At 38.8% G+C, this 57,671-nt stretch carries 60 protein-coding genes, 1 pseudogene and 2 other annotated features (2 of these 63 running past the window's edge); of the genes and pseudogenes, 7 read left to right on the top strand and 54 right to left on the bottom strand.

Annotated features, from left to right (window positions below):
- The 18 genes from rplE to ADM90_RS23290 all read right to left on the bottom strand — a co-directional run.
- On the bottom strand, positions 1-269 hold the 5' end (the start) of the coding sequence (gene rplE, locus ADM90_RS23375; RefSeq protein WP_053997238.1) for a 50S ribosomal protein L5. It extends 271 nt beyond the left edge of the window; the window shows 269 of its 540 coding nt (coding positions 1-269); its start codon is at positions 267-269; its stop codon lies off the left edge, out of view.
- Positions 270-296: 27 nt separating this feature from the next.
- On the bottom strand, positions 297-605 hold the full coding sequence (gene rplX / locus ADM90_RS23370; RefSeq protein ID WP_053482809.1) for a 50S ribosomal protein L24: 309 nt from the start codon (positions 603-605) through the stop codon (positions 297-299).
- Positions 606-640: 35 nt separating this feature from the next.
- Positions 641-1,009, bottom strand: coding sequence for a 50S ribosomal protein L14 (gene rplN / locus ADM90_RS23365; protein ID WP_004233650.1), 369 nt, complete (start codon positions 1,007-1,009; stop codon positions 641-643).
- Between the two features lie 43 nt (positions 1,010-1,052).
- A complete protein-coding gene (gene rpsQ, locus ADM90_RS23360) occupies positions 1,053-1,316 on the bottom strand; it encodes a 30S ribosomal protein S17 (protein WP_004233648.1) in 264 nt (87 codons plus the stop codon).
- 18 nt (positions 1,317-1,334) lie between these two features.
- Positions 1,335-1,535: a 50S ribosomal protein L29 gene (gene rpmC, locus ADM90_RS23355; RefSeq protein WP_004233646.1), complete on the bottom strand. Its 201-nt coding sequence runs from the start codon at positions 1,533-1,535 to the stop codon at positions 1,335-1,337.
- Complete coding sequence (rplP, locus tag ADM90_RS23350; RefSeq protein ID WP_053997237.1) at positions 1,525-1,959, bottom strand: 50S ribosomal protein L16; 435 nt, start codon at positions 1,957-1,959, stop codon at positions 1,525-1,527. The genes rpmC and rplP overlap by 11 nt, the downstream gene beginning before the upstream one ends.
- A gap of 1 nt (position 1,960) precedes the next feature.
- The gene (rpsC, locus tag ADM90_RS23345; protein ID WP_004233642.1) at positions 1,961-2,614 is read right to left on the bottom strand and encodes a 30S ribosomal protein S3; all 654 of its coding nucleotides are present in this window, start codon (positions 2,612-2,614) and stop codon (positions 1,961-1,963) included.
- A gap of 3 nt (positions 2,615-2,617) precedes the next feature.
- Positions 2,618-2,962, bottom strand: a complete 345-nt coding sequence (gene rplV, locus ADM90_RS23340) for a 50S ribosomal protein L22 (RefSeq protein ID WP_004233639.1) — start codon at positions 2,960-2,962, stop codon at positions 2,618-2,620.
- A gap of 22 nt (positions 2,963-2,984) precedes the next feature.
- Positions 2,985-3,263, bottom strand: coding sequence for a 30S ribosomal protein S19 (gene rpsS, locus ADM90_RS23335; protein WP_004233637.1), 279 nt, complete (start codon positions 3,261-3,263; stop codon positions 2,985-2,987).
- 60 nt (positions 3,264-3,323) lie between these two features.
- Positions 3,324-4,154 carry a 50S ribosomal protein L2 gene (rplB, locus tag ADM90_RS23330; RefSeq protein WP_053997236.1) on the bottom strand — a complete coding sequence of 277 codons (831 nt, stop codon included), beginning with the start codon at positions 4,152-4,154 and terminating at the stop codon, positions 3,324-3,326.
- Positions 4,155-4,202: 48 nt separating this feature from the next.
- A complete protein-coding gene (gene rplW / locus ADM90_RS23325; protein ID WP_004233628.1) occupies positions 4,203-4,487 on the bottom strand; it encodes a 50S ribosomal protein L23 in 285 nt (94 codons plus the stop codon).
- Positions 4,487-5,110, bottom strand: coding sequence for a 50S ribosomal protein L4 (gene rplD / locus ADM90_RS23320; RefSeq protein WP_053997235.1), 624 nt, complete (start codon positions 5,108-5,110; stop codon positions 4,487-4,489). The genes rplW and rplD overlap by 1 nt, the downstream gene beginning before the upstream one ends.
- Before the next feature lie 26 nt (positions 5,111-5,136).
- Positions 5,137-5,766, bottom strand: coding sequence for a 50S ribosomal protein L3 (gene rplC, locus ADM90_RS23315; RefSeq protein WP_053997234.1), 630 nt, complete (start codon positions 5,764-5,766; stop codon positions 5,137-5,139).
- Between the two features lie 46 nt (positions 5,767-5,812).
- Positions 5,813-6,121, bottom strand: coding sequence for a 30S ribosomal protein S10 (gene rpsJ / locus ADM90_RS23310; protein ID WP_004233624.1), 309 nt, complete (start codon positions 6,119-6,121; stop codon positions 5,813-5,815).
- Between the two features lie 389 nt (positions 6,122-6,510).
- Positions 6,511-8,490, bottom strand: a complete 1,980-nt coding sequence (locus ADM90_RS23305) for an FtsX-like permease family protein (RefSeq protein WP_053997233.1) — start codon at positions 8,488-8,490, stop codon at positions 6,511-6,513.
- Positions 8,480-9,241, bottom strand: coding sequence for an ABC transporter ATP-binding protein (locus ADM90_RS23300; RefSeq protein WP_053997232.1), 762 nt, complete (start codon positions 9,239-9,241; stop codon positions 8,480-8,482). The genes ADM90_RS23305 and ADM90_RS23300 overlap by 11 nt, the downstream gene beginning before the upstream one ends.
- 97 nt (positions 9,242-9,338) lie before the next feature.
- Entirely contained in the window at positions 9,339-10,355 is a 1,017-nt protein-coding gene (locus ADM90_RS23295) for a sensor histidine kinase (protein ID WP_053997231.1), read from the bottom strand.
- A 6-nt stretch (positions 10,356-10,361) separates the two neighbouring features.
- A complete protein-coding gene (locus ADM90_RS23290; RefSeq protein ID WP_083448665.1) occupies positions 10,362-11,051 on the bottom strand; it encodes a response regulator transcription factor in 690 nt (229 codons plus the stop codon).
- Positions 11,052-11,223: 172 nt separating this feature from the next.
- Between ADM90_RS23290 and ADM90_RS23285 the strand changes: the two genes are divergently transcribed.
- Positions 11,224-12,111 (top strand): LysR family transcriptional regulator, encoded by an 888-nt coding sequence (locus ADM90_RS23285; protein ID WP_053997230.1) that lies wholly within the window; start codon positions 11,224-11,226, stop codon positions 12,109-12,111.
- Positions 12,112-12,275: 164 nt separating this feature from the next.
- Here ADM90_RS23285 and ADM90_RS23280 read toward each other — a convergent pair whose 3' ends face one another.
- The 23 genes from ADM90_RS23280 to ispF form a co-directional block, all read right to left on the bottom strand.
- On the bottom strand, positions 12,276-14,453 hold the full coding sequence (locus ADM90_RS23280; RefSeq protein WP_053997229.1) for a malate synthase G: 2,178 nt from the start codon (positions 14,451-14,453) through the stop codon (positions 12,276-12,278).
- A 231-nt stretch (positions 14,454-14,684) separates the two neighbouring features.
- The gene (gene tuf / locus ADM90_RS23275; RefSeq protein WP_053997228.1) at positions 14,685-15,872 is read right to left on the bottom strand and encodes an elongation factor Tu; all 1,188 of its coding nucleotides are present in this window, start codon (positions 15,870-15,872) and stop codon (positions 14,685-14,687) included.
- Between the two features lie 134 nt (positions 15,873-16,006).
- Complete coding sequence (gene fusA, locus ADM90_RS23270) at positions 16,007-18,088, bottom strand: elongation factor G (protein WP_053997227.1); 2,082 nt, start codon at positions 18,086-18,088, stop codon at positions 16,007-16,009.
- A 42-nt stretch (positions 18,089-18,130) separates the two neighbouring features.
- The gene (gene rpsG / locus ADM90_RS23265) at positions 18,131-18,601 is read right to left on the bottom strand and encodes a 30S ribosomal protein S7 (RefSeq protein ID WP_053997226.1); all 471 of its coding nucleotides are present in this window, start codon (positions 18,599-18,601) and stop codon (positions 18,131-18,133) included.
- 41 nt (positions 18,602-18,642) lie between these two features.
- A complete protein-coding gene (gene rpsL, locus ADM90_RS23260; protein WP_004233609.1) occupies positions 18,643-19,062 on the bottom strand; it encodes a 30S ribosomal protein S12 in 420 nt (139 codons plus the stop codon).
- A gap of 98 nt (positions 19,063-19,160) precedes the next feature.
- Positions 19,161-19,409: a ribosomal L7Ae/L30e/S12e/Gadd45 family protein gene (locus tag ADM90_RS23255; protein ID WP_053997225.1), complete on the bottom strand. Its 249-nt coding sequence runs from the start codon at positions 19,407-19,409 to the stop codon at positions 19,161-19,163.
- A 137-nt stretch (positions 19,410-19,546) separates the two neighbouring features.
- The gene (rpoC, locus tag ADM90_RS23250) at positions 19,547-23,230 is read right to left on the bottom strand and encodes a DNA-directed RNA polymerase subunit beta' (RefSeq protein ID WP_053997224.1); all 3,684 of its coding nucleotides are present in this window, start codon (positions 23,228-23,230) and stop codon (positions 19,547-19,549) included.
- A gap of 205 nt (positions 23,231-23,435) precedes the next feature.
- The gene (gene rpoB, locus ADM90_RS23245; RefSeq protein WP_200908588.1) at positions 23,436-27,011 is read right to left on the bottom strand and encodes a DNA-directed RNA polymerase subunit beta; all 3,576 of its coding nucleotides are present in this window, start codon (positions 27,009-27,011) and stop codon (positions 23,436-23,438) included.
- Between the two features lie 241 nt (positions 27,012-27,252).
- The gene (locus ADM90_RS23240; protein ID WP_053997222.1) at positions 27,253-27,855 is read right to left on the bottom strand and encodes a class I SAM-dependent methyltransferase; all 603 of its coding nucleotides are present in this window, start codon (positions 27,853-27,855) and stop codon (positions 27,253-27,255) included.
- A 78-nt stretch (positions 27,856-27,933) separates the two neighbouring features.
- Positions 27,934-28,293 (bottom strand): 50S ribosomal protein L7/L12, encoded by a 360-nt coding sequence (gene rplL, locus ADM90_RS23235; RefSeq protein ID WP_053997221.1) that lies wholly within the window; start codon positions 28,291-28,293, stop codon positions 27,934-27,936.
- Positions 28,294-28,366: 73 nt separating this feature from the next.
- Positions 28,367-28,867, bottom strand: a complete 501-nt coding sequence (gene rplJ, locus ADM90_RS23230) for a 50S ribosomal protein L10 (protein ID WP_053997220.1) — start codon at positions 28,865-28,867, stop codon at positions 28,367-28,369.
- A gap of 32 nt (positions 28,868-28,899) precedes the next feature.
- Positions 28,900-29,046: a sequence feature (ribosomal protein L10 leader region), on the bottom strand.
- A 53-nt stretch (positions 29,047-29,099) separates the two neighbouring features.
- On the bottom strand, positions 29,100-29,798 hold the full coding sequence (rplA, locus tag ADM90_RS23225; protein WP_053997219.1) for a 50S ribosomal protein L1: 699 nt from the start codon (positions 29,796-29,798) through the stop codon (positions 29,100-29,102).
- A 116-nt stretch (positions 29,799-29,914) separates the two neighbouring features.
- Entirely contained in the window at positions 29,915-30,340 is a 426-nt protein-coding gene (gene rplK, locus ADM90_RS23220) for a 50S ribosomal protein L11 (protein ID WP_004233593.1), read from the bottom strand.
- Between the two features lie 229 nt (positions 30,341-30,569).
- Complete coding sequence (gene nusG, locus ADM90_RS23215; RefSeq protein ID WP_053997218.1) at positions 30,570-31,103, bottom strand: transcription termination/antitermination protein NusG; 534 nt, start codon at positions 31,101-31,103, stop codon at positions 30,570-30,572.
- 340 nt (positions 31,104-31,443) lie between these two features.
- Positions 31,444-31,629 (bottom strand): preprotein translocase subunit SecE, encoded by a 186-nt coding sequence (secE, locus tag ADM90_RS23210; protein WP_053997217.1) that lies wholly within the window; start codon positions 31,627-31,629, stop codon positions 31,444-31,446.
- Between the two features lie 47 nt (positions 31,630-31,676).
- Complete coding sequence (gene rpmG / locus ADM90_RS24125) at positions 31,677-31,823, bottom strand: 50S ribosomal protein L33 (protein ID WP_083448664.1); 147 nt, start codon at positions 31,821-31,823, stop codon at positions 31,677-31,679.
- Between the two features lie 78 nt (positions 31,824-31,901).
- Entirely contained in the window at positions 31,902-32,549 is a 648-nt protein-coding gene (gene sigH / locus ADM90_RS23205) for an RNA polymerase sporulation sigma factor SigH (protein WP_053997216.1), read from the bottom strand.
- 68 nt (positions 32,550-32,617) lie between these two features.
- The gene (locus ADM90_RS23200; protein WP_053997215.1) at positions 32,618-33,130 is read right to left on the bottom strand and encodes an NYN domain-containing protein; all 513 of its coding nucleotides are present in this window, start codon (positions 33,128-33,130) and stop codon (positions 32,618-32,620) included.
- 2 nt (positions 33,131-33,132) lie between these two features.
- Positions 33,133-33,885, bottom strand: coding sequence for a 23S rRNA (guanosine(2251)-2'-O)-methyltransferase RlmB (rlmB, locus tag ADM90_RS23195; RefSeq protein ID WP_053997214.1), 753 nt, complete (start codon positions 33,883-33,885; stop codon positions 33,133-33,135).
- Positions 33,885-34,304, bottom strand: a complete 420-nt coding sequence (locus tag ADM90_RS23190; protein WP_053997213.1) for a Mini-ribonuclease 3 — start codon at positions 34,302-34,304, stop codon at positions 33,885-33,887. Before ADM90_RS23190 ends, rlmB begins: the two co-directional genes overlap by 1 nt.
- A 5-nt stretch (positions 34,305-34,309) precedes the next feature.
- Positions 34,310-35,710, bottom strand: coding sequence for a cysteine--tRNA ligase (gene cysS / locus ADM90_RS23185; RefSeq protein WP_053997212.1), 1,401 nt, complete (start codon positions 35,708-35,710; stop codon positions 34,310-34,312).
- Positions 35,711-35,963: 253 nt separating this feature from the next.
- Positions 35,964-36,183, bottom strand: a binding site (T-box leader).
- Positions 36,184-36,233: 50 nt separating this feature from the next.
- Entirely contained in the window at positions 36,234-37,694 is a 1,461-nt protein-coding gene (gltX, locus tag ADM90_RS23180; protein WP_053997211.1) for a glutamate--tRNA ligase, read from the bottom strand.
- A gap of 91 nt (positions 37,695-37,785) precedes the next feature.
- The gene (gene ispF, locus ADM90_RS23175; protein WP_053997210.1) at positions 37,786-38,262 is read right to left on the bottom strand and encodes a 2-C-methyl-D-erythritol 2,4-cyclodiphosphate synthase; all 477 of its coding nucleotides are present in this window, start codon (positions 38,260-38,262) and stop codon (positions 37,786-37,788) included.
- 179 nt (positions 38,263-38,441) lie between these two features.
- Here ispF and ADM90_RS23170 point away from each other — a divergent pair, with 179 nt between their 5' ends.
- Positions 38,442-40,079: an SWIM zinc finger family protein gene (locus ADM90_RS23170; protein WP_053997209.1), complete on the top strand. Its 1,638-nt coding sequence runs from the start codon at positions 38,442-38,444 to the stop codon at positions 40,077-40,079.
- A 56-nt stretch (positions 40,080-40,135) separates the two neighbouring features.
- Here ADM90_RS23170 and ispD read toward each other — a convergent pair whose 3' ends face one another.
- The 8 genes from ispD to ADM90_RS23130 all read right to left on the bottom strand — a co-directional run bounded on the left by ispD (position 40,136) and on the right by ADM90_RS23130 (position 48,818).
- Positions 40,136-40,828 (bottom strand): 2-C-methyl-D-erythritol 4-phosphate cytidylyltransferase, encoded by a 693-nt coding sequence (gene ispD / locus ADM90_RS23165; RefSeq protein WP_053997208.1) that lies wholly within the window; start codon positions 40,826-40,828, stop codon positions 40,136-40,138.
- Positions 40,829-40,839: 11 nt separating this feature from the next.
- A complete protein-coding gene (locus ADM90_RS23160; RefSeq protein ID WP_053997207.1) occupies positions 40,840-41,925 on the bottom strand; it encodes a PIN/TRAM domain-containing protein in 1,086 nt (361 codons plus the stop codon).
- A 283-nt stretch (positions 41,926-42,208) separates the two neighbouring features.
- Complete coding sequence (radA, locus tag ADM90_RS23155; protein ID WP_053997206.1) at positions 42,209-43,585, bottom strand: DNA repair protein RadA; 1,377 nt, start codon at positions 43,583-43,585, stop codon at positions 42,209-42,211.
- Between the two features lie 89 nt (positions 43,586-43,674).
- Positions 43,675-46,119, bottom strand: coding sequence for an ATP-dependent Clp protease ATP-binding subunit (locus tag ADM90_RS23150; RefSeq protein ID WP_053997205.1), 2,445 nt, complete (start codon positions 46,117-46,119; stop codon positions 43,675-43,677).
- Positions 46,109-47,221, bottom strand: coding sequence for a protein arginine kinase (locus ADM90_RS23145; protein ID WP_053997204.1), 1,113 nt, complete (start codon positions 47,219-47,221; stop codon positions 46,109-46,111). Before ADM90_RS23145 ends, ADM90_RS23150 begins: the two co-directional genes overlap by 11 nt.
- Positions 47,218-47,760 carry a UvrB/UvrC motif-containing protein gene (locus ADM90_RS23140; RefSeq protein WP_053997203.1) on the bottom strand — a complete coding sequence of 181 codons (543 nt, stop codon included), beginning with the start codon at positions 47,758-47,760 and terminating at the stop codon, positions 47,218-47,220. Before ADM90_RS23140 ends, ADM90_RS23145 begins: the two co-directional genes overlap by 4 nt.
- 13 nt (positions 47,761-47,773) lie before the next feature.
- Complete coding sequence (locus ADM90_RS23135; protein ID WP_053997202.1) at positions 47,774-48,244, bottom strand: CtsR family transcriptional regulator; 471 nt, start codon at positions 48,242-48,244, stop codon at positions 47,774-47,776.
- Positions 48,245-48,512: 268 nt separating this feature from the next.
- A complete protein-coding gene (locus ADM90_RS23130) occupies positions 48,513-48,818 on the bottom strand; it encodes a DUF4870 domain-containing protein (RefSeq protein ID WP_053997201.1) in 306 nt (101 codons plus the stop codon).
- Between the two features lie 126 nt (positions 48,819-48,944).
- On the opposite strand from ADM90_RS23130, the gene ADM90_RS23125 reads away from it, so the two are divergent.
- Positions 48,945-49,628 carry a class I SAM-dependent methyltransferase gene (locus tag ADM90_RS23125; RefSeq protein ID WP_053997200.1) on the top strand — a complete coding sequence of 228 codons (684 nt, stop codon included), beginning with the start codon at positions 48,945-48,947 and terminating at the stop codon, positions 49,626-49,628.
- A 121-nt stretch (positions 49,629-49,749) separates the two neighbouring features.
- Positions 49,750-50,712: a magnesium/cobalt transporter CorA gene (gene corA / locus ADM90_RS23120; RefSeq protein ID WP_053997199.1), complete on the top strand. Its 963-nt coding sequence runs from the start codon at positions 49,750-49,752 to the stop codon at positions 50,710-50,712.
- Between the two features lie 45 nt (positions 50,713-50,757).
- Here corA and ADM90_RS23115 read toward each other — a convergent pair whose 3' ends face one another.
- On the bottom strand, positions 50,758-50,967 hold the full coding sequence (locus ADM90_RS23115; RefSeq protein ID WP_053997198.1) for a hypothetical protein: 210 nt from the start codon (positions 50,965-50,967) through the stop codon (positions 50,758-50,760).
- Between the two features lie 276 nt (positions 50,968-51,243).
- On the opposite strand from ADM90_RS23115, the gene ADM90_RS23110 reads away from it, so the two are divergent.
- The 3 genes and pseudogenes from ADM90_RS23110 to ADM90_RS25660 all read left to right on the top strand — a co-directional run bounded on the left by ADM90_RS23110 (position 51,244) and on the right by ADM90_RS25660 (position 54,000).
- Entirely contained in the window at positions 51,244-52,440 is a 1,197-nt protein-coding gene (locus ADM90_RS23110) for an IS256 family transposase (protein WP_053993757.1), read from the top strand.
- A gap of 249 nt (positions 52,441-52,689) precedes the next feature.
- Positions 52,690-53,235: pseudogene (locus ADM90_RS25665) on the top strand (protoglobin family protein); the annotation flags it as partial.
- A gap of 120 nt (positions 53,236-53,355) precedes the next feature.
- Positions 53,356-54,000 (top strand): methyl-accepting chemotaxis protein, encoded by a 645-nt coding sequence (locus tag ADM90_RS25660; protein WP_235473825.1) that lies wholly within the window; start codon positions 53,356-53,358, stop codon positions 53,998-54,000.
- A 45-nt stretch (positions 54,001-54,045) separates the two neighbouring features.
- Here the strand turns inward: ADM90_RS25660 and ADM90_RS23100 are convergent, their stop codons facing one another.
- From ADM90_RS23100 to ADM90_RS23085, 4 genes are all read right to left on the bottom strand, one after another.
- The gene (locus tag ADM90_RS23100; protein WP_053997196.1) at positions 54,046-54,525 is read right to left on the bottom strand and encodes an acyl-CoA thioesterase; all 480 of its coding nucleotides are present in this window, start codon (positions 54,523-54,525) and stop codon (positions 54,046-54,048) included.
- 68 nt (positions 54,526-54,593) lie between these two features.
- Positions 54,594-56,021, bottom strand: coding sequence for an aldehyde dehydrogenase family protein (locus tag ADM90_RS23095; RefSeq protein WP_053997195.1), 1,428 nt, complete (start codon positions 56,019-56,021; stop codon positions 54,594-54,596).
- A 43-nt stretch (positions 56,022-56,064) separates the two neighbouring features.
- Entirely contained in the window at positions 56,065-57,036 is a 972-nt protein-coding gene (locus tag ADM90_RS23090) for a DUF4003 family protein (RefSeq protein ID WP_235473806.1), read from the bottom strand.
- 337 nt (positions 57,037-57,373) lie between these two features.
- Positions 57,374-57,671, bottom strand: the 3' portion of a protein-coding gene (locus tag ADM90_RS23085) for a DUF779 domain-containing protein (protein WP_053997193.1). Its footprint extends 62 nt past the window's final position; only the last 298 of its 360 coding nucleotides appear in the window; the start codon falls outside the window, past its right edge; its stop codon occupies positions 57,374-57,376.

Here is a 57,671-nt window from a genome sequence, read left to right as displayed (position 1 = left end):
GTAACTTTAGCACCGATAGGCATACCTTCACGAAGGCGGAAACCTGCGATCGATTTTTTTGCTTTAGTTACAACTGGTTTTTGACCAGTAATAGTTGTTAATTCTTCAACAGCTGCATCTAACGCTTTAGAGTTTTGAACTGCATCACCAACACCCATGTTGATAACGATTTTCTCAACTTTTGGTAGTTGCATAACTGATTTATATCCAAATTTGCTCATAAGAGCAGGTGAAACTTCACTTAAATATTTTTCTTTTAGGCGGCTCATGTTTGTACCTCCCTTCTTTTATACTAATTAGTCGATTACTGCACCTGATTTTTTTGCTACACGAACTTTTTTACCGTTTTCGATTTTGTAACCTACACGAGTCGGCTCGCCAGATTTAGGATCGATTAGCATTACGTTCGAAACGTGAATTGCAGCCTCTTGGCTTACAATACCACCTTGTGGATTCAATTGGTTAGGTTTTACGTGTTTTTTCACGATGTTCACACCTTCAACAAGAACGCGATCTTGTTTTGGGTAAGCAGCAAGAATAACGCCCTCTTTGCCTTTATCCTTACCAGTAATTACCTTAACCTTGTCACCTTTTTTTACATGCATGCTGTCGCACCTCCTTGATTGGCACTATCATGAAATTAAAGAACTTCTGGAGCTAGAGAAACGATTTTCATGAAGTTGCTGTCACGTAATTCACGTGCAACAGGTCCGAAAATACGAGTTCCGCGTGGTGATTTATCATCACGAATAATTACACAAGCATTTTCATCAAATTTAATGTACGTACCATCTTTGCGACGAACGCCTGATTTAGTACGAACGATAACAGCCTTAACAACGTCACCCTTCTTGACAACGCCACCTGGTGTTGCTTTCTTAACTGTACAAACAACGATATCACCGATGTTAGCAGTTTTACGACCAGAACCACCAAGTACTTTAATTGTAAGAACTTCACGTGCACCTGAGTTGTCAGCAACTTTCATACGACTTTCTTGTTGGATCACTTAGGTTACCTCCCTTCGGAAATTGGTTGTTCCGAAATAGTTATTAAATAATAACCGCTTTTTCTACAACTTCTACTAGACGGAAACGTTTTGTAGCTGATAGCGGGCGAGTTTCCATGATACGTACGATATCACCGATTTTCGCTGTGTTTAACTCATCATGAGCTTTAAACTTTTTAGAATATTTTACACGCTTGCCATAAAGTTTGTGCTTTTTGTATGTTTCCACTAAAACAGTAACAGTTTTGTCCATTTTATCTGAAACAACGCGGCCTGTGTAAACTTTACGTTGATTGCGCTCAGTCATACTTGAAAACCTCCTTTATCAGTTATTTGCACTGATTTCTCTTTCACGAATAACAGTTTTCATACGCGCGATTGCTTTACGCACTTCACGAATACGAGCTGTGTTTTCTAATTGACCAGTCGCCAATTGGAAGCGAAGGTTGAAAAGCTCTTCTTTCAGTGATTTCACTTTTAATTCTATTTCAGAAGTAGCAAGGTCACGGATTTCATTAGCTTTCATTAGATTCACCACCAGTTTCTTGACGTTTTACGATCTTACATTTAACAGGAAGTTTGTGTGCTGCTAAACGAAGTGCCTCACGTGCAATTTCTTCAGATACGCCAGCAATTTCGAACATTACTTTTCCTGGTTTAACTACTGCTACCCAACCTTCAGGAGAACCTTTACCAGAACCCATGCGGACTTCTAGTGGTTTTTTCGTGTAAGGTTTATGTGGGAAGATTTTAATCCAAACTTTACCGCCACGTTTCATGTAACGAGTCATCGCGATACGAGCAGATTCGATTTGACGGTTTGTAATCCAGCTAGCAGTTTGAGCTTGTAAGCCCCATTCGCCAAAAATTACTTCTTTACCGCCTTTCGCTTCGCCACGCATTTTGCCGCGGTGCTCACGACGGTATTTAACGCGTTTAGGCAATAACATATTATTTGCCTCCTTCCACAGATTTCTTCGTAGGAAGAACTTCACCACGGTAGATCCATACTTTAACGCCTAATTTACCGTAAGTAGTGTCAGCTTCTGCGTGTGCATAGTCGATATCAGCACGTAGAGTATGAAGTGGAACAGTTCCTTCACTATAATGTTCAGCACGCGCGATATCAGCGCCACCTAAACGACCAGATACTTGTGTTTTAATTCCTTTTGCACCAGCGCGGATTGTGCGTTGGATCGCTTGCTTTTGCGCACGACGGAATGATACACGATTTTCTAATTGACGAGCGATGTTTTCAGCTACTAGACGAGCGTCAAGATCAGCACGTTTGATTTCAATAATATTGATGTGTACACGTTTACCAGTTAAATCGCTAAGGTATTTACGAAGGTTTTCAACTTCAGTACCACCTTTACCGATTACCATACCTGGTTTCGCAGTGTGAATTGTGATGTTTACACGGTTTGCAGCGCGTTCGATTTCTACTTTAGAAACAGAAGCGTCTTTAAGAGCCGTTTCAATATATTTACGCACTTTGATGTCTTCGTGAAGTAGAGTTGCATAGTCTTTTTCAGCGTACCATTTTGACTCCCAGTCACGAATAATACCAACGCGTAGTCCTATTGGATGTACTTTTTGACCCACGGATTAACCCTCCTTCTTCTCAGATACCACTAGTGTAATGTGGCTTGTGCGTTTGTTAATTGCGCTTGCACGTCCTTGTGCACGTGGACGGAAACGTTTTAATGTTGGACCTTCGTCAACAAATACTTCAGATACTACTAAAGAGTTGATGTCAAGATCGTAGTTGTGCTCAGCATTAGCAACTGCAGATTTTAATACTTTCTCAACGACTGGAGACGCCGCTTTTGGAGTATGACGTAAAATTGCAACTGCTTCACCAACTTGCTTACCTCGGATTAAGTCTACAACTAGACGTACTTTGCGAGGAGCAATGCGTACTGTACGAGCGATAGCTTTAGCTTGTGTCATTAGGATTTACCTCCTCTCAAAATTAGCGTCTTGTTTTCTTGTCGTCTGCACCGTGACCTTTATAAGTACGTGTCGGTGCGAACTCACCAAGTTTATGGCCTACCATATCTTCTGTTACGTATACAGGAACATGTTTACGTCCATCATATACAGCAATCGTTAAACCGATGAAGTTCGGGAAGATTGTAGAACGGCGTGACCAAGTTTTAATAACTTGTTTTTTCTCAGAAGCCTCTTGTGCCTCCACTTTTTTCATTAAGTGGTCATCAACAAAAGGTCCTTTTTTCAAGCTGCGACCCATGTAGGAACCTCCCTCCGTGATTCTACCACGGCTCTCCCATAGAACCGTAGTTTAATCACTTTATTTTTTACGACTACGGATGATAAATTTATCCGATTTGTTTTTCTTCTTGCGAGTTTTGTAACCAAGTGCTGGTTTACCCCAAGGAGTCATTGGTGATTTACGTCCGATTGGTGAACGTCCTTCACCACCACCGTGTGGGTGATCGTTAGGGTTCATTACAGAACCACGTACTTCTGGGCGTTTACCTAACCAACGGCTACGACCTGCTTTACCGATGTGTACAAGTTCGTGTTGCTCGTTACCAACTTGACCGATTGTAGCGCGGCAAGTCGCTAATACTAAACGTACTTCACCAGATTGTAGACGAACGATTACGTATTTGCCTTCACGACCAAGTACTTGCGCAGAAGTACCAGCAGAACGTACTAATTGTCCACCTTTACCAGGTTTTAACTCGATGTTATGGATAGTAGTACCCATTGGAATATTTGCTAATGGTAATGCGTTACCTACTTTAATATCAGCATCTGGACCAGAAACGATTGTTTGACCAACCTCTAATCCTTTAGGTGCTAAAATGTAAGCTTTTGCTCCATCAGCGTAGTTGATTAATGCGATATTCGCAGAACGGTTTGGATCATATTCAATAGTAGCAACTTTTGCCGGAATGCCATCTTTAACACGTTTGAAATCGATAACACGGTATTGCTTCTTATGACCACCACCATGATGACGAACAGTGATTTTACCTTGGTTGTTACGACCAGCTTTGCGTTTAGTTGGTTCAAGCAATGATTTCTCAGGCTTGTTCGTTGTAATTTCCGCAAAGTCTAATGACGTCATGTTACGACGACCATTAGAGGTAGGTTTATACTTTTTAATCGCCATTGTGTTTTCCCTCCTTCTTGAGTGTTCAAATCATAAATCCCTTAAGGATTACATTTCGAATAATTCAATTTCTTTGCTATCAGCAGTTAATTTAACAATCGCTTTACGGCGTTTGTTTGTGTAACCACCATAACGGCCAACGCGCTTGAATTTACCTTTGTAGTTAAGAACGTTTACTTTCTCAACTTTTACGCCAAAGATTTCTTCTACAGCGTCTTTTACTTGCGTTTTGTTAGCGCGAGTGTCTACTTCGAAAGTATACTTTTTCTCTGCCATAAGTTCTGAAGAACGCTCAGTAATGACCGGACGTTTTAAAATATCACGTGCTTCCATTATCCAAGCACCTCCTCAACTTTTTCTACTGCAGATTTAGTAAATACAACTTTATCATGACCTAATAGATCAAGAACGTTGATACCATTTGCAGTTAACACTGTTACACCTGGAATGTTACGTGCAGATAACGCTACGTTTTCATCTAGGTCAGCAGTTACGAATAAAGATTTTTTCTCTAAAGAAAGATCTTTAAGAATTTTTGTGAATTCTTTTGTTTTTGGTGCTTCTAAAGTTAGAGCATCAAGAACTAAGAAGTTTTGTTCTACTACTTTAGCTGATAAAGCTGATTTAAGAGCTAAACGACGAACTTTTTTAGGTAATTTATAAGAATAGCTACGTGGAGTAGGACCGAATACGATACCACCGCCGCGCCATTGTGGAGAACGGATAGAACCTTGACGAGCACGACCAGTTCCTTTTTGACGCCATGGTTTACGACCACCACCAGCAACTTCAGAACGGTTTTTCACTTTGTGATTACCTTGACGTAGAGAAGCGCGTTGTGCAACTACTGCGTCGAATAATACTGCTTCATTTGGCTCGATTCCGAAAATCGCATCGTTTAATTCGATTTCGCCAACTGAAGCACCTGTTTGACTAAGTACAGATACTTTTGTCATTCCTGTTTCCTCCTTTCTTTAAATAATTACTTCGCTTTAATCGCAGTTTTTACTGTAACTAGAGCTTTTTTAGAACCAGGAACATTACCTTTAACAAGTAGTAAGTTACGTTCCGCATCAACTTTTACGATCTCTAAGTTTTGGATTGTAACTACATTGCCACCCATTTGACCAGGTAATTTCTTTTGTTTGAATACGCGGTTCGGAGCAACTGGACCCATTGAACCAGGACGACGGTGGTAACGAGAGCCGTGAGCCATTGGACCACGAGATTGTCCGTGGCGTTTAATTACACCTTGGAAACCTTTACCTTTAGTAACACCTGTTACATCAATTACATCGCCTTCTGCGAAAATTTCTACATTGACTTCTTGACCAACTTCGTACTCTTCCACGTTCACGTTGCGGAATTCACGAATGAAGCGCTTAGGAGCAGTATTCGCTTTTGCTACGTGACCTTGTTCTGGTTTGTTAGAAAGCTTAACACGCTTATCTTCGAAACCAACTTGGATTGCTTCGTAGCCATCTGTTTCAACAGTTTTCTTTTGAAGCACTACGTTTGGAGCAGCTTCGATAACTGTTACTGGGATTAAATCACCGTTTTCAGCGAAAACTTGTGTCATACCAATTTTTCTACCTAAGATTCCTTTAGCCATCTGTCACACCTCCTGTAAATTTTAAAAAGTTATATTGTTTTTACCATTAAAGTTTGATTTCAATATCAACGCCAGATGGTAAATCAAGTTTCATTAACGCGTCAACAGTTTGTGGTGTTGGGTTAACGATATCGATCAGACGTTTATGCGTACGCATTTCGAATTGTTCACGAGAATCTTTATACTTGTGAACAGCACGAAGAATTGTGTACACAGACTTCTCAGTTGGAAGTGGAATTGGACCTGATACACTTGCACCTGAACGTTTTGCAGTTTCCACAATTTTCTCAGCAGATTGATCTAAAATACGGTGATCATACGCTTTTAAACGAATACGAATCTTTTGTTTTGCCATTATTTTCCCTCCTTCTCGCCTATTTTCTAGACATTCTCCACGAAAATTTTCCCACACACCGCCATGGCAAAGCGGCCGGGTGTGTCGGCAACCTCTCGCTTCATCGCAGTCAAAGACCAACATTCAACATTATATACAATAAAAAAAGAATAAGCAAGTCTTTTCGCTAAATTCTTTTAAATGTTGCTGATATTCTTACTACTACTAAATTCTCCGCTTATTTAAGCCGTTTATTAGTATATAAAATTTTAAGACATATTGCAATACTTACGGCTATCTTATTAATATTTTCAAACTTTCAAATAACTTTAGCTAAAGGAGGGCTATTAAAAAAGTCCATGTTATCTGACTTTCTTGATAACCCCTTTGAATTTCTTCTTATTTAATAGTTATAATGATTCTCGCACTACCCTTTTATAATAACCGACTGAGAGAACAGCAAAAATAGCGTATAGTGCGATATAACAGCACATTGCTAGCCAAAGTGGTGTTGTTAACTCTGTACCAAATAAAAACCATCCTGACTTCACAGCAAAGTAACTATGCAATAAGCCAATCACTAATGGAACACCAAAATTAAAGGCTTGCTTCATATAAATACCTTTCATAATATCCTTTTCTGCAAAGCCAATCTTTCTTAAAATTGTATAGGAATCACGTTCTTCCTCTGCCTCGGACATTTGTTTAAAATATAGAATACTACCTGTCGTCATTAAGAAAGCTAAGCCTAAAAATGCTGTGATAAAAATTGTAAGTCCTAAAGATTCAATATTACCCTTACGTTGCATCTCATAGGAGGATTGTTTATATTCGTGCGTATCCCCTTCATTATCTACAATTGTTAAAATATCTGCACCTGTTTGCTGGTATAATTGCTCTGCTGCTGCTCTATCGCTTTCTGCTTGTAACGTAATTGTTGTTTGCTCATGCCAAGGATATAGCTCTGATTGTGTTGCAAGATGCTCAAACATTTTGTCTGTCACAACGAAGATTGGGCCACCACCCCCAGCTGTTATAATACCGCTAATAAGACTATGCTCCTGAATATCAACAATATGAAGAGTTTCCTTAAACTCCCCTGCTGATACATCAATATCTCGATCTTTCTCTAGCGGAAACATCTCTGCCATATAGCCACCATAGTTTGTTAGAATAGCATCATTACCTGATAATGAAGCTGTAGGAACCTTTTGCTGGTAATCAGAGAGTGGAATCGTATAAATAACGCCTTCCATTGTATATAAAGGATTGTCTTTTTGCTCTTCAGACATTAATTGACCTACAGTAGCTGACACACCTTGTAAACGGTAATCCACTGCACCATATGCAATATTATGTTGCTCTAACGCCTCTACAAATGCCTGACTGTTATTTTCCAGCAATACAAAATCACCCGGTACTTGACTATAAGCAGATGCCTCTGATGAATAGTAAGCAATATAGGACAAAGTTGTAATACCTAGAGATACACCTGTTAATACAGTAATAAGTGTTAATGATTTTGCATTGCTTTTCATACGATGCATAATTGGCGTTAATGCTAAGACATCCTGAACCGATAAATGTCCTTTTTTCTTTAAGCGAATTATGTTCATAATAAATGCTATAGAGAAACGGAAAACAAGGAAGGTTCCACCAATGGTCGTTGCTAAAATAATAAGCATGCTGACCAATAAATTACTAGTTGCTTCAATGTCAAATAGCTTAGTTGAGGCATAATAGCCGTAGCCAATTAAAATCAGTCCTAAAAACCCAATCACCATTTGTAACGGGCTAAAGCGTCTTACACGCTCATCAGCTTGTTTTGCAGCGCTAAATAATGATAACAATGAAACACGATGAATCATCCAAGCCATTTGGATAAGCACAATGATCAAAAGAACGGCAAATACAAGGATGGACTGCTGTAATGCCTGTGTACTAAATGCCATTGTGACAAGAGCTTCTTTTTCGAGTACACGTAATAAAATCATAGCAAATACGCGTGAGCTAAAGAAGCCTGCTAGCATACCTACTATAACAGCCCCAACGAATAATAATATATTTTCAATCGCCAATAAGCGTACAATCAATCCCTTTGTCATGCCAATTAATTGATATAAGCCGACCTCTTTACTGCGGCGCTTCATAAATAGGTGATTGGCATAGAGCACAAAGAATAGCACAATAAAGTATAAAATATACGTTGCTGCTTTAAAGCCTGCTGTAGCTGTTCCACTTATTTGAACAGCCTCCCATACTTCAGCATTATATTGCAATGTGACAAAGGAAAAATACAATGTAACACTAAAAATAAGTGCAAAAAAGTAGAGATAGTAATGCTTCATATTTTTCTTCATACTGCGTAGCACAAGTTTGCTAAGACTCATAGCCATCACCGCCTAGCACACTTTGCGTATGCATAATTTCCTGGAAGAATACTTGTCTTGTTTTATCGCCCTTATAAAGCTCACTATAAATCAAGCCATCTTTTAAAAATAGCACACGTGTACAGAAGCTAGCTGCTACAGCATCATGTGTAACCATCATAATTGTAGCTTCTTTTGTTTCATTGATGCTTTGTAAATTTTTTAAGAGTGCTGTAGCTGATTTAGAATCAAGCGCACCTGTAGGCTCATCTGCAAAGACAAGAGATGGATTTGTAATCAATGCACGAGCTGCTGATGTACGCTGCTTTTGACCACCTGATATTTCATTTGGGTATTTATTCAAAATTTCTGTAATACCGAGTAAGTGTGTTAGTTCTTTCACACGACTTTCTGCGATAGCTTTAGAAAGCTTACTAATAGCTAATGGTAAAAGAATATTTTCCTTAACTGTTAAAGTATCCAATAAATTATAATCTTGAAATATAAAGCCGAGTTGTTCTCGACGGAAATTTGCTAAGGCCTTCTCCTTCATGCCACGTAAGTTTTGCCCATTTATTTCAATAACGCCTTCTGTTGCAAAATCGATCGAGCATAAAACATTTAAAAGCGTTGTTTTCCCTGAGCCAGATGGTCCCATAATCCCTACAAATTCACCCTTATTTACTTCTACATCAATGCCCTTTAATACTTCTTGAGCTGTTGATTTTTTTCCATAAACCTTTTTTATTTTACGACCAATTAAAACTGTCAACTTGTAAACGCCCCTTTCTCTCTTTCAAGTGTACCCTGTTGTTACTAGTAATTCGTGCGTTTTACATGACAATATAAAAAGGTAGGTGACAATTTTGTCATCTACCTGTTAGTTTGGCGTATGCATTTTGTAGCGGAAAGCGTAATGTAAATAATGAGCCTTCCCCAACTTTTGATTGTACATGAATACGAATACCTAATTTTTGGGCTACATTATATGCTAAATAAAGACCCATACCTGTCGATTGTGTGGATTCTCTTCCAATTGTACCCGTATATGATTTTTGAAAAATACGAGGTAAGTCTTCTAAAGGAATACCTATGCCTATATCTTTGATATGCAATAATATCGCTTCTGTGGCATCCACTTCTGTCCATATTATTATTTCAGAATCTACTGGACTATACTTAATAGCATTGGAAAGAATTTGTCGAACAATAAATGCTAACCACTTACTATCTGTTAGAACAGTCTCTGTAAGCTCATCAACATCAAAGCCAACACCTTGTTCGATACACCAAGCCTGCATGGCTCGAATTTCCTTATAGATAATTGGCTTTAATTCAACCTCTGTTAAATAATTATCCTTTTCGATGGAGTGTAGTCGTGTTTGATGCAGCTGTTGGTCCACTAATAAGTGCAGCCTTAACCATTCATTTTCTAATTTTCGACGCAACTCTAAGTCTTCCACATGCTCTAGCATTAAATTAATAGCTGTTAAAGGGGCTTTTACTTCATGTACCCATGCCAGCAGCCCATCCGAATATTCCTGAAGCTGCACTTTCGCTTGATTTAACTCCACTTTCTTCTCATCAAAAATAGCTCCCATTTTCCGAAAATAAACTTCTTGAAAGGGGGACAAAGCTAGACGATTTTTATGAATCTCATCTAAATAACTCTCCATATTTCCCAGGAAATCTTTTAATTTCCCAACTTCAACAATATAACGCCATACAAAAAAGAATGTAAAACTAACCAGCAAACTAATATTTACATACCCAATAGAAATGCTCTCTAACCCTATATCTAAAGTAAATAATAGGTTCAATATTGCCAAGATAAAGGCAAAAAGGCCTAACCATGCTAACCGTTCTCGTATAAATAATAGTAGCAATTTTATTCACATCCCTTGGTTTACTGCTAGATAGCCAAGTCCCTTTTTTGTCTGAATCACTTCTTGTAAACCAATCTCCTCAAGCTTTGTGCGTAAGCGATTAACATTTACTGACAAAGTATTATCATTTACAAAACGTTCATCATCCCAAAGCTTTCTCATTAGCTCATCTCTCGATACTATTTGATTTGCCTTTTCCACTAAAATTCGCAAGATAAAGAGCTCATTTTTCGTTAACGAGGCAATGGCTCCATCATAGACAATCTCACTTCTTGCATAATCAATTACAGCATCGTTAAAGCGACTTATATCCATTTTCTCCTCAACATAATCGTATGTACGACGTAAAATAGCCTGTGTTTTAGCAAGCAGTACTTCCATATGAAAAGGTTTTTGTATAAAATCATCTGCCCCCATCTGCATAGCCATCACCATATCCATTGGGTGATCACGAGAGGATAGGAACAAGATTGGAACCTTTGAAAGATGACGAATTTCACGACACCAATGGAAGCCATCATAGGCAGGTAATTGAATATCAATAAGCACAAGATGAGGTTTTTCCTCTATAAAATCATCCATCACCTTTTGAAAATTTTTTGGACCGACTACTTGTAATGACCATTTTGCAAAGCGTTCTTGGATCATCTTAGAAATGGATGGATCATCTTCAATAAGTAAAATCTTCATCTCCATTTTCGAATCCCCTTTCTATTTAATAATGTATCCTAATATAACGTGCTAGCTATTATGTATATAAACATTCATTAACACCTTATAATTTCCCTTATTTTAACACAAAAAACAATCTGTAGTCGTCCCTACAGATGCTATAATAGGGTTAGATCTAATAAAGGAGGTTCCCACAATGGATATTCGACAGCTAGAATACTTTGCTGAAGTAGCAAAACAACTCAGCTTTACAAAAGCGGCTGCAATACTTCATGTATCACAGCCATCTATTAGTAAAGCTATTCAACAGTTAGAAGCAGAGCTAGATGTCCCACTATTTTATCGCTCCTCTAAGCAATTAGAATTAACAGATGCAGGACATGCTGTTCTCATTAATACTCAGCAGGTCCTAGAAGCATTTAAAAATATACGTTCAGAGCTAACAGATTTAATGGAACTCAAAAAGGGAAAAATTCGTATTGGTATTCCCCCTATTGTTGGTGCTGAGTTCTTTTCAAAGCTCGTTAGTCAATACAAAGAACATTATCCATATGTGGAAATTGTGCTAACAGAGGTTGGTACAAAAAAGATTAGAGAAGGTGTTGAATCAGGAGACCTTGATATTGGACTTATTTGTAATTTGTGTGTGGTAAATGATTACGTAGAAGTCATTAGTATTTTAAAAGATCCGCTCATGCTAATTGTCCATCATGAACATCCACTTGCTCGGAAAGAGACAGTCGATATGATTGATTTACAGCATGAAATGTTTGTTCTTTATCGCAAAGATTTCACACTCTATGACCGTATTATTGAAGAGTGCTCCAAAAATGGTTTTTTTCCAAATATCGCTTGTGAGTCCACGCAGAAGGATTTAATGATTGAAATGGTAGCTGCTAAGCTCGGTATCGCTCTTTTACCAAAAAGGATTTGTGATAAAATCCAATATAATACAATAAAGGCTATTCCATTTAAAGAAGAAAACATTTATCTGGAGCTTGGTATGACATGGAAAAAAAATAAGTATCTCTCTTATGCTGTACGTGAATTTATTGCGCTTGCCTATGACTTTATTCCACATTAACAAACCTATAGATTATTTATGCCAAGAAGAAATGTATGTATATACGTGCTTTTATAACTGCCAATGCTTCTAAAAACAGCTTAACCATCTGGCACCAATAGACGATCGATACCAGATGGCTAGCTTAATCTTTGTTAAATTTGTTTTTGCTTATTTAGAGACTTTTATACATTTATTTTTGCATTATATTTTGCTTTTGCTTCTAAACGCTTTTTGTGTAAGATTGGCTCTGTATAACCACTTGGCTGCTCATAACCCTTAAACACTAAATCACATGCTGCTTGGAATGCCACAGATTCATTTAGATTGGAGGACATTGGTCGGTATTCAGCATCGCCAGCATTTTGACCATCTACTACTTTTGCCATACGCTCCATTGTTTCACGCACCTGCTCCTCTGTGCAAATCCCATGATGCAACCAGTTTGCTACATGTTGACTAGAAATACGTAGTGTTGCACGATCTTCCATTAGACCAATATCATTAATATCTGGTACCTTCGAACACCCTACGCCCTGCTCTACCCAACGTACTACATAGCCTAAAATACCTTGTGCATTATTATCTAGTTCCTGTTGAATTTCCTCAGCACTCCAATTTGTTTCTGCTGCTAATGGGATTTCAAGTATACCGTCTTGTAAATCCTCTGAGCTAGAAATGCCCTTTTGCACTTCCTTTACATCGACTTGATGATAGTGTGTGGCATGTAAAGTTGCAGCAGTTGGTGAAGGAACCCAAGCCGTATTAGCACCGGCTTTTGGATGACCAATTTTTTGCTCTAGCATTGCTGCCATTAAATCTGGCATTGCCCACATACCTTTTCCAATTTGCGCACGTCCCTGTAATCCTGTATTTAAGCCTACGACTACATTGGATTTTTCATAAGCTGTTAGCCATGTAGACGACTTCATTTCACCCTTACGAATCATAGGACCTGCTTCCATTGATGTATGAATTTCATCGCCTGTACGATCAAGGAATCCAGTATTAATAAAGACAATACGATCTTTTACTTCCTTTATACATGCTTTTAAGTTTAACGATGTACGACGCTCCTCATCCATAACACCGATTTTCAATGTGAAACGTTCTAAATCCAATAAATCTTCGATACGGCCAAATAGTTTATTGACAAACGCTACTTCTTGTGAGCCATGCATTTTTGGCTTAACAATATAAATGGAGCCTTTTTGTGAGTTTTTGTATTGACCATTACCAAGCAGTTCATGCTTTGCAATTAAGCTCGTCATAACACCATCCATAATTCCCTCTGGTACCTCATGACCATCCTTATCTAAAATTGCTGGGTTTGTCATTAAATGCCCTACGTTTCGTACAAACATTAACGAGCGTCCCGCAAGTGTTAGGGTATTGCCATCAGCATCTTTATATATGCGATCTGGATTCAGTGTACGTGTCATTGTTTTACTGCCTTTTTCAAATGTCGCTGCTAAATCGCCTTTCATTAAACCAAGCCAATTCGTATAGACTTCCACTTTATCTTCTGCATCTACAGCCGCAACAGAGTCTTCACAGTCCATAATAGTAGTCACGGCTGACTCTAAAACAACATCCTTCACGCCTGCTGCATCATCCTTACCAATTGCATGATTACGATCAATTTGAATTTCAATATGAAGACCATTATTTTTTAGTAAAATAGCGCTCGGTGCATCTGCCTCTCCTTGATAGCCAGCAAATTTATTAGTTTCAATAAGTGTTACTTCATCATTGTTTAGCAATGTTGCCACCAATTGACCATTTACAATGGCATATTTGGCTACATCTGTATGAGAAGCGTTTGTTAACGGAACAGCTTTATCTAAAAATTCTCGTGCATAAGCAATCACTTTCGCACCGCGTACGGGATTATAGCCTTTTCCTACTTCTGCTCCATCTTCTTCACTAATGGCATCTGTACCATATAAAGCATCGTATAGACTTCCCCAACGGGCATTCGCTGCATTAATGGCATAACGTGCATTATTTACTGGCACTACTAGCTGTGGTCCAGCTTGGACAGCAACTGCTTCATCAACATTTTCAGTAGTTACACTAAAGTCTTCTACTTTTGGCTCTAAATAACCAATTTCCTCTAAAAATGATTTATACGCAGCAAAATCAAATTCATGATCTTTATGCCATTGGTTAATTGTCTCTTGCAGCTCATCACGACGAGCAAGTAATGCCTTATTTTCAGGTGTAAGTTCCTCAATCAACTGTTCAAAGCCTGTCCAAAATGCTTGTTGTCCAACACCACTTTCAGGAAGCGCTTGCGTATTAATAAAATCAAAAAGAATGGATGCCACTTGCAGTTTTCCTACTTGAACATAATTTGACATAAATATATAGTCCCCCTTGTTATGAAGAGTGTTCTACTCCTCTTTCCGTTATGTTTATTATAATAGGAAACCTTTGCATAAATAAAATATATATTTAGAATATTCATTATTCTATTTAGCTATATTGAATAAATCCTATTCATTTAGGCTTTAAAGAATAGGGCAGCATACAAAAAACCAATCTGTAGGCGTCCCTACAGATTGGTTTAAGAAAATTAGCAAAAGCTAAAATTATTTTTGGATAGAAGAAACTACGCCAGCGCCTACAGTACGGCCACCCTCACGGATAGAGAATTTAGTACCTTCTTCAAGAGCGATTGGAGCGATAAGTTCAACTGTCATTTCGATGTTATCACCAGGCATTACCATTTCAACGCCTTCTGGTAAGTTACAGATACCTGTTACATCAGTTGTACGGAAGTAGAACTGAGGACGGTAGTTAGAGAAGAATGGAGTATGACGGCCACCCTCTTCTTTTGATAAAACGTAAACTTCAGCTTTGAAGTTAGTGTGTGGAGTAATTGAACCTGGTTTAGCTAATACTTGACCACGTTGGATTTCTTCACGAGCAACACCACGTAGTAAAGCACCAATGTTATCACCAGCTTCAGCATAGTCTAATAATTTACGGAACATTTCTACACCAGTTACAGTAGTAGATTTAGCTTCTTCAGCGATACCGATGATTTCAACTACGTCACCAACTTTAACTTGACCACGTTCAACACGGCCAGTTGCAACTGTACCACGACCAGTGATAGAGAATACGTCCTCTACTGGCATCATGAATGGTTTGTCAGTTTGACGTTCTGGAGTTGGGATGTAAGAATCTACAGCGTCCATTAATTCAACGATTTTTTCTTCCCATTCTGGTTCACCTTCAAGAGCTTTAAGAGCAGAACCTTTAATTACAGGAATATCGTCACCTGGGAAGTCATATTCAGATAGTAGGTCACGGATTTCCATTTCTACTAATTCTAATAATTCTTCGTCATCAACCATATCACATTTGTTCATAAATACTACTAAGTATGGAACACCTACTTGACGAGATAAAAGGATATGCTCACGAGTTTGTGGCATTGGACCATCAGCAGCAGATACTACTAAGATACCGCCATCCATTTGTGCAGCACCAGTGATCATGTTTTTAACATAGTCAGCATGTCCTGGGCAGTCAACGTGTGCATAGTGACGAGTTTCAGTTTCATACTCTACGTGAGAAGTATTGATTGTGATACCACGCTCTTTTTCTTCTGGCGCGTTGTCGATATCAGCGTAAGATTTAGCTGTACCACCCATTTTTTTAGAAAGAACTGTAGCGATTGCAGCAGTTAAAGTAGTTTTACCATGGTCAACGTGTCCGATTGTACCAATGTTAGCATGCGTTTTAGAACGGTCAAATTTTTCTTTAGCCATTAGAGATTGCCTCCTCAAAATTATATGTTTATTTTTTAATTTATAGTATGAATGCTGATAGAGAACGGGCCCTTTCCCTATCCTGCAATCATAGCTTACAGATTAGTTATACTTGATGCAAGATGAAATTTCAATTATTCACCTTTATTTTTTTTGATGATCTCTTCAGAAATTGATTTTGGTACTTCTTCATAATGATCGAATACCATTGAGAATACACCACGACCTTGCGTTGCAGAACGTAAAGTTGTTGCATATCCAAACATTTCTGAAAGTGGAACCATTGCACGAACAACTTGAGCGTTACCGCGAGCTTCCATACCTTCTACGCGTCCACGGCGAGAAGTGATGTTACCCATGATATCACCAAGGTATTCTTCAGGAATTACAACTTCAACTTTCATCATTGGTTCAAGTAAAACTGGGTTACATTTAGAAACCGCGTTTTTAAGAGCCATAGATGCAGCGATTTTGAATGCCATTTCGTTAGAGTCAACATCATGGTAAGAACCATCGAATAATCTCGCTTTGATGTCGATTAATGGGTAACCAGCAAGTACACCGTTTTGTAGAGAGTCTTTAAGACCAGCTTCTACAGCAGGAATGTATTCACGTGGAACTACACCACCAACGATAGCATTTTCAAATTCGAAGCCTTTTCCTTCTTCGTTTGGAGAGAATTCAATCCAAACGTGACCAAATTGACCACGACCACCTGATTGGCGAACGAATTTACCTTCAACTTGAGCAGAGCCGCGGAATGTCTCACGGTAAGATACCTGTGGAGCACCAACGTTAGCTTCTACTTTGAATTCACGGCGCATACGATCAACTAAGATATCAAGGTGAAGCTCACCCATACCTGAGATGATTGTTTGACCAGTTTCTTGGTCTGTATGTGCACGGAATGTTGGATCTTCTTCTTGTAGTTTTTGTAAAGCTTGACCCATTTTATCTTGGTCTGCTTTCGATTTTGGTTCTACAGAAAGAGAGATAACTGGTTCTGGGAATTCCATAGATTCAAGAATAACTAAGTTTTTCTCGTCACATAATGTATCACCAGTTGTAGTATCTTTAAGACCTACAGCTGCAGCGATATCCCCTGCGAACACTTGAGAGATCTCTTCACGAGAGTTAGCGTGCATTTGTAGGATACGACCTACACGCTCACGTTTACCCTTTGTAGAGTTCTGAACGTATGAACCTGATTGTAAAATACCAGAGTACACACGGAAGAATGTTAATTTACCAACGAATGGGTCTGTCATAACTTTGAATGCAAGAGCTGAGAATGGCTCTTCATCAGAAGAATGACGAATAACTTCTTCATCTGAATCTGCTAATGTACCTTTAATAGCAGGTACATCTGTTGGAGCTGGAAGGTAATCGATTACTGCATCAAGCATTTTACGAACACCTTTGTGTTTGAATGCTGTACCACAAAGAACAGGGTAGAATTCTACCGCAATTGTTGCTTTACGGATTGCTGCTTTCAGCTCTTCCTTTGTAATCTCTTCACCAGCAAAGTATTTTTCCATGATATCTTCATTAATTTCAGCAATTGCTTCAATTAATTTTTCACGGTATTCTTCTGCTTGTGCTTGATGTTCTTCAGGAATTGCTTCACCTTCACGTAATGCTGTACCTTCTTCGTTATCGTAGTAAGTAACATTCATTTCGATTAAGTCAATGATTCCTTTGAACTCATCTTCAGCACCGATTGGTAATTGAATTGGATGTGCATTTGCTTGTAAACGCTCATGTAAAGTGCCTACAGAGTATAGGAAGTCTGCACCCATTTTATCCATTTTGTTAATGAATACGATACGTGGAACACCGTAAGTAGTAGCTTGACGCCATACAGTTTCAGTTTGTGGCTCAACACCTGATTGAGCATCAAGAACTGTTACTGCACCATCAAGTACACGTAAAGAACGTTCAACTTCTACAGTGAAGTCTACGTGTCCAGGAGTATCGATGATGTTAACACGATGGCCGTTCCATTGAGCTGTTGTTGCAGCAGAAGTGATTGTAATACCACGCTCTTGCTCTTGCTCCATCCAGTCCATTTGAGAAGCGCCTTCATGAGTTTCACCGATTTTGTGAATCTTACCTGTGTAATAAAGGATACGCTCAGTTGTTGTTGTTTTACCAGCATCAATATGAGCCATGATCCCAATATTACGAGTATTCTCTAGTGAGAATTCGCGTTTCATTAGGTATTTCTCCTTCCATATTGGGCTTATGCGATGTTTAGATTACCAACGGTAGTGAGCGAATGCTTTGTTCGCTTCTGCCATTTTGTGCATATCTTCACGTTTCTTAACTGATGCACCAGTATTGTTAGAAGCATCAAGAATTTCGTTAGCTAAGCGCTCTTCCATTGTTTTTTCACCACGAAGACGAGCATAGTTAACTAGGTAACGAAGACCTAAAGTTGTACGACGTTCTGGGCGTACTTCAACTGGTACTTGGTAGTTAGAACCACCAACACGGCGAGCACGTACTTCAAGAACTGGCATTACGTTATTTAGAGCAGCTTCGAATACTTCAATTGGATTTTCACCAGAACGTTCTTTTACTAATTCGAACGCACCGTATAAAATCTTTTGAGAAGTACCTCTTTTACCATCAACCATCATTTTATTGATTAAACGAGTTACTAGTTTTGAATTATAAATTGGATCTGGTAACACGTCACGTTTGGAAACAGGACCTTTACGAGGCATGTGTTTTCCTCCTTTCAAATAGTTATCTTTTTAAAATCAGATTATTTTTTTTCTTTAGGGCGTTTTGTTCCGTATAGAGAACGTGATTGCATACGACCGTTTACACCAGCAGTATCAAGAGCACCACGAACGATATGGTAACGAACACCCGGTAAGTCTTTTACACGACCGCCACGGATAAGAACAACACTGTGCTCTTGTAAGTTGTGGCCTTCACCAGGAATGTACGCTGTAACCTCGATTTGGTTAGTTAAACGTACACGAGCGTATTTACGTAACGCTGAGTTTGGTTTTTTAGGCGTCATTGTACCTACACGAGTACAAACACCACGTTTTTGAGGAGATTTAACATCAGTTAAAGATTTTTTAAATGAGTTATATCCTTTGTTTAACGCTGGTGAATTTGATTTCGTGATTTTAGATTTACGAGGCTTACGTACCAATTGGTTAATTGTAGGCATCGATTTTTCCTCCCTTCATTCCTTCTTTTTTAATACCACACATCCAGGTGGTTCATTTTTTGGGTAAAAACAAAGTCTTTGTGCTTTTTACACAAAAACTACTCTACAGTAATCGCAACTACTGCAGCTCCAACATGGATTCCACAGGCTTTGCCCAGCTCTTTTTTTGACTCAACAAGAATAACTGGTATACCGATTTCTCTCGCGAAAGATATGGCCGAATCGGTTACCCAATTGTCTGCATCAAGTGCCACAAAAAGTTCTTTCACTGAACCAGCTCGCATTGCTTTTACTGTTTGCTTTGTACCTATGATTGTTTGACTAGCCCTTACTTTATCATAAGACATTCACATATCCTCCGAAGTACAGACAGTTAACTATCAACCTTCAATATATTATCATTACCTATTTACACTGTCAACTATTATCTTGAAAAAGTCCGAAGAAATGCGTAAAACACATTTCTTCGGCCCTATTTTAATGATTATTCAGCAGAAAGAACTTCCGCGTCAAGCTCATCTTTTTCGATACGGATTTGACGATAACGTTGCATACCCGTACCTGCTGGAACAAGCTTACCAATAATTACGTTCTCTTTTAAGCCAAGAAGCTCATCACGTTTACCCTTAATTGCTGCATCTGTTAACACACGTGTTGTTTCTTGGAACGATGCTGCCGATAAGAATGATTCTGTTTCAAGAGAAGCTTTTGTAATACCTAGGATCACAGGACGACAAGTTGCAGGGTTTTTGCCATTCATCACAGCATCTGCATTTGCCTCTGAGAATTGGTGAATATCTAATAATGAACCTGGTAGTAACTCTGTATCACCGGCTTCAATTACACGCACTTTACGAAGCATTTGGCGAACCATTACCTCAATATGTTTATCCCCAATTTCTACCCCTTGCATACGGTATACTTTTTGAACCTCTTTTAATAAATATTCTTGAACAGTTGAAACGTCTTTGACTTTTAACAATTGTTTTGGATCAATAGAACCCTCTGTTAACACTTGACCACGCTCTACATTATCACCTTCGATAACTTTCAAACGTGCATTATAAGGTGCTTGATACTTACGAGTTTCTACGTCACCTTGAACTGTAATTTCTTTTAAACCTTCACGGATTTCAGTGATATCTGAAACTGTACCAGCGATTTCTGAAATAACCGATTGACCTTTTGGATTACGTGCTTCAAAGATCTCTTGGATACGTGGAAGACCTTGTGTAATATCATCTCCGGCAACCCCACCTGTATGGAATGTACGCATTGTTAATTGTGTACCTGGTTCTCCGATTGATTGAGCCGCAATAATACCAACTGCCTCCCCAACCTCAACCTTTTCACCTGTTGCCAAGTTCATGCCGTAACATTTTTTACATACGCCATGTTTTGTATTACATGTAAATGCTGAACGGATTGTCACTTCTTCGATACCAGCTTCAATAATTGCACGAGCGATATCTTGGTCGATTAAACCGTCTTTTGCAAGAATAACTTCACCAGTTTCAGGGTGGAAGATTGTTTTCTTCGTATGACGGCCAACAATACGTTCATCTAAAGCCTCGATTAGTTCTGTACCTTCCATTAACGCACCAATTGTTAAACCACGGTCAGTTCCACAATCATCTTCACGCACAATAACATCCTGTGCAACGTCAACAAGACGACGTGTTAAGTAACCTGAATCGGCTGTTTTTAGGGCTGTATCGGCAAGACCTTTACGAGCACCATGCGTAGAGATAAAGTATTCTAATACTGTTAAACCTTCACGGAATGAAGATTTAATTGGAAGTTCGATAATACGACCAGCCGGGTTGGCCATCAAACCACGCATACCTGCTAACTGCGTAAAGTTAGATGCGTTACCACGGGCACCTGAGTCAGACATCATGAAAATTGGATTCGTTTTCTCAAGTGACTTCATCAGCTTCGCTTGAATTTCATCTTTCGCAGCACTCCAGCTTGAGATAACACGATCATAACGCTCATCCTCTGTGATGAAACCACGACGGAATTGCGCTTGCACTTTATCCACTTTTTCTTGAGCTTCTGCTAAAATTTCACCTTTATCAGGTAATACCACGATATCAGATACACCTACTGTGATACCTGCACGTGTTGAATATTTGAAACCTAGGTTTTTCATGCGATCAAGCATTTTAGATGTTTCCGTAATATGGTAACGTTTAAACACTTCAGCAATGATATTCCCTAAGAATTTTTTACGGAATGGATTCACAACAGGTACTGATGCAAAATATTTACGCAGTACAGCCGAACGTTGTGCAGCAATCTTCCCTTTTTCATCGAGACTGTTATAAGCGCTATCTGTTTCAAGCTCCTTCAGCGTTTCTTCATCAATTGTTAACTTAGCAAAGTATTTATCTGGTGTTGCTTGCTCTAAGTTAAAGTCAGTTGGCTCGTTAATATATGGGAATGATTTTGGCAAGATTTCGTTAAAGATCACTTTACCAACAGTTGTTAATAGGAACATATTATTTTGTTCCTCCGTGAATGTTGGGTTATTTAACGAACCTGCTTTAATTGCAATACGTGTATGCAAATGTACATGACCTGTATCATAAGCAATTAACACTTCATTTGGACCATAGAAAACAGAACCTTCACCACGAGCATCTTCACGCTCAAGTGTTAGGTAGTAGTTTCCTAATACCATATCTTGAGATGGTGTTACAACAGGTTTACCATCCTTTGGATTCAGGATGTTTTGTGCAGCAAGCATTAGAAGACGAGCTTCTGCTTGAGCTTCTGCTGATAATGGTACGTGAACCGCCATTTGGTCACCATCGAAGTCAGCATTGTAGGCTGTACATACTAATGGATGAAGACGAATAGCACGCCCTTCAACAAGGGTTGGTTCAAATGCTTGAATACCAAGACGGTGAAGCGTTGGTGCACGGTTTAGTAATACTGGATGCTCGCGGATAACATCTTCTAAAACGTCCCATACGTCGTTGTTTAAACGCTCGATTTTACGTTTAGCAGATTTAATGTTATGAGCAAGACCACGTTCTACTAACTCTTTCATAACGAATGGCTTGAATAATTCGATAGCCATTTCTTTTGGTAAACCACATTGATACATTTTTAAATTAGGTCCTACTACGATAACGGAACGACCAGAGTAGTCAACACGTTTACCGAGTAAGTTTTGACGGAAACGACCTTGTTTACCTTTCAACATATGTGAAAGCGATTTTAATGGGCGGTTACCAGGACCTGTTACAGGGCGTCCGCGACGACCATTATCGATTAATGCGTCAACAGCTTCTTGTAACATACGTTTTTCGTTTTGTACGATGATGCTTGGAGCACCTAAATCTAATAAACGTTTTAAACGGTTATTACGGTTGATTACACGACGGTATAAATCGTTTAAGTCAGATGTAGCAAAACGGCCACCATCTAATTGCACCATGGGACGAAGCTCTGGTGGAATAACTGGTAGTACATCTAAAATCATCCATTCAGGTGAGTTACCTGAGTTACGGAATGATTCTACAACTTCTAAACGTTTGATAGCACGTGTACGTCTTTGACCTTGTGCAGATTTCAATTCTTCTTTTAAAGATTGTGTTTCATCTTCTAAGTCAATTTTGTTTAGTAATTTTTTAATAGCTTCCGCACCCATAGATGCTTCAAATGTGTTACCGAATTTTTCACGGTACGCACGGTACTCTTTTTCAGAAAGCAATTGTTTACTTTCTAAATTAGTAGCACCTGCATCAATCACAACATAAGAAGCAAAATAGATCACTTCTTCTAAAGCACGTGGAGACATATCTAAAATAAGACCCATACGGCTTGGAATACCTTTGAAGTACCAAATATGAGAAACTGGTGCTGCTAATTCAATGTGTCCCATACGTTCACGACGTACTTTCGCACGTGTTACTTCAACGCCACAACGATCACAAACTACGCCTTTATAACGTACACGCTTATATTTACCACAATGACATTCCCAGTCCTTTGTTGGACCAAAAATACGCTCACAGAATAAACCATCTTTTTCTGGTTTTAATGTACGATAGTTAATTGTTTCAGGTTTTTTTACTTCACCGTATGACCAAGAACGAATCTTGTCAGGTGATGCTAAACCAATTTTCATATATTCAAATTCATTAACGTCTATCAAGGAGCCTACCTCCCTTTAGTATAGGTCTTTATAAAGACTCTTTTACGCAGCTCGATAATCGTTTGCAAAGAACGTTCTTCTTTAACAAATGATTAAAAATAGAATAGTTTATTAAAAGAAAAAGCCAGGCAGGGCGTTAAATCCTGCCCGGCTAGTTTGAAAAATAAGTTTTGCCATATTCACAACCGTGAACCTTGGTTATCCATTATTCAAAAGACTCTACTGGCTCTTCTTCTGTATCTGGCTGTGGTGCAATATTAAGTGCATCAGCAGGTTGAAGATCATCTTCTTCATCTAAATCACGAAGCTCTACCTCTTCATCATTAACTGTTAACATCTTAACATCCATACCAAGCGATTGAAGTTCTTTAATCAATACTTTAAATGACTCAGGAACACCTGGCTCTGGTACACTTTCACCTTTAACAATGGCTTCATATGTTTTCACACGACCAACAACGTCATCGGATTTAACTGTTAAGATTTCTTGAAGTGTATAAGCAGCACCATATGCTTCAAGTGCCCATACCTCCATCTCACCAAAGCGTTGCCCACCGAATTGCGCTTTACCACCAAGTGGCTGTTGCGTAACAAGTGAGTAAGGACCCGTAGAACGTGCATGGAGCTTATCATCAACCATGTGTGCAAGTTTGATCATATACATGACACCTACAGATACACGGTTATCAAACGGTTCACCAGAACGTCCATCATACAGGATTGTTTTCCCGTCACGGTTCATCCCTGCTTCTTCCATTGTCTCCCAAACGTCTTCTTCATTAGCACCATCAAATACTGGTGTTGCCATATGAACGCCTAGGTAACGAGAAGCCATACCTAAGTGTAACTCTAAAACTTGTCCGATATTCATACGAGAAGGTACACCAAGTGGATTTAACATAATATCAACAGGCGTGCCATCTGGCATAAACGGCATATCCTCTTCTGGTAAGATACGAGAGATAACCCCTTTGTTACCATGACGTCCGGCCATTTTGTCCCCAACACGAATTTTACGTTTTTGAACAATGTAAGCACGAACTAATTGGTTCACACCTGGTGGTAATTCATCGCCATCTTCACGGTTAAATACTTTCACATCAAGAATAATACCGCCAGCACCGTGTGGTACACGTAATGACGTATCACGAACCTCACGAGCCTTTTCACCGAAGATTGCATGTAATAAGCGTTCTTCAGCAGTTAGTTCTGTAACTCCTTTAGGTGTTACTTTCCCTACAAGAATATCCCCGTCACGTACTTCCGCACCAATACGGATGATACCACGTTCATCTAGGTTACGAAGTGCATCTTCTCCGACGTTTGGAATATCACGAGTGATTTCTTCAGGCCCAAGCTTTGTATCACGAGACTCTGATTCATATTCTTCAATATGAACAGATGTATAGACATCGTCTTTTACAAGGCGCTCACTCATAATAACAGCATCCTCATAGTTAAAGCCGTTCCAAGTCATGAATGCAACCAGTACGTTACGTCCAAGAGCTAGTTCGCCTTTTTCCATTGATGGACCATCTGCTAAAATGTCACGAGGCTTCACACGTTCGCCTACTTTTACAAGTGGACGTTGGTTGTATGAAGTACCTTGGTTAGAACGAATGAACTTCTGTAATTTATATTTTGTTAAATCGCCTTTAACCTCTTTGCCGTCTACAACTTCAATACGGCGAACATGGATAGAGCGAGCTTCAACATGTTCAACAATACCATCATATTTCGCTACTACAGCCGCGCCTGAATCACGTGCATCCACATGCTCCATACCCGTACCAACAAATGGTGCTTCTGGGTTAAGAAGTGGAACTGCTTGACGTTGCATGTTGGCACCCATAAGTGCACGGTTCGAGTCATCATTTTCTAAGAACGGAATACACGCTGTCGCTGCTGAAACAACTTGTTTAGGAGATACATCCATGTAGTCCATTTGTGCTTTATTGAAGACAGTGTTATCCCCACGGAAACGACCTACTACTTCATCATTAGCAAAAGTACCATCTGGATTTAACGGTGAATTTGCTTGTGCTACATAGTAGTTATCTTCTTCATCGGCTGTTAAATAATCAATCTGATCTGTTACTTTGCCAGTTTCATGATCAATACGACGATAAGGTGTCTCAATGAAACCAAATTTATTTACTTTGGCAAATGAAGATAAAGAGTTGATTAAACCAATGTTTGGACCCTCTGGTGTCTCGATTGGACACATACGACCATAGTGAGAGTAGTGAACGTCACGTACTTCGAAACCAGCACGTTCACGTGTTAAACCACCAGGTCCTAAGGCAGATAGACGACGCTTATGTGTTAACTCTGCTAACGGGTTTGTTTGGTCCATGAATTGTGATAATTGGGAGCTTCCGAAAAACTCTTTAATTGACGCAATCACAGGACGAATATTAATTAATTGTTGTGGCACAATAGAAGCCGTATCGTTAATGGACATACGTTCACGTACTACACGTTCCATACGAGATAGCCCGATACGGAATTGGTTTTGTAGTAACTCACCAACAGAACGCAAACGACGGTTACCTAAATGGTCGATATCATCCGTTGACCCTACACGGTAAAGGAGGTTGAAGAAATAGCTTACTGAAGCTAAAACATCAGCAGGCGTAATATTCTTTACTTCTTCTTCAATGTACGCATTACCAATAATATTAATTTCCTTTTGTGCTTCATCATTCGGTGCATAAATTTTAATAGATTGGATAGTGACATCATCCTCAAGCACTCCACCAACCTGTGATAAAGTACGGTAACCAATACCTTTTGACGCATCTTCAAGGTAAGGTAAAATTTTATCTAAAGTACGGCGGTCAAGCACTGTACCTTTTTCTACTAAAATTTCGCCTGTTTCTGGATCTACAAGCGTTTCAGCAATCGTTTGGTTGAATAAGCGATTTTTGATATGAAGCTTTTTATTCATTTTGTAGCGACCAACATTCGCTAAATCATAACGTTTAGCATCGAAGAAACGAGAGTATAATAAACTCTTCGCACTTTCTACTGTTGGTGGCTCCCCTGGACGTAAACGTTCGTAGATTTCCAAAAGTGCTTTTTCTGTACTTTCAGAGTTATCCTTCTCTAACGTATTACGTAAATATTCATTATCACCAATAATATCGATAATTTCTTGGTCTGAGCCGAAGCCTAACGCACGTAGTAACACTGTTACAGGTAGTTTACGCGTACGATCAATACGTACGTATACTACATCCTTAGCATCCGTTTCATACTCTAGCCATGCACCACGGTTTGGAATAACTGTAGCACCAAAACCTTTTTTACCGTTTTTATCAGTTTTATCATGGAAATATACACTTGGTGAACGAACTAATTGTGAAACGATAACGCGTTCAGCACCATTGATAATGAACGTCCCTGTTTCTGTCATTAACGGGAAATCACCCATAAAGACATCTTGTTCTTTCACTTCGTCTGTTTCTTTGTTGTAAAGACGTACTTTCACACGTAATGGAGCTGCGTAAGTAACATCTCGCTCTTTACATTCATCAACATCATATTTAGGCTCTCCTAATGAATAATCGATGAATTCTAATGAAAGATTACCTGTAAAGTCCTCGATCGGTGAAATGTCACGGAACATTTCACGTAAACCTTCTTCAAGGAACCACTCGTAAGACGCCGTTTGAATCTCAATCAGATTTGGAAGCTCAAGCACCTCTTTAATACGCGCAAAGCTTCTACGCTGGCGGTGTTGTCCGTACTGAACTAGTTGACCTGTCAACTCATTCACCCCTCAATAAAGCGATATTAGGTCTTTGCAAAATCATACAAATAGTGTATGATTTCGAAAGACAAAAAGAAAACGAGTCTTCAAAAAGATCTCATTTTCGGTTAACTAAACTTATCTTGGCAAGTATACCCATATTAAATCATTTTTATACAAAAGGGCATACGACCTCAAAATAATATTTTTGCATTTTACCATACTATCATAGCCGTATTGTCAAGTCAATAAATTATACATATTTCATTTATTTTTTTGCCCGTACTATCCAGTATCCTTTTTTCTTCTCTACAACATCGACTTCTGAAAATTTTTCTTCTAAGTAATTTACTGTTGATGGTGCTCCTTGCTTCTTCTGAATAACTACCCAAAGCTCACCAGATGATACTAATTGATCATAGGCTCCATCATAAAAACGGAAAATTGTTTCCTTCCCTGCACGAATTGGCGGATTCGTTAAGATAGCTGCAGCTTTTACAGCTTTATCAGCCATCGATAGGCCGTCACTCACAAATATTCGCACATTTTGAACACCGTTTACTTGCGCATTTTTTTGTGAAAGCGCAACTGCACGTTCATTTATATCCATCATAAAAACGGTACGGTCTGGATTTGCTTTGGCAATCGATAACCCTATCGGTCCATATCCACAACCTACATCAAAAATTGCACCATCAATATCCGGCATTTGAAAAGCGTCTATTAAAACACGGGATCCAAAATCTACTTCGCTTTTACTAAATACACCTGAATCCGTTTCAAAGGAAAACGTATGCCCTAGTAACTTGAATGTCCAGTGACGAGGTTTACTCTCAGTTTGAGGCTTATTTGTATAATAATGATCCGACATTTTCACGCCTCCTCAGAATGAAGAAAAAAGCTCGCCAAAATGACGAGCTTTCCTTTTGTTAAAAAAGTAATGGTGAGATTACTTAACTTCTACAGATGCGCCAACTTCTTCAAGTTTAGCTTTGATTTCTTCAGCTTCATCTTTAGAAATACCTTCTTTAAGAGCTTTAGGAGCGTTATCTACAACTTCTTTAGCTTCTTTAAGGCCTAAACCAGTGATTTCACGAACCACTTTGATTACTTTAATTTTTTCTGCACCAGCAGCTGCTAATACTACGTCGAATTCTGTTTTTTCTTCAGCTGCAGCAGCACCACCAGCAACTACTGCTACAGGAGCAGCAGCTGTTACACCGAATTCTTCTTCGATAGCTTTTACTAAATCGTTTAATTCAAGAACTGTCATAGCTTTGATAGCTTCTAAGATTTGCTCTTTATTCATTATAATTTCCTCCTAAGTTGGATAATGTTTTATTTTTGTGGGCTATGCCACAGAAGCGTTAGTGCGAATTAAATTACGCGCCTTGTTCTTCTTTTTGTTCTGCAACAGCTTTTGTTGCAAGTGCGAAGTTACGCACTGGAGCCTGAAGTACAGATAAAAGCATAGAAAGTAGACCTTCGCGTGATGGAAGTTCTGCAAGTGCTTTAACATCTTCAACAGAAGCAACTGTACCTTCAATAATACCAGCTTTAATTTCTAAAGCGTCGTTTTTCTTAGCGAACTCGTTGATGATTTTAGCAGGCGCTACAACATCTTCATTTGAGAACGCAATTGCGTTAGGACCAACTAATACTTCATTGATTCCTTCGAGACCAGCAGCTTCAGTAGCACGACGAGTTAAAGTGTTTTTGTAAACTTTGAACTCAACGCCAGCTTCACGAAGTTGTTTACGAAGCTCAGTTACTTGTGCAACATTAAGACCACGGTAATCCACAACTACTACAGAAGAAGCGTTTTGGAATTTCTCAGTAATCTCTTGAACTTGTACTTGTTTGTTTTCGATTGCTTTGCTCATGATGACACCTCCTATTAGAATGGGTCATTTATACCGACAAAAGAAAAGCCCCTGAGTCAAATAGACACAGAGGCTGAAAGTCATCATCTTTAAAATAAGAATCTGAATTCCGATGTCCTCGGTAGGAACATTAAGTGACAAGTCACTCCTACTGTCTACGGTACAAATGGATAATTCACAACAGCGATTATATTATCATATATAACCACTGTAGTCAATACATATATATAAATTATTTTACTACTACGTTAGAAGCGTCAACTTTTACAGCTGGGCCCATTGTAGTTGTAATATTTACAGATTTCATGTAAGTACCTTTAGCTGCTGCAGGTTTTGCTTTTTGTACTACATCAAAAACAGCTAAGAAGTTTTCTACTAATTTTTCTGCCGGGAAAGAAACTTTACCGATAGGAGCATGAATAATACCAGCTTTATCAGCGCGGTATTCTACTTTACCAGCTTTGATTTCTTCGATAGCTTTTGTTACATCAAAAGTAACTGTACCAGTTTTAGGGTTTGGCATTAAACCTTTAGGCCCTAATACACGACCAAGCTTACCAACTTCACCCATCATGTCAGGAGTTGCTACGATTACATCGAAGTCAAACCAACCTTGTTGGATTTTTTGGATGTACTCTGCATCGCCTACATAATCAGCACCAGCTGCTTCTGCTTCTTTAAGTTTTTCACCTTTTGCGAATACTAATACACGTTGAGTTTTACCAGTACCGTTTGGTAGCACGACTGCACCACGGATTTGTTGGTCGTTTTTACGAGTATCAATACCTAAACGGAAAGCAACTTCTACAGTAGCATCGAAGTTTACTGTGCTAGTTTTTTGAGCAAGTTCGATTGCTTCCTGTGCGTTGTATAGTGCGTTACGATCAATTAATTTTGCTGCATCTTGCAGTTTTTTACCTTTTTTAGCCATTATATAATTCCTCCTTGATTGTGGTTATAACGGATTTTACCTCCCACGAATAAAGGTTGCGTGTTCACAGAGAAACTTCGCAACCTTCCAAAAAACAATACATCAAGTAATTGGTATTAGTCTTCGATAACAATACCCATGCTACGCGCAGTACCCTCAACCATTAACATAGCAGCTTCTACTGAAGCAGCGTTAAGGTCTGGCATTTTAGTTTCAGCGATTTCGCGAACTTTGTCACGCTTAACCGTTGCCACTTTTTTACGGTTTGGTTCACCAGATCCAGATTGGATACCAGCTGCTACTTTAAGTAGTACTGCTGCAGGTGGAGTTTTTGTAATAAAAGTGAAAGAACGGTCCTCGAATACTGAAATTTCAACTGGAATAATAAGACCAGCTTGATCAGCAGTACGTGCATTAAATTCTTTACAGAATCCCATGATATTCACACCTGCTTGACCTAATGCAGGACCAACCGGTGGAGCTGGGTTAGCTTTACCAGCAGGGATTTGAAGTTTTACAACTTTAATAACTTTTTTAGCCACGAGACACACCTCCTTAAGTCCGTGATGTGGTAATTGGGTTGCCCCTCCCACTCAATATCTGTCTGTCAGCTAGTGCCGATAACATTAAAATTATCATTACAGACGTCAAAATAAAGTATGACAGTCTGACCTATGAAATGATACCACTTTTAAATTCTTTAAGCAAGTAGTAATTAACAAAATCTGCGAAATATCTACCACTTGGCAAATCATGATTCTGTTACTAGAACTATAATTTTTGAACTTGTTCAAAGTTTAGCTCCATAATCGTTTCGCGGCCAAACATATCAACCGTCACTTTTATTTTGCCTTTTTCTGTGTCAATTTCTTCAACGCGCCCTTGGAAATGAGCAAATGGTCCTTCTAATACTTCTACTGCTTCACCAACAGTAATGTCCACTTCTACAACTTTGTCAGTCATACCCATTTGTTGCAGTAGACGATCTGCTTCTTCTGGTAATAAAGGTGTTGGTTTTGCTCCTCCACCAGATGAACCAATAAAGCCTGTCACACCAGGCGTATTGCGGACAACATACCAAGAGTCATCTGTCATGATTAACTCTACTAACACATAACCAGGGAAAACTTTACGCATCATTGTACGTTTTTTCCCATCCTTCATTTCTGTTTCCTCGTGTTCAGGAACAATCACACGGAAGATTTTATCTTGCATACCCATTGTTTCTACACGTTTCTCTAGGTTTGCTTTTACACGGTTTTCATACCCTGAATACGTATGAACAACATACCAATTTTTCTCCATAACTACTAGGACTCCTCGTCCGTCCCTCCCTTACAAATAAAAGTGAAAATGAATCGCGATATGCTAACCTAAGCACGCCCTCACTCTTTTCCACAAATATCTCATTCGATTAAATACCGCCCCTGTTCACCAGCTAGCAGAAGCACGATGTTCTATACCAAGTCTAGCATCGTCATCTATCGCTACCGCCATACTCTCTTTAGTAGCATATTTATCGTAAACGAGAATAACTTACTGCCCTTCACCCCAGCTATTTCACATGAAGATCAAACAAACGAAAAAACCCGTTATTGCATTGGACGGGCTATTTCAAAAATATTAACATGCTATTTACTAAAGTTTATAAATCTAAGTACCAGCGGAATAATGATGAAATACCTAAGTCAACTAACACAAAAAACAGAGCCATCACCACAACTGTTGAAATTACAACGACTGTATATTTCGTCAGCTCTTTACTTTTTGGCCAGCTTGTTTTGCGCATTTCTGACATTACATTGCTTAAAAAGCCTTTGATCTTGCCCATTCTAGCCTAACCTCCAAATAATTATATCTGTCTATTTACATATCATTTTATAGTGTTTGTTTATGCACTGTATGTTCATTGCAATGCGTGCAAAATTTCTTTAATTCAAGGCGTACAGCGGAGCCTTCTTTAGCCTGAAATGTGTAATTTCTCGATCCGCATTTTTCGCAATTTAGCACGATTTTTTTTGCCAATACAATCACCTTTTTCGGCACTTTATCTTTTTAAGACTAACACCTACATTTGTCAATGTCAATAAAGGCCTATATCCACTAAAACATTTCTTCAAGCACTAAATGTCGTTCTAATTTACGTTTTACCCGTTGCAATGCATTATCGATAGATTTTACATGACGATTTAGTTTTGCAGAAATTTCATGATAGGATTGACCATCTAGGTATAAAGCTAAGACCTGAAGCTCTAATTCACTTAAAATTTCACTCATCTTTTCTTCCAAGTACCCAAATTCTTCTCTATGAATCATTAATTCTTCTGGATCATCCATAATAGCGCCTGTTAATACATCCATTAACGTTCGATCTGACTCTTCGTCAAATATAGGCTTGTCCAAGGAAATATAGGAATTGAGTGGTATATGCTTTTGCCTAGTTGCTGTTTTAATAGCCGTGATAATCTGTCTCGTAATACACAGCTCCGCAAAAGCTCTAAAAGATGCCAACTTATCTCCCTTAAAATCACGAATCGCTTTATATAAACCGATCATGCCCTCCTGCACAATATCTTCTTTATCTGCTCCGATTAAGAAATAGGACCTTGCCTTCGCTCTTACTAACAGACGATATTTCGTAATTAAATAATCCAACGCATCTGTATTACCTTGATGCACCATTTCAATAAGTTCTTCATCATTGAATTGTTCAAAATCTTGTGCCGCTTTTACAATGCTATTTTTAAACATGGTATCACCTCAGTTACAACAGATAATTAGGAACAGTATAACGGAATTGGAAAATATGCGTCAATCAATCATTTCAAGCCTCGCCGCCATTTCTCAAAAGCCAACGCAACATCTGGCTTTAATTCGATACGAGAAGGTGGCTTACTTTCTTGCTTACGCTTCACATCATGCGAAATTTTATGCTGAATAATATTTGTTTCAATTTCTAGCTCTCTAGCTGATTTGCGTAGAGCGCCATTACCAAAAATCACACTTTGCTCCGCCATATCAGATGTTGCTACATGAATTTGAACATTTCTCGCTTTTAATTCATGCGTCATTTTTTCAATACGCTCATCTGCTGTTTCATTTTTTCGAGTATAAATGACTTCTACATCATTTTCTATATAAGATTGCTCAATGCCTGATACAAGGTGTGCATCAAAAACGATAATTACGCGCCACCCCATAGCTGCCTTATACTCAGCCATCAGTTCAATTAACCTTTTGCGCGCATCTTCAAAATTTGTATCGCGTAATGGCCGCAGTTCTTTCCAAGATCCAATCATATTATAGCCATCAACAAGCAAAATAGTTTTCATTGTTACTCATTCGCTTTTTGACGCTTACGATACACTTCATACATTAAAAGCGCTGCAGCAACTGAGGCGTTTAGTGATGTAACATGCCCTATCATTGGTAAATGGTATAAAAAATCGCATTTCTCTTTTAATAAGCGACTCATGCCCTTGCCTTCACTACCAATAATAATCGCTAAGGGTAATGTTGCATCCATTTTTCGATAGTCAACAGAGCCTTTTGCATCAGTACCAGCAATCCAGACACCTCGTTCTTTTAATTCATCGACTGTTTGAGCAAGATTATTCACACGCACAACTGGCACATGTTCAATAGCACCTGTTGAAGCCTTTGCTACTACAGCCGTTAAACTTACTGAACGACGTTTGGGAATAATGATACCATGTGCACCAATTGCATCAGCTGTTCTCATAATTGAGCCTAGGTTATGTGGGTCCTCTAGTTCATCTAAAATTAGGAAAAAAGGATCCTCCTGTTTTTTGACCGCTGCTGTAAATAAATCCTCAAGCTCAGCATATTTATATGCAGCAACAGCAGCAACAATTCCTTGGTGATTTGCATTTGATAATTGATCAACTTTCTTTTTCGGCACAAATTGAACAATAATACCACGTTCACGTGCTAAATCTAACAATTCATTAATACCCGATTTTTTGACGCCTTCTGCAATCCATACTTTATTCATATCGCGACCTGAACGAAGTGCCTCTAATACTGGGTTTTTACCAGCAATTATTTCACTATTTTGTTCTACCATTATTTTAACACTCCTTTCGACTCCTCGATTATTTGAATAGCATATGCAATGATTTCATAAACGCGTTCTAGTTCATTTAATAAATATAAACTGCCAAGCACCGCCTCGAAGCCTGAGCTATTACGATAAGTTTGAACATCTGTATTTTTAGGTACAGAGCCAGATTTAGCATTGCGTCCGCGACGGAACACAGCCAGCTCCTCCTCTGTTAAGTAACCTTCATCCATCATACGATGTACAATCATAGACTGCGCTTTTGCTGATACGTAGTGTGTTGCCTCTCGATGAAGTGTGTTTGGTTTAACTCGGCCCGAGTGCAGTAAATGCTCGCGCACCTTTTGTTCTAGCACGGCGTCACCCATATAGGCTAACGCCAGCGCATTTAATTGCTTAATATCTTCATTACGAAGTTTATCCAAGTTACTTACCCTCGTTTCCATCTAGTTCCTTGTCGCGTATCCTCTAAAATGATACCTTGTGCTTGCAAATGGTCACGAATCTCATCAGAACGAGCAAAATCACGATTTTTACGTGCCTCTACGCGCTCTTGTAGTAATGCTTCTATTTCTTCGTCTAATAGTTCTTCTTCTTTTGCAAATTCAATACCTAAGACGTCACCTAGTACCTCAAAAGTTTCAATAAAGTTTTCCAATACCATTTTGCAAGTATTTGTTTCATTCAAGTAAATATTGGTGATACGGGCTAGCTCGAATAATACTGAAATAGCGTTAGCTGTATTAAAATCATCATCCATTGCCTCTTCAAAGAGTGCTTTTTGATCAGCAATTTTACTTAGCCACTCTTCTGTATGATCGCCTAGACTTACAGTGGTCGTTAAACGATGCTTAACATTGTTGTAAGCTGTACGAATTCGCTCTAAACCAGCTGCCGCTGCCTCTACCAAATCTTTTGCAAAGTTAATTGGATGACGATAATGAACTGAAAGCATAAAGAAACGTAGCGTTTGAGGATCAATTTGCTTACGAATATCATTGACCAAAATAAAATTCCCAAGAGATTTAGACATTTTTTCATTATCAATATTAATATAGCCATTATGCATCCAATAACGTGCAAAGGTTTTATCATTATGTGCTTCTGATTGTGCAATCTCATTCTCATGATGCGGGAAGGTTAAATCCTGCCCACCAGCATGAATATCAATAGTATCTCCTAAATGTTCACGAGCCATGACAGAGCATTCAATATGCCAGCCAGGACGACCAGCTCCCCAAGGACTTTCCCAGCGAATTTCGCCCGGCTTAGCCGCTTTCCATAATGCAAAATCCAATGCATCGTCTTTTTTTTCACCCGCTTCAATACGAGCACCAATTTTTAAATCATCTACTGATTGATGTGATAATTTACCATAACCATCAAATTTACGCGTACGATAATACACATCACCCGCAGATTCATAGGCATAGCCTTTATCAATTAACACTTGAATAAATTCAATAATATCGTCCATATGCTCTGTTACACGTGGATGAACATCTGCTTTTTTGCAACCTAATGCTGTCACATCTTCAAAATAGGCAGCAATAAAACGCTCTGTTAATTCATTTACTTCTTCGCCTAATTCATTTGCTGCTTTAATAATTTTATCATCTACATCTGTAAAATTTGAGACAAACTTCACATCATAGCCTTTATATTGGAAATATCGACGTACTGTATCATAGACAATGACAGGGCGAGAATTCCCAATATGGATATAGTTATAGACAGTTGGACCGCAAACATACATTTTAACTTTGCCTTCTTCTAGTGGTACAAAGATTTCCTTTTGTCGTGTTAATGAGTTAAAAATTTGAATACTCATTGTGTTCCTCTCCTCTTCTAAATATTCAATTTCTTTACCAATCTACCTCTCGAACATATTCTGATGATCTAGCCCTCTTCCCATGTTATCAGAAATGTTAACAACTGTAGCATGGATGGTACTTCTTTTAAAACAACTGCACCTCTGTCAATTACAGGTAATCCTTATACGTTACAAATATCGTATTGCTTAACTTTCTATGCCTCCTTATGTTCATAAAATAAAAAACGCCCCTATCATCCCCAAAAGGAATGACAGAGACGCCTAATTTGCGTGGTTCCACTCTGATTGAAGGCAAAAAACCTTCCACTCTGAACGTCCTTTAACGGGAACGACTCGATAAAGCCTACTATATGTTCAGCTTTATGCTCAAAGGTGCATTTCAGTTTTGCCTAGGCTCAGACCATTTTCAGCCGGTGATGGTCCTCTCTTGAGAGCATGCGCCACTTACTTCTCCTTCTCAACGCTTTTTCAATGTAAATACATTTTACAACGAACATATTAATTGTCAATAAAGTTCTCTTTATTGTGCAAACTTTTCTACGCGATCAATCGTTTTCTCTTTACCAATTAAGCAAATTGCATTTGGTAGCTCTGGTCCATGTGTTTCCCCTGTTGCTACAACACGGATTGGCATAAATAGATTTTTACCTTTATGACCTGTTGCTTTTTGCACAGCTTTAATAGCAGCTTTTACGGTATCTGGTGTAAATTCTTCTAACTCTTCAAGTTGTGCCTTAAATGCTGTCATAACCTCAGGTACTTGTTCACCCGCTAAAACGGCTTTTGCTTCTTCATCATATTCAATATGATCGTTAAAGAATAGGCTTGATAATTCGACAATCTCCGCACCAAAGCTCATTTGATCATGATAAAGTGCAATTAAATCTGTTGCCCATGCATGTTGCTCTGTAGTCAGTTCCTCAGGCACTAAACCTGCTTTTTGCAAGTGTGGTAATGATAACGCCACCACCTCTTCCAAAGGCAATTTTTTAATATATTGATTATTCATCCATGTTAATTTTTGCTTATCGAACATAGATGGTGATTTAGATAAACGTTGTTCATCAAATAGTTTAATCAATTCTTCTTTTGAGAAAATTTCCTCTTCCCCTTCTGGAGACCAGCCTAGCAATGCAAAGAAGTTGAACATTGCTTCCGGAAGATAGCCTAAATCTTTATATTGTGTAACAAATTGAATAATTGATTCATCACGTTTTGATAGCTTTTTGCGGCTTTCATTCACAATTAGTGTCATATGACCAAAGGTTGGGTGTTCCCAGCCAAATGCATCAAAAATCATCATTTGCTTTGGTGTATTGGATAAATGCTCTTCGCCACGGAAAACATGAGAGATCTCCATAAAATGATCATCGAGAACAACCGCAAAGTTATACGTTGGAATACCATTTGCTTTCACAAGTACCCAGTCACCAATATCTTTAGACTCAAATATAACTTGTCCACGCACTAAATCCTCAAATTCGTATGTTACATTTTCAGGTACACGCATACGGATTGTGTATGGCTCACCTGCTGCTTCTTTCGCTGCGACTTCATCTGCCGATAAATGACGACATGTACCATCATAAGTAGGCGCTGCTACACCTCTAGCTTTTTGTTCTTCACGAGATGCTTCAAGCTTTTCTGAGGAACAGAAGCACTTATAAGCTATGCCTTGCTCTAAAAGCTTTTCAGCGTGCTCTTTATAAATATCGAGACGTTCCATTTGGCGATAAGGCGCATAAGGTCCACCAATATCAATGGATTCATCATATTCAATACCTAGCCACTTGAGGTTTTCTAGCTGAGATGCCTCTCCGCCCTCTATATTACGTTCAATATCTGTATCCTCAATACGTACAATAAATTTACCGTTATGATGTTTTGCATATAAATAATTGAATAATGCTGTACGCGCTCCACCAATATGTAAATAACCTGTTGGAGATGGTGCATAGCGCACACGAACTTCTTTCGTCATAATTAAAAGCCTCCTAAATTTTCGATCAAAAAATTGACTTTGTTTATTTTACCATTCTGTTATAGGAAATAAAAGCAAGGTTCACGCCTATTTATTTCTTAATCAAGAGGATGGTAGCCATTGCTGCTATACCTTCCTCACGTCCAGTAAAGCCTAGTTTTTCTGTTGTTGTTGCCTTGACATTTACTTGTGATGGCTCTGCATGTAATAATTCCGCAATACGATTTTGCATTTGCCCAATATATGGGGCCATTTTAGGGCGCTGTGCCATAATTGTACAATCTACATTCCCTAGAACATAGCCTTTATCCTCTACAATTTGCCAAATATGTTGTAATAGCTTGGCTGAATCTGCATCCTTAAATGCAGGGTCTGTATCTGGAAAATGACGTCCAATATCGCCTTCTCCAATTGCTCCTAGTGCTGCATCTGTAACCGTGTGTAACAAAACATCTGCATCCGAGTGTCCAACAAGCCCTTTTTCATGCGGAATTGTAATACCTCCAATAATTAATGGACGTCCTTCCTCAAATGCATGTACGTCAAAACCTTGTCCAATTCGAAACATATAATACTGCCACCTATTAGTAGCAGCGTTCACCTACCTTTACGATTTTTTATGTATAGACAGTTTACCATATTTCCTAGGCAATAAGTGTTAAGACTAATTCTCATTACATGATGGTTAACATTCTAGCTATTTTTGATATGCTTATTTTAACGCTAATTATAATAGGTGGGGGCACAATGAATATTCATACTTTTGAAAAGCACTTTAATAAAATAATTTTGCAGCGTGGTTACGATTACTTCATCAATGAATATGTTATTGATGTTATCGCAATTGACGAACACAATTGGCAAGCTGAGGTCGAAGGCAGTGACCTCTATATTGTAAATGTAGAGCTTGAAGAAAATGGTGATATTACCTATGCGGATTGTGATTGTCCTTATGATAATGATTGTAAGCATATGGTTGCTGTTTTATACACCATACAAGAGCAGTTCAACAAGGCACCTCTCGTATCACAGAAACAGCAATCCACGTTACAGCAATTGTTAGTAGCACAATCAAAGGAGAATTTAATCAACTTAATTTTAACAGTGGGCAAAAGTACGCCTCAATTTCTAAAAGAATTGGAAATACACTTAATGAAGCCGACAGATATTATAGCAGCTTCAGAAAAATTAATTGTCCATCATCTACGAGCTGAGCAAGACAGGCATGATAACTTTATTCCACAACATCGAGCAACAAAAGCGCTCAAAGGCATCTATACAACAATTCATCAGGCTGAGGAACAGCTTGAGAATGACAACTATCTAACAGCTATTGAACTAAGCTTTTTATGTCTACAATACACAATCGAAGCAGGGCAATTTGGCGATGACTCTTATGGTGATTTTAGCCAAGCACTTGATAATAGTATTGCAGTTATTAATTGGGCTATTCAAGACGGTGTTGAGATTTGGACAAAGGAGCAATATGAAACCGTATATCAGCTTGTCATTCACAAAGCTATGCAGCCTATATTAGAAGATTGGGCAGAATATCGAATATCTCTATTGCATGCTTGCGTCCCTCTTTGTGTAGATGATGCAATTGAAGAGCAGTTTAAAGCGCTACTGCAATCGATAGAAAACACTGATGAGACGAGACCTAACAACTATATGCTACAACAAATTAAGCTTCACTTATTAGAGACAAAATATAGTCAGAAAGAGGTAGAAGCATTTTTAGAGCAGCATATTAGTAACGCCGAAATGCGTGATCAACTTATTCAATCCGCTATGAATCGTGGGGATTATGAAAAAGTAGTGCAATTAACAACAGACGGAATGAAGCAACATCAATTATCTTTAAGGAATTTAAGAAAGTGGCAAAGCAATGCCTTTATTGCACATAAGCATTTAGGACATACAGAAGAGATGCGTCAATTGGCCTCGCAGCTATTATTAAATGGAGATTATGACTTTTATCGGGAATTAAAGGCTCTTTATTCTACTGAACAATGGCCCGAAGCTTTAGAGGATCTATTAGATCACCTCAGAAACTCCCATTTATATCCAAAAATAATTGTAGAGGAACAACACACATTACGTATGTTAGCTTATTGCCAAGAACAGCCACAACGCATCATACAATACTATCCATATATCAAAGAATATTATTATGAAGAGGTCTGTGCACTATTTATTGATACTATTACCAATGAAGCCAAAATAGCCTCTAATCGAAAAAAATACCAGGATGTTTGCCATTCGATTAATAAAATGCGTCAAGCCGGTTATAGAGTGGAAGCCAAGCAGCTTATTGAAGATCTGTTACAGGCCTATCCAAAACGACGTGCTTTTATAGAGGAATTGAAAGATATACAAAAATAATAAAATTCCATCGAAGAGTTGATTACATACAACTTTTCGATGGAATTTTTAATAAGCTATGCCAGATCCAAAGCCCTTTTACGCAAAATCGCTTCTCCGAATATTAAATCCTCTTGTGTCGTTATTTTGACATTTTCATAGTTGCTTTCTACAATATGCACTGCATGCCCAAGACGTTCAACAAGCATGGCTTCATCTGTACCAAGAAAGCCTACCTTCTCAGCCACATCCTCTGCCTCGACAATTAAATCGTATTGGAAGGCTTGTGGTGTCTGAATCATCCATAAGCTATCACGATCCACTGTTTCTTCAATAACCCCATTGCGAACCTTTTTCATGGTATCCTTCGCTCGAACGCCTGCAATTGCTGCACCATATGTGTGTGCACTTTGGACAAGATTGGCAATAATATCATGTGTAATAAAAGGGCGTGCTGCATCATGGACAAGCACAATATCGACCTGCTCCATTTCCTTCATACACGAATGAACAGAATGCTGTCGTTCAACACCGCCAGCGGGTAAGCTCTTAACTTTCGTAATACCATATTCTTGTAGCATTGTTTGAATATATAGACGTTCCTCTGGTTTCACGGCTAACCAAATACCTGTGCACAGCGTGTCCTGCTGAAATACTTCTAATGTATGGATAAGAATTGGTTTCTCTAAAAGCTTTAAAAATAATTTATTGTGCCCTGCCCCCATACGCTTACCACTACCAGCGGCAGGTAAAACTACTTCATATTGCATCTCTTCACATCCTAATCGTCCTTTGGCTTCGCAAATATCATCCGACCAGCCGATGTTTGCAGTACACTTGTAACTGTTACTGTAATCGCTTGTCCAATATAGCTACGGCCACCCTCTACAACAATCATCGTTCCATCGTCTAAATAGGCAACACCTTGATTATGCTCTTTTCCATCTTTAATCACGACAACCTGCATATCCTCACCAGGGATAACCACAGGCTTTACAGCATTTGCTAAATCATTAATATTTAATACCTTTACATGATGTAACTCACACACTTTATTAAGATTAAAATCATTTGTGACAATCTGTGTATCATTGCCCATTTTTTTCGCAAGCTTCACCAATTTTAAATCTACCTCTTGCACATCCTCAAAGTCTTCATCTGTAATCTCAACCTGTGTCTGACGTTCATCTTGTAATTTTCTTAAAATATCTAAGCCTCGACGTCCCCTTGTACGCTTTAATGTATCAGAAGAATCCGCAATATGCTGAAGCTCTGTGAGTACAAACTGAGGGACCACTAAAACCCCTTCAATAAAGCCTGTTTCAGAAATATCCGCAATACGACCATCGATAATAACACTTGTGTCCAGCAGTTTATAGCTACCTTGTACTTCCAGCACTTCAGCATCTTCAGCAGCCTTTTTCTTTGCATTAGAGCCACGTAATGTAAAAAGCTGTATCAATTCATCCCTTTTTCTAAAGCCTATACGGAAGCCTAAATACCCTAATACAAATGATAGAATAATGGGCACTATCTCTGTAATACCAAGAATTTGCACACTACCTATAGCAAAACCTAAAAAGTAAGCTACAATCAATCCAATGATTAAGCCTAATGTACCAAATAATAAATCTCCGACTGGAATTTTAAATAGTACCTCTTCCATCCAGCTAATAAGCTTCACAAAATAATCTGAAAATGCAAATGATAATGTAAACAACAAAAGTGCCCCTAATGCTACTGATACATAAGGATTATCTAGCCAAGGATTAGATGATAAATGAAGCAATTCGTATAATGGCGGTAAGAAAACAAGGCCTAGTGCTCCTCCAATCAGTAAAAAGGCAATTTGTACAAATTTTTTCACAAGCTGTCACCTCCTATTGTTATTTAAGATTATACATAGTTTACTGTAGAAAATCCTTTATAAACTCAGCAAATTAACATTATTTTTAACAGTCTTGCCAGTCATCACAACCTCTTTAGATAATTTGCTAAACTTCTATTTCAGATTAGTTTCGAATATGATTCCCTCCTTCCTATTATCCGGTATTTTCTAGGACGCCTATTGCTTTACTTGAGTTTCCGATTTGATGGTCAAAATTGAAAGAAAATACATGTTAGAATACTTTCCAACATGCATGATTTCTTTATAGCTCTCTAAAGCAGAGTTTTAAGGCATCCTTGATCGTTTCTACTCCTACAATTTCAATACCCTGCGGAAAATCCCATCCACCGATATTAGATGCTGGAATAAAGGCTCTTTTAAATCCAAGCTTTGCGGCTTCAATAACACGTTGCTCAATACGCGATACGCGACGTACCTCTCCTGTCAATCCGACCTCTCCAATAAAGCAATCTGTGGCTTGTACCGCTTGATCCTTAAAGCTCGAGACAATGCTTGTCAGCACCGCTAAATCAATAGCAGGCTCGTCCAATTTCACACCACCAGCAACTTTAATATATGCATCTTGTGCTTGCAGCATAAGCCCCATCCGCTTTTCAAGCACTGCCATCAGCAACTGCACCCGATTTTGATCAACACCCGTTGCCATACGTTTAGGATAATTAAAGCTTGTAGGCGTTACTAAAGATTGAATTTCAACAAGAATGGGTCTTGTCCCCTCCATTGACGCCACGATCGTAGAACCCGCAGCTCCCTGTGAGCGTTCCTGTAAAAATAGCTCAGAAGGATTTAGAACTTCCTTTAAACCTCCCTGAAGCATCTCAAATATCGCAATTTCATTGGTAGAGCCAAAGCGATTTTTTTGGCTTCGTAAAATACGATGGTTATGATGTCTTTCTCCTTCAAAATACAATACGGTATCCACCATATGCTCTAAAATACGTGGTCCAGCAATTTGTCCTTCTTTTGTAACGTGTCCCACTAAAAAGATGGCAATCCCCTTTGTTTTAGCTATACGCATTAGCTCAGCTGTACATTCTCGCACCTGTGAAACACTGCCTGGTGCACTCGTTACCTCTGGATGGAAGATCGTCTGTATAGAATCGACGATTACAAATTTCGGCTGCACCTCATCAATCGTTTGATGTAAAAATTCAAGATTCGTTTCAGAATAGATATATAGCTCTTGAGAAACTACCCCTAAACGTTCTGCTCGTAATTTTGTCTGACGAATTGATTCCTCCCCAGAAATATAAAGCACGCGATGCCCTTTATTCGAGAGCAATGCTGAAACTTGTAATAAAAGCGTTGATTTACCAATCCCAGGATCACCACCAATTAATACTAACGAGCCAGCCACAATCCCTCCCCCAAGCACGCGATTCAATTCACTCATTTCCGTTGCGACACGGGACTCTTCCGTAGCCTGGACCTGAATAATGGGCAGTGCCTTTTGGGTCACCGTTGCGGAATGCTGGAATGCTCCACGAGGTCCTTTTGCCACAACCTCAACTTCCTCCACCATCTTATTCCATTCTCCACAGCCTGGACATCTTCCCATCCATTTTGCAGATTCATAGCCACAGCCAGAACAGATAAATTTCGTTTTTTTCTTTGCCAAGTTGCTTCACCTCGAATATTTGTTCTTATATTCATTGTACAGAAAAAAAGACAGCTTGGCACTTAAAGCCTCACTGTCTTTCCATAAAATTATTTAGAGATGGATACTCCCTCTTTTTTCTTTACAATAAATTCATTATCTACATAATCAATCACAACTTGATTCCCTTTTTCTACATTACCTTTTAGTAATTCCTCTGATAAGCGATCCTCTACTTGCTTTTGTAATGCACGACGTAGTGGACGCGCACCATATTGAGGGTCATAGCCTTCCTCAGCGATTTTTTCAAGTGCCGCATCTGTTAGCTCTAACGAAATATCTTGCTCTTTTAAGCGTTTCGTTAATGCATTGCCCATCATCGCAATGATTTCTTTTAAATGCTCTTTTTCTAATGAATGGAAGACAATCATTTCATCGATACGGTTTAAGAATTCTGGACGGAATGCTTTTTTCAATTCTTCTAGCATCGTCCCCTTCATGTCTTTATGCTTAGACTCTGCACCACCCACATTGAAACCAAGGCTCTTTTGGTATTTAAGGGCATCCGCACCAACATTCGAAGTCATAATGACTACTGTATTGCGGAAGTCTACTACACGTCCCTTAGAATCTGTTAAACGACCATCTTCAAGCACTTGCAATAGAATATTGAATACATCAGGGTGGGCCTTTTCAATTTCATCTAATAAAACGACAGAATATGGTTTGCGACGAACTTTCTCTGTTAGTTGACCCCCATCATCGAAGCCTACATAGCCTGGAGGTGAGCCTACTAAGCGTGAAGTCGAATGCTTCTCCATGTATTCAGACATATCAACACGAATCATTGCATCCTCATCGCCAAACATTACTTCAGCAAGCGCTCTGGCTAGCTCTGTTTTACCAACACCTGTAGGCCCTAAGAAGATAAATGAGCCAATTGGACGTTTAGGATCTTTTAAGCCTGCTCTTGCACGACGAATCGCACGAGAAATTGCTTCTACCGCTTCTCCTTGCCCCACAACACGTTTGTGTAGCTCCTCTTCGAGATGTAATAATTTTGCAGATTCTTCAGAGGCAATTTTCGATACTGGAATTCCTGTCCACATTGAGACAACTGCTGCCACATCATCCACCGTCACTTGTGATTCCGCTTTCCCTTGCTCTTCCTTCCAATTCTTGCGTGTTGCTTCAATTTCATCTTTCAGCTTTTGCTCTGTATCTCTTAATGATGCTGCTTTTTCAAATTCTTGACCTGATACAGCAGCATTCTTTTCAGAGCGAACATTTTCAAGCTTATCTTCAAGCGCCTTTAAGCTTGGTGGCACTGCAAATGAACGTAAGCGTACTTTTGAGCCAGCTTCATCGATTAAGTCAATTGCTTTATCTGGTAAGAAGCGGTCTGAAATATAGCGATCACTCATTTTAGCTGCGGCTTCAATTGCTTCATCCGTAATTTTCACACGATGATGTGCTTCATAACGGTCACGTAAGCCTTGAATAATTTGAATAGCCTCTTCTACTGTTGGCTCATCTACCTGGATTGGCTGGAAACGACGCTCTAAAGCTGCATCCTTTTCAATATATTTACGGTATTCATCCAATGTTGTTGCACCGATACATTGCAATTCGCCACGTGCTAACGATGGTTTTAAAATATTGGAGGCATCAATTGCCCCTTCTGCACCACCTGCACCGATTAATGTATGCAATTCATCGATAAATAAAATAATATTGCCTGCTTGGCGAATTTCATCCATTACTTTTTTCAAGCGATCTTCAAATTCACCACGATATTTTGTACCTGCAACGACTGTGCCCATATCCAATGTCATTACACGTTTGTCTCTTAATGTTTCTGGTACTTCATTATTAATAATTTGCTGTGCTAGCCCTTCAGCAATCGCTGTTTTACCAACACCTGGTTCACCAATTAAGACAGGGTTATTTTTTGTACGACGCGATAATACTTCGATAACACGTGTAATTTCCTTGCTTCGGCCAATAACAGGGTCTAAAGAGCCTTCACGTGCAATTTGTGTTAAATCACGTGCCAGGCTATCTAATGTCGGTGTATTGGCAGCTTGTGTCGCCTGTTGTCCAGATTGTGCATTATCGTTATTGCCTAATAGTAATAATACTTGCTGACGAGCTTTATTTAAGCCCACACCTGCATTATTTAAGACACGAGCTGCTACACCTTCCCCTTCACGAATCAACGCTAATAATAAATGCTCTGTACCAATATAAGAATGACCTAATTTACGTGATTCATCAACCGAAAGCTCAATCACTTTTTTAGCACGTGGCGTATAGTGAACAATTGGTCCAACGTCCTCTTTACCTTTGCCAACTAATTCTTCAATACCTGCTTCAATTCTTTGAGGACTAATATCAATAGCTTCTAACGCTTTTGCAGCAATCCCGCCACCTTCACGTATAAGCCCTAATAAAATATGCTCTGTACCAATGGATTCGTGCTTCCAACGAATAGCCTCTTCCTGAGCAAGCTGTAATACTTTTTGCGCGCGTTGTGTAAAACGATTAAACATCATATAAATCCTCTCCCTTTCCACCATTCATAGGCTTATTCGTATATTTTTGAGCTAATAATACTTCTCGAAGCATTTTTGCTCGTACACGGTCGCGTTCAGCAGGCGGCAATACCTCACCTGCATAATGTTGTAAAAATGCTGGTTGCATACTTACAACACATTCATTTAAAGTTGTTGCTTGTATACCTGTAATCAACTGTAAATCTACCCCTAAACGGACATTGGATAGACAGGTTGCTGCCTCCTCACTTGTTAAAATCCTTGCATGTGTAAGGGTGCCTAAAGCTCGATAAACCCGATCCTCTAAGGCGAGCTCTGCTTTTTCCATCAACTTACCTCTTGCATGCCGTTCTTTTTGGATAATTTTTTCAGCGACACTTTGTATATCTGTTAAAATATCCTCTTCTGTCTTGCCAAGCGTAATTTGGTTAGACACTTGATAAATATTACCTAAATTTTCGCTTCCTTCACCATATATCCCTCGTACTGTCATGCCTAGACGTGTCATCGCATTAATAATTTGATTCATTTGTCCAGTGAGTGTAAGTGCTGGTAGATGCATCATGACAGATGCTCGAAGACCCGTACCAATATTTGTTGGGCAGCTTGTTAAATAGCCAAAGGTATCTCGGAATGCATATGGTAATGCTTTTTCTAAAATACGATCAATTTTATTTGCCTGTTCATAGGCACGTTGTAATTGAAAACTTGCGGTCATACACTGGATACGTAAATGATCCTCTTCATTCACCATAATGCTAACGGATTCGTCTTCAGAAAGTAGGATAGAGCCCACTTGCTCTTTTTTAGCCAGTTGCGGACTAATCAAATGTTTTTCTACAAGAATTTGACGCTGCAAAGGCGTTAAATCCTTTATAGCAAAATAAGCATAATCATTTTGAAGCGTTGGGCTATCACTTACAGCATGTGTAACTGCCTGCTCCACCTGCAATGCCTCATTCTCAGAAAAAACTAATGGGAAACGATAGCCATCTAAATTTCGAGCAAGGCGAATACGTGTACTAATGACAATATCTGAATAATCGTCCTCAACATACATCCATGCCGGGGTCGCACGCTCTAAAAACGATTCAATCATCATGACACATCACCACCTTTAAATTGTAGCTGCTTCTCAAGCTCCCTTACTTCATCCCGAAGCTTGGCTGCTTCCTCAAATTGTTCTTCATCCACCGCTAATTTCATACGTTTACGAATATCCTCAATTTGCTTTTTAATGACATATACATTACTGTGAGCACCAGGCATTTTTCCAATATGCTGCGGTCCCGCTTGTATGCGATTAAAGAGCTTCGGCAAATGCTCACTAAAGGTGTCATAACAGTTTGGACAGCCAAATTTCCCCTCTTTTAAAAATTGCTTATAAGTAAATCCACATTGTGAGCATGTTTGCTGTGGCGGCTGTGCCTGCTGCTTTTCCCCCACCTTTTGCCACGTCGGCGAGCCAAACCAGTTGGACAACAGCTGTTGAATGGATACTGGCTCTTGCTTAAACTCTGCATGAAATGGATGGAATTGTGAGGCGCAGACGTCACAATAATGGTGCTCCACCTTTTGCCCATTTTGAACTTGTGTTACAGTAACTGTCGCATTTCGCTGTTGACAATGTTCGCATATCATTTCCATCACCTCACTATTTTTGTTGTTCATATTTTATTGTTGTCAGCATCGCTCGTAAGATTTTAGCTCGAATGCTATCTCTTAAAGGAAGTTGTAAATCGATTGTTGAGCGATCAATTGCTGCTAACATTAATTTCGCCTCTCGTTTTGAAATTACCTGCTCATCAATAAGTCGATAGATTAAATCCTCTGCCATCGTTTGCGATGCCCCACCTTCAATTTGCTTAAGAACATCGTCAATTAAATCAATTTGTGAATTCGCACGGACACGTAAAATTCGAATGTATCCACCACCGCCACGTTTGCTCTCAACAAGGTAACCCCGCTCAGCAGTAAATCTTGTATTAATGACATAATTTATTTGTGACGGTACACATTGAAATTTATCAGCGATTTCACTACGTTTTATTTCAATATGCCCTTCTCCACCTAATTCAAGTACCTGCTTTAAGTAGCCCTCTATGATGTCTGATATATTACGCATTTTAGGAATACACCTCGCTTACTTCACTGACTTTGACTATCTTTGACTTTCTTTGAGTATATTATACAAAACGCTTGAAAATAATTGCAATTAATTCGCCTAAAGAAAAATAAAAAGTCATAAAGGTGGCTATTCAAGCGCAAAACAATATGTCATTTTCGCTAATAGTATGTGTACATTATCAATTACTTGCACACATACTGTACCCTGTTTTGTTATCAAAAAAACGCAAGCATATGCAACTAGCATATACTTGCGCTTATGAAAATTATACCCAACGACCAACAATTGGATAACGCCAAGGCTCATCAGACAATGCTTTCACGATACCGATAATTGGTACGATAAATACCATAATTGCGAAAATCAGTAAAAATGGAAGCCCAATTAGAACAAAGCTTAACACCCCAGCAATCGCTATTAACACACCCATCACAATTTGGAATAACAATGCCTGAATCGAAATCGCTTTTACTTCCTCATCTGAACTAATTAAGAAAAAAATAATTGGCACTAACCATGGCGCAAAAAACGCACTTGCGTGTATGATGACTTTAGACCATTTACTCTCCATATATCTATCAATCCTTTCTTTATGGCTGTTTATGTTTTTATGTACTACTATTTACGGAACTATACCCCTAATAGTTTCATAGTAAAAAGAGATTTTTAAATTTTTTTTGAAAGGTAGTGATGTGAGATGGAATTTAACAACACATTGGCAAACGAATATGAAAAGGGCATTCGACGTACACTTCCAAGCTATGATGCAATGCTTCGTTTAATACAGACTTTTTATTATTCCACATTGCCTGAGAAAGCTGAGCTGTTAATTGTAGGAGCAGGAAGCGGCAATGAAATTTCACAGCTTGCAGAAAAGCGACCGCACTGGTCATTTACAGGCATTGATCCATCTGAATCCATGCTCCGTGTAGCAAAGGAGCGTTTACAATCTCTAACAAATACTCTGTCATTCCATCAAGGAACCATACTCAATACAACATTACCAACAACACAGTATGATGCAGCTAGCTGTGTACTGGTTCTTCATTTTATTCAGGATTATAAAGAAAAGCTGTCTACCTTACAGCAAATAGCACATCATTTAAAACCTGGCGCACCCTTTGTTCTTGTCTCCAAATACGGACAACCTGGCTCATTAGAAACAGAGCTACAACTTGACTTATGGCGCGCTCATTGGCTACAGCATACAAAGCTATCGGCTGAAGATGTAGCAGATATGGAGACATCTATCCGTGCCCTTTCGTTTATGTCGGAAGAGGATATTTTAACATTGCTTCAGCATGCAGGCTTTACAAAACCTTCGAGATTCTTTGCCACTACTTTGTTTGGTGGTTGGGTATGCTTTAAGGAGAAACATTAAAATTTTATACAGTCGTGTTGGCTTCTGCGGACCTACTCTAGCTGAACGGGGCATGTCTGGCTAAAAGCCTTGACAATCTCCCCACGGCTGATTTTGTAGTAAAAAACTTGAGGTGAATGCTGTGATACGCACCATTGGAATTACAAAACAACAACAACTCTTAAAGGATTTCCCCTTGGAGGTTATAGAACAACATGAATTTGAATGGTACTGGGTTGATTTTAATTGCCCTACCATTGAGGAAGAATCATTGCTCGATACATTTTTCCATTTCCATCCACTGGCGATTGAAGATTGCTTGCTGCGATTACAGCGCCCCAAGCTTGATTTTTATGATGATTTTCACTTTTTTGTTATTCATCGCTTAAACGAAGAAACATTAGCGGCGGAGGAGGTCAATATTTTTACTTCTCATAAATACATTGTGACATTCCATAAAAATCCTGCTCCTGAAATAGATAAGCTACAAAAAATGCTGGAAAATCAATCGAAAAATTGGGAACGCGGTACGATTTACTTAACCTATCAGACCATCGATAAAATCGTTGATAGTTATTTCCCGCTTGTCTATGAAATCGAAGACCACTTAAATGTGCTTGAAGACGAACTTACCTATCAAAGCAATGTGAATGCTATGAAGATTGTCTTTGAATTCCGTAGTGATTTGCTCGACTTAAGACGTACTATTTTACCAATGCGAGATCTGCTCTATCGGATATTGAATTCTTACCGCTTCTCATTAAAAAAATCCGAAAGAGCTTACTTTGGAGATATATATGACCATCTACTTAAGCTAACAGAAATGGTAGAATCTAATCGAGAGCTTACTGCAGATATGCGAGATAGTTATATGGCCATAAGTTCAAGTCGCATGAATGGTATTATGATGACATTAACCATCGTTTCAACAATCTTTATTCCCTTAACATTTATTGCTGGCGTTTATGGCATGAATTTTGATCATATGCCTGAGCTACATGGACGATATAGCTATTTTATTGTACTTGCTATTATGATTATTATTGCCATTTTAATGCTCATCATCTTTAAGCTGAAAGGCTGGTTTAAATTATTTAAGCCCTAAAAAAAGCTGCTCGTTTTTCATCAAACGAGCAGCTTTCTAATGCTATTAATATGGGCCCCGGTCATCAATTTTATTTTCGCCTTGCTGCGGGAATAAAAAGTATGCCAACACGCCTGATCCTAAGGTTGCGCAAATCGTTATTAATAATTGTTCAATGGCTGGTACCTCTGCATAATAGTTACGCAACATGTAAACAGAGCCAATTGCCACAATAACCATCACTGGAATAACGAATTTAAAGCGTTTTTTCTCCATACAATACCTCCTCCCCATCCTTTTTTACGCACAGTTCTATGATCTTAAACAGTTCGTATTTTACAGGTTTCTTCTATCAAATTCAAATTTACTTCGCTTCTAGCGATGAGTAAAAAAATAAAGAAATAAACTAAATTTTTAACCAAATATCCAACAAAAAATAGTAAAAGAGAGTATAAAATATTTTGTGTAAATAGAAAATTCCATAGAAAAAGGAAGACCCTTTCTTGGTAGAATTAAGTCACCACAACCAATCCTAGAAAAGAGGTCTTCCCTATGAATCAGTTTACAACAGAAATTGTCGATGCACTAGTCAAAAAACAAGATATTACCGAGGTTTTTCGTTCGCACTTGGAAATGGCGATCAACTCGCTACTGGCGACAGAGCTGACGGAATTTTTGGATTACGAAAAATACGATCGTATCGGGTTCAACTCAGGCAATTCTCGCAATGGGTCTTATTCGCGTACACTTCACACGGAGTACGGCGATTTAACGCTTCAAATCCCGCGGGATCGCAACGGTGAGTTTAAACAACAGACAGTGGTACCATATAAGCGCTCGAACGATACGCTGGAAGAAACGGTCATTCACTTGTTCAAAAAAGGCATTACGATGGCGGAAATTGCGCAATTAATTGAGAAAATGTATGGGCATCACTATACGCCGCAAACGATTTCGAATATGACAAAGGCTGTTTCAGAAACGGTAGAAGCCTTTAATAACCGTCCTTTGCACAATCGTTACGTATGCGTGTATTTAGACGCGACGTATATTGCCGTGCGTCGTGATACGGTGTCAAAAGAGGCCGTCTATATTGCAGTTGGTATTCGTGAAGACGGCTCTAAAGAAGTGCTTGGCTATACGATTGCCCCAACAGAATCGGCCTACAACTGGCAGGAGCTACTACAAGAGCTCAAAGACCGTGGTGTAGAAGACGTACTTTTATTCGTATCAGACGGCTTAAAAGGCATGGCAGACGCTGTGTTTAATGTGTTTCCAAAGGCAAAATATCAGGTGTGCCTTGTCCATGTGGCACGCAATATCATGCATAAAGTCCGAGTAGAAGATCGCAAGGAAGTGTGCGAGGATTTTAAAACGATTCACCAGGCAAAGAACGCTGAAGCAGCGAAAAAAGCGCTCGAGACGTTCTGCGAAAAATGGGGCAAATCGTATAAAAAAGTCGCACAAGGCTTACTCGAAAACCCGTATTTACTGACGTTTTACGGCTTTCCCAAGGCGATTTGGCGAAGCATCTACTCGACGAATTTAATCGAGTCGTTCAATAAGCAAATCAAAAAATATACAAAGCGCAAGGAACAGTTCCCGAACGAAGAATCGTTGGAGCGCTTTTTAGTGACGCAGTTCGAAGACTATAATCAACGTTTCGCCACACGCTGCCACATCGGCTTCAATCAGGCCCGTGCAAAGCTAGAAGAAATGTTTGAGCAGCTGCACGAACCGGCAAACTAGACCGGGACGCGCCAGCGCGAAATTTGAGTGTGTAGGAAAGGGCTAGCCCTTTCCTACACACTCAAATCAACACTTCGAACAAGTACAATTGAATACACAGGTGATGAGTTCCCTTGAACGGGTGAATCGTCATTTACACAAAAATATTGACAGTACCTAGTAAAATGGATTTAATACCATATATTTATAAACGACAAAAGTTTCTTTTATATTTACTTATTATAGATATTAAGAATGGAGTAATTAATCATGAGTTGGTTTACAAAAAATAGTAGTCCTCACTACTCAATTGTCTTAATGCCTGAAAATTTCGAGGATCATGTACAATTAGATGTTTCAAGCCATCCAAGCCTTCAAAAACAATTAGCGCTGTTAAATTTAACAATAAGAGATCTAGCGATTATTAAGCAATTACAGCCATTTGCCAAGGATTTAATTCCAACAATGGTGGAGCAGTTTTATGTAGCCATTAGTCTAAGTCAAGACTTACTCGATATTATTAATCGGACATCGCACATTGACCGTTTAAAAGTTACATTGCACAAACATTTAAGTGATATTTTTGAAAGTTATATTAATAGCGCTTACATTCATGAAAGAAAAGCCATTGCTGAAGCCCACGTTCGAATCGGTTTGCAATCGAAATGGTATATTGCATCCTTCCAATCACTCACTACTACTTTTACTAACTTCGTGAATGATCTCGATATTTCGAAACAAGATGCAATCTATGCGATTAATGCCTTTAGTAAAATTATCAATTTTGAGCAACAGTTAGTAATCGAGGCCTATGAAAAAGAGGAAGAGCGCATTCGTACAGCTACGAGTGAGACAAAAAATGCTCTTGTTACAACGATTCACAAAACGGCTGAGGAACTTAATGCTATTAGTGAAGAAACAGCAGCTTCCTTACTAGTGATTTCCTCTCAAACAGATGATATTGCAGTAGCTACAAAGCAAGGATTGAGTTTCGTTGCGGATACACAGGAAAAGTCGAGACGTGGACAGCAACAGCTTCAAGAACAAAATGATTTAATACAAGTTATTTTAAAGAGTGTCAACAGCCTTGAAGTAACCATGAATCAGTTGCGTACTTCCTCTCAAAAAATCTCTGAGATTGTAGGGCTTGTTACAGGGATTGCTGATCAAACCAATCTATTAGCCTTAAATGCATCAATTGAGGCAGCTCGTGCAGGAGAGCATGGCAAAGGCTTTGCAGTGGTTGCAGAGGAAGTTCGTAAGCTTGCAGAGGAAACAAAAAATGCCGTACAAAATGTTTCCCATCTTATTAAAGAAACCGAAAGCAATATTACAACAATGTCGAATTCTGTGGTAAATGTTGATGAAAAGATTCAGCATAGTGTGACTACACAGGAAAATTTATCGAAATCATTTAATGATATTGCTGATGCTGTCGCTGGTATTCAGCAGCAATATATTCATACATCCAGAGATATTTCAGCCATTTCTAATTTAATTACAGAGCTATCACAGGGAGCAACACTTGTTTCTTCCTCATCTGACTCGCTTATTAATGTTGTGAATGAACTAAATATCTAGCACAAAAAGGGAACTTCGCTGTAAGCAGTTAAGTTCCCTTTTTCTTTAATGTGGCAAGGCACGCTTTTGTTTACGATACTCTCGTCTTACTGGTCCTGTTTCAAATAAACGTTTTTCCTCATCTGTTTCAGGATAAATAGCAGGTACTTGTGTTGGTTTCCCTTTATCATCTACTGCCACCATCGTCACAAATGATTCTGTTGTTAATTTTTCTTCTCCAGTCTCTATATTGCGAGAAATAACGCGCACATAAACCTCCATCGAAGAACGTCCAGTAGAAGAAACAATACTTTCTATTTCAAGAATATCCCCTACATGTGCTGCCGATAAAAAATCAACTGAATCAATCGAAGCTGTTACTACTTGTCCTTTAGCATGTTTCATTGCTGTAATAGCAGCAATTTCATCAATATAAGCTAACACTCTTCCACCGAAAATGGAATTGTGATTATTGGTATCTGGAGGTAATACGAGACGGGATTGAACCGTACGTGATTGGCTCATTGGCACCGTGTTGTTTGTCATGATTCTTGCAACTCCCCTTCATGTATGTTCTTTCGTCATCGTAGCGCAGAAAAAGTGTAGATGCAAATTTAGAACGATTTTTTCATCATAATAAATTTCATATCCGTCATTTCCTCAATCGCCCATTTAATACCTTCACGTCCATAGCCGCTCATTTTTACACCACCATATGGCATATTATCTACCCTAAAGGTTGGAATATCATTAATCATCACAGCACCAGCTTGTAACTCATCTGCTGCATATAGAGCATCTGGTAAAATATTCGTGTAAATCCCTGCATTTAAACCAAGTTCCGACTCATTTACAAGTCGAATGGCGTCATTTAATGTTTCATATGAAACAATTGAGACGATTGGTGCGAATGCTTCCTGACAGACAATTTTCATATCCGCTGTTACATTCGTCATAACAGTTGGGGTTAAAGTACGCTCTGTAAAAACACCTCCTGTTGCCATAACAGCGCCTTGCGTCTGAGCTTCCTCAATCCATTCTCTTATTCGTTCAACTTCATTTGGATGAATCATGGCACTCACATCTGTATTTTTATCAAATGGATCACCTACTATAAGCTTTTCAGTTTCTTCAACAAACGCTTTTGTAAATTCGTTAATAATCGAGGCATGTACATAAATACGTTGTAAAGAAATACATACTTGTCCAGCAAAATTAAACGCACCGCCTACACAGCGCTTAATAATTTTGTGGATAGGTGTCGATGGTTCGACAATTACTGCTGCATTGGAACCAAGCTCCAACGTTACTTTCCGTAAGCCAACCTTTTCTTTTATACCTAAGCCAACATTACCGCTACCTGTAAATGTTACCTTTTTAACATATGGATGTGTAATAAGTGTATCACTCAGTTCGCCGCCACTGCCTGTTACTATTTGTAATGCCCCATCTGGTAAGCCTGCCTCTTTAAAAATCTCTGCCATTATAAGGGCACTTAATGGCGTTTGTGTCGCTGGCTTTAACACAACCGTATTGCCAACCGCAAATGCTGGACCTAATTTATGCGCTACTAAATTAAATGGAAAATTAAACGGTGTAATGGCTGAGATAACACCTAGGGGTTCTCGCTTTGTCCAGCCTATACGATCTCCTGCTCCGGGCGCAGCATCCATTGGTACAGTCTCACCCTTTGCTTGCTTAGCGCCCTCTGCCGCAAATTGATACGTGGCAATGGTACGTTCAATTTCAGCTAGTCCTGCCGCTAGAGGTTTCCCTGCCTCTAATGCTAAAATCTCTGCAAATTCTTCTTTTCGTTGTCGCATAATCTGGACTACGTTATATAATATTTCGGCACGCTCATAGGCTGTTGTCTTTTTAAATGATTGAAATGCTTGCTGTGCACCCTCGATCGCTCTCTCAACATCTTGGATGGATGCCTTAGCTACATGTGCAACGACCTCTCCACTATACGGAGATATTAACTCATAACTATTCTCCGCCTCTTGCCATTGACCATTTATCCATAGTTTTGTTTTCTTCATCCTTCACATGCACCTCCAAATAATCAAGTTCTCCTTTATTTTATCATGAAGAACTGGAATTAGATGCTATGGTGGCTGCACTAACCGCTGCGATCATTGCTGCTTGCTGTGCTTGAATTAATAACTCAATAGAAGCCATTATCGTCATCGACAAAGATTTTTGGACATTTGCCATATCGTAAATAGCAATTTGTACAGCCATAAAGAGGACAAACTCACGATGCCATTTTAACAATTTTAAACTCTTTACTTCATGATACAAATCAATAATATCTTGCAACTGTGTTTGATTAAGCTCAAGTATTGCTAAAAACCCAAGTAGCGGATAATGCATAGTCTTTACTTTTATATGTTGTTTTTTGAGTGTGTCACGGATCGCTACAGTATTTGCTACAAGTTGATAATTATATTGTGGAGATAACAGCGTTAATACCTGTGAAAGCCATTGAAGATCATTCCCCACAGTAAAATTATATGTTCGTAATTCTTTATAGTAGCGATTCATTGTATCTGCACGTAACTCAACATCATCAGATGGATTGCTTAATAAAACTGCATAAGGAATATCCTCATAGGATGTTAAAAATGGGTGGTGCTTACGAATTGCATCAAATAAAGCTCTAGCCTTTTGAGCATGTGCCTTTTTTTCATGTTTGTTCTCCGTTAAAAACTGTGCACCAATAAAGCTAAAATTGCCATTTTTAAATTTAGCTTCTTTCAAAATACTCACATTTGTTAGTAATTCCTTTACTGCCTTTTCTGCATCCTCCTGCTCCATTAAATTTGCAGCGATGCTATAGCCAACGGTTGTTCGTAAAGGGGACATCCATGAGCTCTGCTTTTTCATCTCCTGCAATACTGCTTTATACTTGACTGGATCAAATGTTTTTCCTGAAGCTAGAAATGTACTAGCAATCGCTAGAATAATCTTTCGATCAACCGTCCAGCCAGCAGCTTTTGATACGTCCTCAACTATATTTGTCAATTGATTTTCAATCATCACATCATTCATCATTGTCCACTCCCTTTCTCCATTTACGTTACATATTGCTAGAAAGATTCACCTACCTGTAACAATTCACATAAAAAGTAAACTTAATTTAATATATGTTACCTCATTTATTTGGTTTAATAAGGAATATCAACAACATAAAAAGGGGATGTTGACGTTGATCGCAAAAACTACTAAAAAACTATTATTTACAGTGACTTTATATGAGCGTTTTCAGTTATTTTTATCTTTACGCAACTCGTCGAAGACCATCGCATTACATAGCCTTTTCTCTAAAAATTAAAGGTGTACATACAATAAAAAACAGCGGCATATCTTGCTGCCGCTGTCCCATATCTTATTAAATTAACCCTAGCTCTTGTAGCTCCTCTGATGAAAATGCTCTTGACCTTGTTAAAAAGCGTTTCCCTTCTACACCCTCTAAAGAAAACATTCCACCTCTACCATCGACAACATCTAATATAATCTGGGTATGTTTCCAATAATCATATTGATTTTTATGCATGTAGAAGGGAGCACCGCCTATTTCTCCAAGGCATATATCCTGATCACCTAATAATAAGTCACCCTCTGGATAACACATAGGGGATGAGCCATCACAGCAGCCACCAGATTGATGAAATATAATAGGACCATGC

It is taken from the genome of Lysinibacillus macroides (assembly GCF_001281525.1).
In the GTDB taxonomy this organism is placed as follows: Bacteria; Bacillota; Bacilli; order Bacillales_A; family Planococcaceae; genus Lysinibacillus; species Lysinibacillus macroides.
This window is presented reverse-complemented; position numbering and strand designations above follow the sequence as displayed.

Excerpts from the sequence above, each read along its gene's own strand:
- rplX (WP_053482809.1), bottom strand. The coding sequence starts at position 605 with ATGCATGTAAAAAAAGGTGACAAGGTTAAGGTAATTACTGGTAAGGAT.
- rpsQ (WP_004233648.1), bottom strand. The coding sequence starts at position 1,316 with ATGACTGAGCGCAATCAACGTAAAGTTTACACAGGCCGCGTTGTTTCA.
- rpmC (WP_004233646.1), bottom strand. The coding sequence starts at position 1,535 with ATGAAAGCTAATGAAATCCGTGACCTTGCTACTTCTGAAATAGAATTA.
- rplP (WP_053997237.1), bottom strand. The coding sequence starts at position 1,959 with ATGTTATTGCCTAAACGCGTTAAATACCGTCGTGAGCACCGCGGCAAA.
- rplV (WP_004233639.1), bottom strand. The coding sequence starts at position 2,962 with ATGACACAAGCTAAAGCTATCGCTCGTACAGTACGCATTGCTCCTCGC.
- rpsS (WP_004233637.1), bottom strand. The coding sequence starts at position 3,263 with ATGGGTCGCAGCTTGAAAAAAGGACCTTTTGTTGATGACCACTTAATG.
- rplB (WP_053997236.1), bottom strand. The coding sequence starts at position 4,154 with ATGGCGATTAAAAAGTATAAACCTACCTCTAATGGTCGTCGTAACATG.
- rplW (WP_004233628.1), bottom strand. The coding sequence starts at position 4,487 with ATGGAAGCACGTGATATTTTAAAACGTCCGGTCATTACTGAGCGTTCT.
- rplD (WP_053997235.1), bottom strand. The coding sequence starts at position 5,110 with ATGACAAAAGTATCTGTACTTAGTCAAACAGGTGCTTCAGTTGGCGAA.
- rplC (WP_053997234.1), bottom strand. The coding sequence starts at position 5,766 with ATGGCTAAAGGAATCTTAGGTAGAAAAATTGGTATGACACAAGTTTTC.
- rpsJ (WP_004233624.1), bottom strand. The coding sequence starts at position 6,121 with ATGGCAAAACAAAAGATTCGTATTCGTTTAAAAGCGTATGATCACCGT.
- ADM90_RS23305 (WP_053997233.1), bottom strand. The coding sequence starts at position 8,490 with ATGAGTCTTAGCAAACTTGTGCTACGCAGTATGAAGAAAAATATGAAG.
- ADM90_RS23290 (WP_083448665.1), bottom strand. The coding sequence starts at position 11,051 with ATGGAGATGAAGATTTTACTTATTGAAGATGATCCATCCATTTCTAAG.
- ADM90_RS23285 (WP_053997230.1), top strand. The coding sequence starts at position 11,224 with ATGGATATTCGACAGCTAGAATACTTTGCTGAAGTAGCAAAACAACTC.
- ADM90_RS23280 (WP_053997229.1), bottom strand. The coding sequence starts at position 14,453 with ATGTCAAATTATGTTCAAGTAGGAAAACTGCAAGTGGCATCCATTCTT.
- tuf (WP_053997228.1), bottom strand. The coding sequence starts at position 15,872 with ATGGCTAAAGAAAAATTTGACCGTTCTAAAACGCATGCTAACATTGGT.
- fusA (WP_053997227.1), bottom strand. The coding sequence starts at position 18,088 with ATGAAACGCGAATTCTCACTAGAGAATACTCGTAATATTGGGATCATG.
- rpsG (WP_053997226.1), bottom strand. The coding sequence starts at position 18,601 with ATGCCTCGTAAAGGTCCTGTTTCCAAACGTGACGTGTTACCAGATCCA.
- rpsL (WP_004233609.1), bottom strand. The coding sequence starts at position 19,062 with ATGCCTACAATTAACCAATTGGTACGTAAGCCTCGTAAATCTAAAATC.
- ADM90_RS23255 (WP_053997225.1), bottom strand. The coding sequence starts at position 19,409 with ATGTCTTATGATAAAGTAAGGGCTAGTCAAACAATCATAGGTACAAAG.
- ADM90_RS23240 (WP_053997222.1), bottom strand. The coding sequence starts at position 27,855 with ATGTCGGATCATTATTATACAAATAAGCCTCAAACTGAGAGTAAACCT.
- rplL (WP_053997221.1), bottom strand. The coding sequence starts at position 28,293 with ATGAATAAAGAGCAAATCTTAGAAGCTATCAAAGCTATGACAGTTCTT.
- rplJ (WP_053997220.1), bottom strand. The coding sequence starts at position 28,867 with ATGAGCAAAGCAATCGAAAACAAACAAGTACAAGTTCAAGAGATTACT.
- rplA (WP_053997219.1), bottom strand. The coding sequence starts at position 29,798 with ATGGCTAAAAAAGGTAAAAAACTGCAAGATGCAGCAAAATTAATTGAT.
- nusG (WP_053997218.1), bottom strand. The coding sequence starts at position 31,103 with ATGGAGAAAAATTGGTATGTTGTTCATACGTATTCAGGGTATGAAAAC.
- secE (WP_053997217.1), bottom strand. The coding sequence starts at position 31,629 with ATGGGCAAGATCAAAGGCTTTTTAAGCAATGTAATGTCAGAAATGCGC.
- sigH (WP_053997216.1), bottom strand. The coding sequence starts at position 32,549 with ATGTTTAAAAATAGCATTGTAAAAGCGGCACAAGATTTTGAACAATTC.
- ADM90_RS23200 (WP_053997215.1), bottom strand. The coding sequence starts at position 33,130 with ATGAAAACTATTTTGCTTGTTGATGGCTATAATATGATTGGATCTTGG.
- rlmB (WP_053997214.1), bottom strand. The coding sequence starts at position 33,885 with ATGGTAGAACAAAATAGTGAAATAATTGCTGGTAAAAACCCAGTATTA.
- cysS (WP_053997212.1), bottom strand. The coding sequence starts at position 35,710 with ATGAGTATTCAAATTTTTAACTCATTAACACGACAAAAGGAAATCTTT.
- gltX (WP_053997211.1), bottom strand. The coding sequence starts at position 37,694 with ATGACGAAAGAAGTTCGTGTGCGCTATGCACCATCTCCAACAGGTTAT.
- ispF (WP_053997210.1), bottom strand. The coding sequence starts at position 38,262 with ATGTTTCGAATTGGACAAGGTTTTGACGTACATGCATTTGAGGAAGGA.
- ADM90_RS23170 (WP_053997209.1), top strand. The coding sequence starts at position 38,442 with ATGAATATTCATACTTTTGAAAAGCACTTTAATAAAATAATTTTGCAG.
- ispD (WP_053997208.1), bottom strand. The coding sequence starts at position 40,828 with ATGCAATATGAAGTAGTTTTACCTGCCGCTGGTAGTGGTAAGCGTATG.
- ADM90_RS23150 (WP_053997205.1), bottom strand. The coding sequence starts at position 46,119 with ATGATGTTTAATCGTTTTACACAACGCGCGCAAAAAGTATTACAGCTT.
- ADM90_RS23145 (WP_053997204.1), bottom strand. The coding sequence starts at position 47,221 with ATGATGATTGAATCGTTTTTAGAGCGTGCGACCCCGGCATGGATGTAT.
- ADM90_RS23140 (WP_053997203.1), bottom strand. The coding sequence starts at position 47,760 with ATGATATGCGAACATTGTCAACAGCGAAATGCGACAGTTACTGTAACA.
- ADM90_RS23135 (WP_053997202.1), bottom strand. The coding sequence starts at position 48,244 with ATGCGTAATATATCAGACATCATAGAGGGCTACTTAAAGCAGGTACTT.
- ADM90_RS23130 (WP_053997201.1), bottom strand. The coding sequence starts at position 48,818 with ATGGAGAGTAAATGGTCTAAAGTCATCATACACGCAAGTGCGTTTTTT.
- ADM90_RS23125 (WP_053997200.1), top strand. The coding sequence starts at position 48,945 with ATGGAATTTAACAACACATTGGCAAACGAATATGAAAAGGGCATTCGA.
- ADM90_RS23115 (WP_053997198.1), bottom strand. The coding sequence starts at position 50,967 with ATGGAGAAAAAACGCTTTAAATTCGTTATTCCAGTGATGGTTATTGTG.
- ADM90_RS23110 (WP_053993757.1), top strand. The coding sequence starts at position 51,244 with ATGAATCAGTTTACAACAGAAATTGTCGATGCACTAGTCAAAAAACAA.
- ADM90_RS23100 (WP_053997196.1), bottom strand. The coding sequence starts at position 54,525 with ATGACAAACAACACGGTGCCAATGAGCCAATCACGTACGGTTCAATCC.
- ADM90_RS23095 (WP_053997195.1), bottom strand. The coding sequence starts at position 56,021 with ATGAAGAAAACAAAACTATGGATAAATGGTCAATGGCAAGAGGCGGAG.
- ADM90_RS23090 (WP_235473806.1), bottom strand. The coding sequence starts at position 57,036 with ATGATGAATGATGTGATGATTGAAAATCAATTGACAAATATAGTTGAG.